The following is a 43,807-nucleotide window of genomic DNA, read 5'->3' on the forward strand; positions in this document are numbered from 1 at the left end:
GCTCTCCCCTATGAGGCCTCATCCAACCCGCCCATGGCGCACCATCTCCCCTACAGCGCGCCCACCCTCGCGCACCGCACGCGCCGCAGCCCGAGCCCTACGAGACGGCGCCTCAGCTCCACGTACCGCCAGACCCCGAGCAGCGATCCACCCCATCGGAGGGCGGCCCCCGAGCGATCCATCGATGACGCTCACGCGCTCCCAGGCCCCCTGAATCAATGCCGTCCGCGCTCTCGCCAATGCAGGATCAACGGCCGAGAATCCTCCCATTCGAGACCTCTCACGGTCGCCACAACGTGTCACCCCGGCGCCGACAGAAGAGCGGCTCACCGGTGGATTCACCGCGCGGACACGACGTACGCCGGAGGCTCCACGCCGCACAACCGGCAACGGATACGAGCCGCACGAGAAGTGTCCGTCCGTCAAGCGGTCGGCGTTCGGCGGAGGGGCCCGGGAGCGAGCCGTGCCCCCTCCGTCCGCAACGACGTGCCGGCCGTCCGCATTCGATGACGCTCGACCTCAATCCGCTCGTCGGTACCGATACGGGCCGGCCGGCAGCACCACGTCCCTCAGGAGCATCGGTCCCAGGCCCCTCGCCGAGCATCGAGCGACAGCAGCGGCCGCGCGGACCCGGAGCAGGCCGCGCCACGTACCTCACCCGAGCCTCGCCCCCTCTCGGGCCCCGGAACCGCACCACCCGACGGGCTCGGTCGAGGCGCCCACGACCAGCGGCTGTCCCCCTCGGACGGTCGCTGGTTCGCGGCCCTGGCGAAGAGCGCATCGCGGTGCCGAGGGGTGCTTCGACATGGCGGCGCGTGTCCGATTCGTACGGGGGAGAGGCACAGGGCCTGATGTGCGCCACCCCGCTCCGGGCGGGGGAGTGGTGGTCCGGTCCGGAGCGGGGACGCTCGACAGTGGTCCACGGTCCGGCCTCGGCAGAGGATCGTCCGAGGCTCCGACAGCCGGTTTTCGCGTCATGGCGCCGTTCGGGAGAACGGCTCTCACAGAAGTTGATCTTGAACTGCGGGGCGGCCGCCTCGACGCGGGTTCGAGCGTTTCACGAGGGACCCTCATGCGAGGGGCCGCATGGTGGAGGATCCGAAGCGATGGAAGGAGTCCCCGTGCTGATGGCGGTGACCGGAACCATCAAGGCCGGAGAGGCCGGACGTGACAACGCTGCGTGACACCCTCGCCCGGCCCGACCCCTCGTTCTCCTTCGAGTTCTTCCCACCGAAGACCGAAGCCGGTATGTACGGCCTGTGGCAGGCGATCCGCCGGATCGAGCGCATCGCACCCGACTTCGTCTCCGTCACCTACGGAGCGGGCGGCTCCTCGCGCGACCGGACCATCGAGGTGACCAAACGGATCGTCGCCGAAACGACGCTGCGCCCGGTCGCCCACCTCACCGCGGTCGGCCACTCCGTGGCCCAGCTGCGCCACATCATCGGCCAGTACGCCGACGCGGGCGTACGCGACGTCCTCGTCCTGCGCGGGGACCCGCCGGGCGATCCGAACGCACCGTGGATCCCGCACCCGGACGGCTTCCGGCACGCCCACGAACTGGTCTCGCTCGTCCGGGAACTGGGCGACTTCAGCATCGGGGTGGCGGCCTTCCCCGAACGGCACCCCCGCTCGCCCGACTGGGAGAGCGACATCAGGCACTTCGTCGCCAAGTGCCGGGCCGGCGCCGACTACGCCCTGACCCAGATGTTCTTCCACGTAGAGGACTATCTGCGACTGCGCGACCGCGTCGCCGCCGCCGGCTGCGACATCCCGATCATCCCCGAGATCATGCCCGCCACCGACGCCCGCCAGATCAGCCGCTTCGCGGAACTGAGCGGCGCGGCCTTCCCCGAGGACCTGGCGCACCGCCTGAACGCCGCCCGTGACAACCCGGCGCACGGATACCGCATCGGCGTCGAGTACGCCACCGCCATGGCCGAGCGGCTGCTCGCCGAAGGCGCACCGGGACTGCACTACATCACGCTCAACCGGTCGACGGCGGCGCCCGAGATCCACCGCGCCGTGACCGGTTCGAGGAGCGGACGGCGCGTGGAGATGCTCCACCGCTGACGCTCCACCGACCTGCTGAGAGCGGAGGACCACGTGCACGACACCAAGGAACAGGACGCTCTGTTCGTCCACGAGGCGGCGCGATTCACCCCCGGGGCCTGTCCTGAGGGTCCTCGCGGCCCCACGAAGACCCTCAGGACAGGCTCCCGCACCGTCCCGCCACTGCTGCTCGCGGGCATCGACGAGGACGACATGGCCGAGCCGCACGTCGTACGCGGCATCGACTGACGCCCCCGGTGCGCCGCGTGCCGATCACGACAGGAACTCGACCGGGTCTCAAGTCGCTTGCCCGATACTCCCGATGACCCCTCGACTACCTCCCGAGGTCAGGCGTACGGGCATCCCGGCTTGACGACGTCCCCTGACACGAGCGAGAGCACCGTTGGATCGGAGTACGCAATGAAGGACGTCGTGAAGGACGTGATCCGTGAGATCAGCGTCCGCGGCGCACTGCAACAGCCCGCATGGACCGATCTGCTCCAGCTGAACCGGGTCAGGGAGACACTCGCGGCGCGCCCCGCCCTCGTACGGCCCGACGACGTGGGCACCTTGCGGACGCTGCTCTCCACCGTGGCCTCGGGCAGGGCCCTGGTGGTGCAGTCCGGCGACTGCGCCGAGGACCCCCAGCAGTGCGGGCCCGAACACGTCGCCCGGAAGGTGGCTGTGCTCGACCTGCTCGCCGGAGTCCTCGGACTGATCGCCGGCAGACCCGTACTGCGCGCGGGCCGCATCGCGGGGCAGTTCGCCAAGCCCCGGTCCCAGCCCACCGAGGTCGTCGGCGGCGTCGAACTCCCCGTGTTCCGCGGCCACATGGTCAACGGACCCGAGGCGGACTCCGAGAGCCGCCGGCTCGACCCGCTGCGCATCCTCACCGGCTACATGGCCGCGGGCGACGCCGTCGAACACCTGGGCTGGCGCGAGCGCGGCGCCGGGCACCACGCCGTGGGCCCCCAGGTGTGGACGAGCCACGAGGCGCTGCTGCTCGACTACGAGATGCCCCTGCTGCGCACCGACGACGAGGGGCGGCTCTTCCTCGGCTCCACGCACTGGCCCTGGATCGGGGAGCGCACCCGCCAGCTCGACGGCGCGCACGTCGCCATGCTGTCCCAGGTCGCCAACCCGGTGGCCTGCAAGGTGGGCCCCACCATGGAACCCGGGGAACTGGTGGCCCTGTGCGAGCGGCTCGACGCCTGGCGCGAACCGGGCCGGCTCACCCTGATCGCCCGGATGGGCGCCGACAAGGTCGCCGGCCGGCTGCCGCGCCTGGTCGAGGCGGTGCGCGAGGCCGGACACCCCGCCATCTGGCTCACCGACCCGGTGCACGGCAATACCGTCACCGCGCCCGGCGGCCACAAGACCCGGATCGTGGAGACCGTCGCGCAGGAGGTCTCGCGCTTCGTGGTGGCCGTACGCGACGCGGGCGGCGTCCCCGGTGGCCTGCACCTGGAGACGACGCCCGACGACGTCACCGAATGCGCCGACACCGAGGCCGATCTGACCTCCGTCGGCGAGCGCTACACCTCGTTCTGCGACCCCCGTCTCACCCCGTCGCAGGCCGTGGCCGTGACCTCGGCGTGGGCCGTCCGGTCATGACCGCACCGGTGCCGGATCCGTGCTTCCCGGTCGTTGCCGCGCCACCGGGTCAGCCGCCGGAACAGTCGCCCGATCAGTCGCCGCGCGGGCGCCTGGGGGAGCGGGACAGAAGCTCGTACAGCTCGTCCAGATCGTATTCGGCGCGCTGCGGGCTGCCGAAGCGGGTGATCTTCCCCCGGCTCACCCACTTGCGGATGGTCGCCGGGCTGACGCCCGCGGCCAGCGCGGCCAGTTCGGTCGGTACGGTGCGCCGGCGCCCTTCGGCCGTCACGCCGCACCGCCCGTCCGGTCGGTGTCCTGCCGGGTCCGGCCGGACAGCAGCAGCCACTCCCTGGGCGGCACCGTGTGCCCGGCGTCGCAGGCGACCTGGGAGTAGACCGAGTCACGGGTACCCGACAGCGTGGCGTGCAGCCGGGCCGTACAGCCGCTGTGGCAGCACAGGCCGAGGGAGACCTCGTAGGACCGGGGGCCGAGCAGTGAGCGTGCCGATTCGAGGAGTGCGGTCAGTTCGGCGTCCAGGTCCTGGGCCGCCGGGTGTTCGGCCAGCCACCGGACATGGCCGGCCAGGAAGCGGAGGAGCGTCGGGACCTCCGTACCGGGCACGGGCGGAAGCCCGCGCTCGGAGACCACGAGCCCGGCCCAGGAGCACAGGAGATCGGTGACCTGCGAACGCAGCGTCAGCATCCGGTCGTCGAGGCGCAGGCCCACCGGCTGGGTGCCGCTGACACGCTCCACCGGCCCTCCGCTCAGGACGGCCAGCTCCTCCTCGCTGTCCCGGTAGACCTCTTTGACGTCCCGCAACTTTGCGCTCAGTCTTTCCGCCGGAGAATCCAGCGACGATTCCGCTTCGGGTGCGTAGTGATGACTCTTGGATCGTTGTGATGCTTCCGAGTAATCCTGCTGATGCTGCACGATTTTGGCCTCGCATCCCCTGTAGACCGAGCGTCCTGTTCTTACGGTCGGCGTCCTCGTGACGGCCGGAACGTGCCCATGCCTTCCGGCTCGTCACCTTGCTGAGATGTCCCCATGTGGGCGTGGGAGTAATCACGCCATAACCAAATCGGGCGAAGAGGGCATTTACTTCGCCGGTACGGTGTCGGCCATATGCCCATCAATTGTCGCGCCCGCCGACTCGGACGTGTCAAGAAGGCCTCGTGTGCGTCGCATCACTTCCCTCGGGACTCACTACAGATCAACCAACTGGCCCACCGGAAAACTGTTGTTGACATCTGTCACGGGCAACTGTCACACTTCTCGCGGGCCACTGGTCTGCGCAAATCCGGATCGGTGTCCGATCCAGGGCAGCCGGCGCAAGGCTCCGCTCCCTTATTGCCACCCGCGCCTTCCGCGCGGTGGCTTCCTTCCCTTCCGGCACACCCATTGCGTGCCCGTCTGCATTCGCTCAAGCGGTATTCATGCCAGACTCCAGCGGTTTTCATGCCGACCACGACACCCAGCCTTGAGGGCTTCATGGATCAGCAGGACAGAAATCACGGATACGCGCGTCATTGCGCTCAGGCAGTGAACGCGCTTCATTCAATTCCCTATTTCACAAGCGATTTGGCCACCGAAGTCGGGCCGTTCGGCATCGATGATCATTCGAGCGTCTACCTTGCCGGCCGCGCGTCCGCACTGGGCATCGTGGACCCCGCTGTGGTGACTGCTGTATTCAACTCCTTCGCCCCCCGTCTCGTCGCCGAAAGAATTCCCGCGCTCTGGGATCTCATATCGCCCGGACAGGCCCTGCGGGCCCGCGAGAACGCCGTCGCCGCCGCCCTCGAACGCCTGCTGGGGACCGAGACCGTGCGCTCCGCGGAGCTGTCGGAGGCGGCGAAGCTCGCGACCGCCGCGGCCGAGGCGGGTGCGCTGCCCGGACGCCCGCTGTACGCGGCGAACTCCGCGCTCGACCTGCCGGAACGCCCCCACACGGCCCTGTGGCACGCGGCGACGATGCTGCGCGAGCACCGGGGCGACGGACACGTCGCCGTCCTCGGCCACTTCGAACTGACCGGCGTCGACTCGCTCGTGATCGACTGCGCCAGCAGCCACGGCATGGCCAAGGAGATCGTCATGCCCATGCGCGGCTGGACGGAGGCCGAGTGGTCGGCCGGACGGGAGCGCCTCGCCGACCGCGGACTGGTCGACGCGGAGGGCAGGATCACCCCGCGCGGCACGGCGCTCAGGGACGAAGTGGAGGCGGAGACGACCCGGCTCGACCGCCGCCCCTACGACGCCCTGGGAGCCGCGGGCGTCGAACGGCTGGCCCGCTACGTGCACCGGCTCGTCGGGACCGCCGCCGACGCCGGGGTCTTCCCGCCCCCGCTGCGCGGCTTCTTCGCGCCCGCGGCCGATGTCTGGAACGCGCTCTGACCCCGCAGCCCGCCCCCGGAGAGGACCAGCCATGACGCTGTCGACGCCGACACCGGCGCAACCACCCGCCGCCCTGTTCTCGCCCGCCTACTACCAGGACCCGCACACCACCCTCGCCTGGCTGCGGGAGAACTCCCCGGTCCACGAGTTCCGCTTCCCGGCCGGCGACGTAAGAACCTGGCTCGTGACCCGCTACGACGACGTCAAGGCCGTACTCGCCGACCAGCGCTACAGCGCGGAGGCCTCCACCTGGGCCAACGACGAGTTCCGCGCCGCCGGCCTGGTCGCCGCCGAGGGCACCATCCTGGGGCGTGGCATCTCCGTGGTCGACCCGCCGCACCACACCAAGCTGCGGCGGCGGGCGATGGGGGCCTTCACCACCCGGCGGGTGGAACAGTGGCGCACGACCGTCCAGGAACAGGTCGACCGGGTCCTCGCCGACTGCGCGCGCCGCGACACCTTCGACGTCATGGACGACTACGCGGGCGAGGTGTCCGCCGGCGTCCTGGGCGAGATCCTCGGCATGCGCATCGAACGCCACCGCGAACTGGTCAGCGCGCTCAACGAGGCGTTCCCGTCCGACCCCGCGCTCATGCACAAGGTGCCCGAGGCGTTCGGCCGGATCTGCGAGTACGCGGCCGAACTGGTCGCCGACAAGCGCAGCAAGCCCGCCGACGACCTGACCTCCGCCCTGATCCGGGGCGTGGACGACGACGAGGAGCTGACCGAGGACGAGCTGATCGGCCTCGTCGCCGCCATCATCATGGGCGGCAGCGACACCGTGCGCGGCTTCATCGGCAACGCCGTCCTCTCGCTGCTCGACCACCCCGGCCAGGCCGAGCTGCTGCGGGCCCGGCCCGAGCTGGCCGAACCGGCCGTCGAGGAACTCCTGCGCTACGACGGGGCGCTGAGCACCGCCCTGTTCCGGGTCACCACACAGGAGGTGGAACTCGCCGGCACCGTCCTGCCCGCAGGTGCCCCGGTGATCGTCGGACTCCTGGCGGCCAACCGCGACCCGCGCCGCTTCGAACGGCCCGAGCTGCTGGACCTCGGGCGCCAGGGCCACCGGCACGTCGGCTTCGGGCACGGGCTGCACAACTGCCTGGGCGCGGCACTGGCCCGTCTGGAGGGCGCCATCGCCATCCCCGCCCTCATCGACCGCTTCCCGGAACTGGTCCTCGACGCGCCCCGGGACTCCGTGCGGTACATCGACAACTGGGCGATCCGCCGCCTGGTCGCGCTGCCCGTCGCCGCGTCGCCGAAGGCCGCCGCGCGGGCATCCCGGGAGGCCTGACGTGCGTGCCCCCAACGGCCCCGGGCGGCCGTCATGAGCGCCTCCGCCCGGATCGACCGCACGCTGTGCCTCGGGACGGGGCTGTGCGAGTCGATGGCACAGGACCTGTTCCTCCTGGACGACGAAGGACTCGCCGTGCCACTGCCCGGCGACGGAGGCGACGAACGGACGGAGCTGCTGCGGTCCATCGCAGACTGCTGCCCGACCGGCGCGATCACCGTCACCGAGAAGGGCCCCGGCGCGGCCGCACGCGAGAACGCACACGAGAGCAAGGGGTGAGACGGCATGCAGGGGCAGTCCGCACAGCGGGACACCGACGTCGTCGTGGCAGGAGCGGGACCCGCGGGGCTCATGCTGGCCGCCGAACTACGGCTGGCCGGTGCCGAGGTCGTGGTCCTGGAACAGGAGAGCGGGCCGACCGCCGAGTCGCGCGGCATGGGATTCACCGCCCGCACCCTGGAGGTGTTCGACCAGCGCGGGCTGCTGCCGAGGTTCGGTGAGCTGAAACGTTCCCCCGGCGGCCACTTCGGCAGCGTCCCGGTCGACTTCGCGACCGGCGACGGACGCCACGCCAGTGTCACCGGCATCTCCCAGGCCCGTACCGTCGCCGCGCTGGGGGAGTGGGCGGCGGAGCTCGGCGCCGACATCCGGCGCGGCCACCGGCTGACCCGCTTCACCGACAACGGCGACCGGGTCGAGGTATGGGCCGACGGCCCCGACGGCGAGGCCGGGCTGACCGCGTCCTACCTCGTCGGGTGCGACGGCGGCCGCAGCACCGTCCGCCGGGCCGGCGGCTTCGACTTCCCCGGCACCGACGCCACCGCCGAACTGCTGCTCGCCGATGTGAAGGACCTCCGGCTCCCGCCGAAATGGTCCGGCGAGCGCCGCCCCGGAGGCATGCTGCTCGCCGCACCCCTGGGCGGCGGAATGGTCCGGATCGTCGTCTCCGAGCACGGCAGGGCGCCGCGGGAACGCACCGGGCCCCCGGCCTTCAGCGAAGTGGCCGACGCCTGGAAACGGGTCAGCGGCGACGACATCACCGGCGCCACACCCGTCTGGGTCAGCTCCTTCGGGGACGCGGCCAGACAGGCGTCCGCGTACCGCAAGGGCCGGGTCCTGCTCGCCGGGGACGCCGCGCACGTCCACCTGCCCGCCAGCGGCCAGGGCATGAACGTCAGCATCCAGGACGCCGTCAACCTCGGCTGGAAACTGGGCGCCGTCGTCACCGGCCGCGTACCCGGAACACTCCTGGACAGCTACCACACGGAACGCCACCCGGTCGGCGCCGAACTGCTGCGCAACACCCGGGCCCAGGCCTCACTGTTCCTCGGCGGACCCGAGATGCAGCCCCTGCGCGACGTCCTCACCCAGGTCTTCGGCGGCGAGGAGGCCGCACTGCTGCTGGCGGGGCTCGTCAGCGGCCTGGAGATCCGCTACGACGTCGGACCCGGCGACCACCCGCTGCTCGGGCGGCGGCTGCCGGACATCCCGCTGGTCCTGGACGACGGGGAGAAGACCCGCAGCACCCGGCTGCTCCACCCCGCCCGCGGCGTCCTGCTGTCCCTGGGCACCGACCCCGCACCCGCGCGCACCGCCGGCCGCTGGGCGCCCCGGGTGGACGTCGTACGCTCCGCCCGCCCCGACGGCACCGGACCGGCCGGCGAGACGGTCGACGCCGACGCCGTACTGGTGCGCCCCGACGGCTACGTGGCCTGGGTGGCCGGATCCGGCGACCTCTCCACCGCCCTGCACCACTGCTTCGGCGAGCCCACCGGCTGAGCCCGGCCACCCCACGAGACAGGAGACGACCATGACCAGGACCCGGACCCAGCAGGCGGCCGCACCCGTCATCGACCGCGGGGACGCGCACGCCGTCTTCATGACCTACTGGCACGTGGCCGGTCAGGAGCAGGGCCGCGCCGTTCTCGACGAGATCGCGGACGCCTGGGAAGAGGCGTCCCGGCCCGCGGACATCCTCTCCTTCTCCTGCTACCTGAGCACCGGCAGCGACGACTTCACCGCGATGACGTACGCCCAGTGCGCGCACCCCGACGGCTACCGCCCCTTCATCCGCGCCCTGCCCACGCCGGCCGCACGGGTCGAGCCGGTCGAGTACCGCCTGCACCGGAGCGTGCCGCTCGCCCCCGGGACCGGGCCGGCCGCCTCGGTGGTCATCGCCAGCTTCGACGTCGACGGCCGCGAACGCCAGGAGCACATCGTCTCCTCCGTCACGGAGAACATCGAGAAGTCACCCCGTACCGACCAGCGCGGACTGATCGCCTCCCACTTCCACCTCAGCGTCGACGGCACCCGCGTCATCAACTTCGCCGAGTGGACGAGCGACGAGGAGCACATCGCGTTCCTGGAGGGCGCCACCCGGCACCGGTCGCTGCGCCTGGCCACCCGGACCCCGGGCGTCCGCCCCATCGGCTTCACCCGCTACCACCTGTATCGCGCCATCGGCTCCTGATGAATGGCTGACAGGGTACAAATCGGATCATTGGACTCCGGCTTTTGCCATCATGGTTGACGGCCCGGCAGTGATGACGGTCCGACAGTGACGGCACGAAGGAGAAGCCCATGGCCGATGCCCCCAGTCCCTTTCCGGACGTCGCCCGCACGGATACCGGAGTCGCGCTCGTGACCCCGCTGTACGTCGGGGGCCCCGGACACCAGCGCGCGGAGGCGGAACGGGTCCTGGCCCCGTACAGAAACGGTTCGCTGCCCGAGGGCTTCCTCTCCGTGAGCGTCTTCACCAGCACCGAGGGCGAGAACGTGCTCACGTACGCCCAGTGGACCTCCGACGACGCCTACCGCGCGTTCGTACGGGACGGCGGCCTAGGCGAACCGGACGAGAACACCACCGAGCCGGTCCGCTACAAGCTCTACCGGGGCCGGGTCCTGGAACCCGGCAGCGTCCCCACCATGCTGGTGCCCCCCGTCTTCGACGTGGACGGCCGGGACCGGCAGCGGCGCTCGATCGACAACCTCATCGACGGGCCGCTCGGCACCCCGTTCCCCGGCCTGGTCGCCTCCCACTTCCACATCAGCCTCGACGGCACCCGCGTCCTCAACTGGGCCGAGTGGGTCGACGAGGACGCCCATGTGGGCTTCATGAAGAGCAGCCGCCCCAAGGAGTGCCTGGAGGCCATCACGATGCCCGGCGTCCGCGGCATAGGCGGCAAGAGGTACGTCCTCGCGGGTGCCGTGACCCGCTGACTTCACGGCTTCCCGGAACGGCCCAGGTCCTCGGACCTGGGCCGTTCGTCTTTTCCGGATCGTCCCGCGCAGGACCGAACAAGGAGGGTGCATGGACACTCAAGTGATCGTCGTCGGAGCCGGACCGGCCGGAATGATGCTCGCCGGTGAACTGCGGCTGGCCGGGGTCGACGTCGTCGTCCTCGAAAAGCTCGCCCGGCGGACCGGGGAATCACGGGGACTGGGCTTCACCGCCCGCACGATGGAGGTCTTCGACCAGCGCGGTCTGCTCTCCCGGTTCGGTGACATCGAGGTCAGCGACCAGGGACACTTCGGCGGCCTGCCGATCGACTTCTCCATCCTGGACGGCGCCCACCAGGCCGCCAAGACCATCCCCCAGTCACACACCGAAACCGTGCTGGAGGAGTGGGTCACCTCCCTAGGCGGCGACATACGGCGCAGCCACGAACTGCTCTCCGTCAAGGACGCCGGAGACCACGTCGAGGCGGAGGTACGCGGCCCCGAAGGCGTCCACCGGCTGACCGCGCCCTACCTCGTGGGATGCGACGGCGGGCGCAGCCTGGTCCGCAAGGAAGCCGGATTCGAATTCCCCGGCACCGCCTCGACGATGGAGATGTTCCTCGCCGACGTGAAGGGGCTCGACCTGTCGCCCCGCATGATCGGCGAGACACTGCCCGGCGGCATGGTCATGGTGGGACCGCTCCCGGGCGGCGTCACCCGGCTGATCGTGTGCGAGCGCGGAACACCGCCCCAGCGGCGCGAGACCCCGCCGTCGTACGACGAGGTGGCCGCCGCCTGGAAGCGGCTGACCGGGGACGACATCTCCCACGGCGAACCGGTCTGGGTCAGCTCCTTCGGGGACGCCACCCGCCAGGCCACCCACTACCGGCAGGGCCGCGTCCTGCTGGCCGGCGACTCCGCGCACATCCACCTGCCGGCCGGCGGCCAGGGCATGAACACCAGCATCCAGGACGCCGTCAACCTCGGCTGGAAGCTCGCGGCCGTCGTCCGGGGCCGGATGGACGACGCGTTCCTGGACACCTACCACGACGAACGCCACCCCGTGGGCAAGCGCCTCCTGATGAACACCCGGGCCCAGGGCCTGCTGTTCCTCAGCGGCGCCGAGGTCCAGCCCCTGCGGGACGTCTTCAAGGAACTCATCGCCTACGAACCGGTCGGCCGCCACCTGGCCGCCATGGTCAGCGGACTGGAGATCCGCTACGGCATCGCCGCCGGCACCCACCCCCTGCTCGGCCGCCGGATGCCGGACCTGCGGCTGACCGGCATCACCAGCCCCGGCAGCAGCACCGAGGCCCTGCACGGCGCCCGCGGCGTCCTCCTCGACCTCACGGACAACACCGAACTGCGCCGCCGCGCGGCCGGCTGGACGGACCGCGTGGACGTGGTGACCGCCGAACCGAAGGCCCTGCCGGACGACGGATCACTGGACGGCACCACCGCCGTTCTCATCCGCCCCGACGGCTACGTGGCCTGGGCCGCACCGGGAAGCCACAGCGACCTCCCGATGGCCCTGGAGCGCTGGTTCGGACCGGCGCGCTGACCCCCGTACACCCCAGAGAAGAGAGAAGAGACCATGCACAGCACCTTGATCGTCGCGCGGATGGACCCGGGTTCCGGACCCGATGTAGCCGGTCTGTTCGAGGCCTTCGACAAGACGGAGATGCCGCACCTCATGGGCACCCGGCGCCGCCAGCTGTTCTCCTACCGCGGCCTGTACTTCCACCTCCAGGAATTCGACGAGGACAACGGCGGCCGGCTGATCGAACAGGCCAAGACCGACCCCCGGTTCATCGCCATCAGCGACGACCTCAAGCCGTTCATCGAGGCCTACGACCCCGCCACCTGGCGCTCGCCCGCCGACGCGATGGCGACCCGCTTCTACCACTGGGATGGTTCCGCGTGACCGGGCGCAGGGTGGTCATCACCGGCATCGGCGTCCTCGCCCCCGGCGGCGTCGGGGTCAAGGACTTCTGGAGCCTGCTCAGCGAGGGCCGCACCGCCACCCGCGGCATCACCTTCTTCGACCCCGCGCCGTTCCGGTCCCGGGTGGCCGCCGAGATCGACTTCGACGCCGAGGCGAGCGGCCTGAGCCCCCAGGAGATCCGGCGCATGGACCGGGCGGCGCAGCTCGCGATCGTCGCCACCCGGGAAGCGGTCGCCGACAGCGGCCTCGACGTGGGCGCCATGGACCCGTACCGGCTCGGCGTCACGATCGGCAGCGCGGTCGGCGCGACCATGGGGCTCGACGAGGAGTACCGCGTCGTCAGCGACGAGGGCCGGCTGGACCTGGTCGACCACGAGTACGCCATCCCCCACCTCTACAACTACTTCGTCCCCAGCTCCTTCGCCGCCGAGGTCGCCTGGGCCGTGGGCGCGCAGGGCCCCAGCACCGTCGTGTCGACCGGCTGCACCTCCGGCCTGGACTCCGTCGGATACGCCGTCGAGCTGCTGCGCGAGGGCTCGGTGGACGTCATGATCGCCGGAGCCTCCGACGCCCCGATCTCCCCGATCACGATGGCGTGCTTCGACGCGATCAAGGCGACCACCCCGCGCGACGACGCCCCCGAGCAGGCCTCCCGGCCCTTCGACGGCACCCGCAACGGATTCGTCCTGGGCGAGGGGTCCGCGGTGTTCGTCCTGGAGGAACTGGAGAGCGCCCGGCGGCGGGGCGCGCACATCTACGCCGAGATCTCCGGCTACGCCTCCCGCTGCAACGCCTTCCACATGACCGGGCTGCGCCCCGACGGCGAGGAGATGGCCGAGGCCATCAGGGTGGCCCTGGACGAGGCCCGGATCGCCGGTGACCGTATCGACTACATCAACGCGCACGGCTCCGGCACCAAGCAGAACGACCGGCACGAGACCGCCGCGTTCAAGAAGAGCCTCGGCGACCACGCCTACCGCACCCCGGTCAGCTCCATCAAGTCGATGGTGGGGCACTCGCTGGGCGCGATCGGATCCATCGAGATCGCCGCCTGCGCCCTGGCCATGGAGAACAACGTCGTTCCCCCCACGGCCAACCTGCACACAGCCGACCCCGAGTGCGACCTCGACTACGTGCCGCTCACCGCGCGGGACCACCGCACGGACACGGTGCTCACCGTGGGCAGCGGATTCGGCGGATTCCAGAGCGCCATGGTGCTGGCGCGGGTCGAAGGGAGCACGCGATGACGACATCGGTCGTGATCACCGGTCTGGGCGTCGCCGCCCCCAACGGCCTGGGCAAGGAGGACTTCTGGGAGGCCACCCGCGAGGGGCGGAGCGGAATCGGACCCCTCACCCGGTTCGACGGCTCGGGCTACCCGGCGAAGCTGGCCGGCGAGGTGCCCGGCTTCGACGCGAAGGAACACCTGCCGAGCCGGCTGCTCCCGCAGACGGACCGGATGACCCGGCTCGCCCTGGTCGCCACCGACTGGGCCCTGGCCGACGCCGGAATCAAGCCCCAGGAGGCCGAGGGCTTCGAGATGGGCGTCGTCACGGCCAGCTCGTCGGGCGGCTTCGAGTTCGGCCAGAACGAGCTGCGGAAGCTGTGGAGCAAGGGCAGCCAGCACGTCAGCGCCTACCAGTCCTTCGCCTGGTTCTACGCCGTCAACAGCGGCCAGATCTCCATCCGCAACGGCATGAAGGGGCCCAGCGGTGTCCTGGTGAGCGACCAGGCGGGCGGCCTCGACGCCGTCGCGCACGCGCGCCGCCAGATCCGCAAGGGCACCGGGATGATCGTCTCCGGCAGCATCGACGCCTCCGTCTGCCCCTGGGGCTGGGTCGCCCAGCTCGCGAGCGGACGCCTGAGCACCGTCGAGGACCCCGCCCGCGCCTACCTGCCGTTCGACCCCCGGGCCGCCGGCCACGTCGCGGGCGAGGGCGGCGCGATGCTCATCCTGGAACAGGCCGACAAGGCGCGCCGCCGCGGCGCCCGGATCTACGGCGAGGTCGCCGGATACGGCGCCACGTTCGACCCGAAGCCCGGCAGCGGCGCCGAACCCGGCCTGCGCAAGGCCATCGAACTGGCCCTGGCCGACGCCGGCACCGCGCCCGGCGACGTCGACGTGGTCTTCGCCGACGCGGCGGCCGTACCGGAACTGGACCGGGCCGAGGCCGACGCGATCAACACGGTCTTCGGGCCGCGCGCGGTCGCCGTCACCGCGCCGAAGACGATGACCGGCCGCCTCTACTCCGGGGCGGCACCGCTCGACCTGGCCACCGCGCTGCTGGCGATGGAATCCGGGCTGATCCCGCCCAGCACCAACACCGAACCCGACCCGGCCCTCGGCCTTGACCTCGTCACCGGCGACGCCCGGCCCGCCCGGGTGAACACCGCGCTGGTGCTGGCCCGCGGCCACGGCGGCTTCAACTCCGCGGTGCTGCTGCGCACCGCCCCCACCGGCTGATCCGGCCGGACACGGCACGACCTCTCTCCCGTACACAACCGGCACGAACCCTCAGAAGGAAGGCAGGACAGACGGTGAGCACTCAGCCGTTCACGATCGAGGACCTCAAGCGAATCCTGCTCGAAGGCTCCGGCGCCGCGGAGGACGTGGACCTCGACACCGACATCCTGGACCAGGAGTTCGAGGACCTCGGCTACGACTCCCTGGCACTGCTGGAGACCAGCAGCCGGATCGAACGCACCTACGGCATCACGATCTCCGACTCCATCCTGGCCGACGCGACGACCCCGCGCGCCCTGGTCGGAGCCGTCAACGAGCACCTGGCCGAGGACGCCGCGGCCTGACCCCCGCCGCACCTCTCGCGTACCGCACGCACCTCATCCACCGTTCACGGGAGCAGCCATGTCACAGGACACTCAGGACACCAGGGTCGCCGTCGTCACCGGCGCCACCAGCGGAATCGGTCTCGCCGTCGCCCGGCTGCTGGCCGGCCAGGGCCACCGGGTCTACATCGGGGCCCGCAACGCCGAGAACGTGGCCTCCACCGTCAAGGAGCTGCGGGAGGAGGGCCTCGACGTCGACGGCGCGACGCTCGACGTCCGGTCCCCGGAGGGCGTCGAGGAGTTCGTGCGCGCCGCCGTGCAGCGCTACGGCACCGTCGACGTCCTGGTGAACAACGCGGGCCGCAGCGGCGGCGGCGTCACCGCCGACATCGACGACGAGCTGTGGGCCGATGTCATCGACACCAACCTCAACAGCGTCTTCCGGATGACCCGCGCCGTGCTGAACGCGGGCGGCATGCGGGACAAGAGCCGGGGCCGCATCATCAACATCGCCTCCACCGCCGGCAAGCAGGGCGTCGTCCTCGGAGCGCCCTACTCGGCCTCCAAACACGGCGTGGTCGGCTTCACCAAGGCGCTCGGCAACGAACTCGCCCCGACCGGTATCACCGTCAACGCCGTCTGCCCCGGCTACGTCGAGACCCCCATGGCCCAGCGGGTGCGCCAGGGCTACGCGGCGGCGTACGACACCGACGAGGCCGCGATCATGAAGCGCTTCTCCGCGAAGATCCCGCTCGGCCGCTACTCGACCCCCGAGGAAGTGGCCGGCCTCGTCGGCTACCTGACCTCGGACACCGCGGCATCGATCACGGCCCAGGCGCTCAACGTCTGCGGCGGACTCGGCAACTTCTGATCCCTCCCGAGCAACCCTCGCTAGGAGACACGTCATGACGACCCAGCACGTCGAGCACGAGATCACCGTGGCCGCGCCCGCGGCCGACGTCTACCGCCTGATCGCGGAGGTGGAGAACTGGCCACGGATATTCCCGCCCACCATCCACGTCGACGTCGCCGAACGGACCGGCACCGACGAGCGCATCCGGATCTGGGCCACCGCCAACGGCACCGCGAAGAACTGGACGTCCCGCCGCACCCTCGACCCCGAGGGGCTGCGCATCGAATTCCGCCAGGAGGTCTCCACCCCGCCCGTCGCGGCCATGGGCGGCACCTGGATCATCGAACCGCTCCCCGGCGGGGACTCCCGCGTCCGGCTCCTGCACGACTACCGGGCCATCGACGACGACCCGGACGGCCTGAAGTGGATCGAGGAGGCCGTCGACCGCAACTCCCGCTCGGAACTGGCCGCGCTCAGGACCAACGTCGAACTCGCGCACGCGTCGAAGGAACTGACCTTCTCCTTCGAGGACAGCGTGCGGATCGACGGACCGGCCAAGGACGCCTTCGACTTCATCAACGAAGCCGGCCTGTGGGCCGAGCGGCTGCCGCACGTGGCCTCCGTCCGCTTCGGCGAGGACGCTCCCGGGCTCCAGACCCTGGAGATGGACACCCGCGCCCGGGACGGCTCCGTGCACACCACCAAGTCCTACCGGGTGGCCTTCCCGCACCAGAAGATCGCGTACAAGCAGATCACGCTGCCCGCGCTCATGACCCTGCACACCGGCTGCTGGACCTTCACCGAGGAGGATGACGGCGGCGTCACCGCCGTCTCCCAGCACACCGTGGTGCTCAACACGGCCAACATCGCCCGTGTCCTGGGCGAGGAGGCGACCGTCGAGGACGCCCGCGCCTATGTGCACGGCGCCCTGAGCACCAACAGCCGCGCCACGCTCGGTTACGCCAAGGAGTACGCCGAGAGCGACAGCCACGCCGAGAGCAAGAGCTGACCGTGGCCGCCCTGGACTGCGATGTCGTCGTCGTCGGAGCGGGACCGGTCGGGCTGCTCCTCGCGGGCGAACTCAGGCTCGGCGGGGCGCAGGTGGTGGTGCTGGAGCGCCGGGCGGAGCCCGGAACGGAGTCGCGGGCGTCCACGCTGCACGCCCGCACGATGGAGATCCTCGACAGCCGCGGCCTTCTGGACCGGCTGGGGCCCCTGCCCAACGACGTCATGGGCCACTTCGGCGGCATCCCGCTCGACCTGACCCTGCCGTCCCCGTATCCGGGGCAGTGGAAGATCCCGCAGACCAGCACCGAGGCCGCCCTGCGCGAGTGGGCGCTGTCCCTGGGCGCCGACCTGCGGCCCGGCCACGAGGTGACCGGGCTGACCGCACACCCGGACCATGTGACGGCCGAGACGGCGGGCCCGCGAGGACCGGTCAGCGCCCGGTACCTCGTCGCGTGCGACGGCGAGGACAGCACCGTCCGCCGGCTGACCGGAGCGGCCTTCCCCGGCGAGCCCGCACGCCGGGAGCTGATCCGCGCCGACGTCGCCGGTATCGACATCCCCGCCCGGCGCTTCCAGCGGCTGCCCCGGGGACTGGCCATCGCGGCCCGCAACCCGCAGGGCGTGACCCGGGTGATGGCGCACGAGTTCGGCACCCCGGCCCGGGAGCGGTCAGGGGCGCCCGGATTCGCCGAGATCCGCGACCTCTGGCAGCGGGTCACCGGGGAGGACATCGGGCACGGCGACGCCCTGTGGGTGAACTCCTTCGCGGACGCCGCCCGGCAGGTGGCCCACTACCGGCAGGGGCGGGTGCTGTTCGCGGGCGACGCCGCCCACCAGCAGATGCCCATCGGCGGCCAGGCCCTCAACCTCGGGCTCCAGGACGCCGCCAACCTCGGCTGGAAACTCGCCCTCCAGGTGACCGGGCGGGCCCCCGAAGGCCTGCTCGACAGCTACCACACGGAGCGGCACGCGGTCGGCTCCCGGGCCCTCGGCAACATCAAGGCCCAGGCCCTGCTGCTCCTGGGCGGCGCCGAGGTGGAGGCGGTACGGGAGGTCGTCGCCGAACTCGTACGGCGGGAACCGGTGCGCGCCCACCTCGCCGCGATGATCTCCGGCCTCGATATCCGGTACGACACCGGCCCCGGTACCCACGAACTCCTGGGCCGCCGCCTGGCCCACGGCCACCAGGGGCACGGCTCCCGGGGCCTGCTGCGGCCGCACACCGACGCGCCGGACCGGGCGGCCGGGCTGCGGCGGGCCCTGGCCCCCTGGAGCGACCGGGTCGACCTCGTCACGGACGGTACGCCGGCGGCCGTCCCCGACCCGGGGGCCACCGTGCTGATCCGGCCGGACGGATACGTCGTGTGGGCCGACGAGGAGCGGCCCCGGGGCGGCAGCGGCGAGGTGGAGCCGGCCGGGCTCGGCGCGGCCCTGCGGCGCTGGTTCGGCGAACCGGCGGCGAGCGGGACCGCGTACGACCTCACCCGCACGCCGCATCGCACCCCCGCCCGCACCCAGTCCCCGCCCCCGGCCGCACCCGGCGGCCCGGCCGTCGGCGCACCCTCACACACCACCTCACATGGGAGAGACGCAGGTATGAACAGGTTCACGGGCAAGACGGCGCTGGTGACCGGTTCCAGCCGGGGCATCGGCCGGGCCATCGCCCTGCGGCTGGCCAGGGAAGGCGCACTCGTCGTCGTACACAGCTCCAGCGGCGGCCGGGCGGCGGACGACGTCGTCGCCACGATCGAGAAGGACGGCGGCAGGGCCTTCGCCGTCCGGGCGGAGCTGGGCGTGCCCGGCGACGTCCACGAACTCTTCCTCGGCCTGGAGCAGGGCCTGAAGGAACGTACCGGCACCGTCGACCTGGACATCCTCGTCAACAACGCCGGGATCATGGGCGGCGGGGTCGCGGCCGACGCCACGACACCCGAGCAGTTCGACCGGCTCTTCGCGGTCAACGCCAAGGCGCCGTTCTTCGCGATCCAGCGGGCCCTGAAGAACCTGACCGACGGCGGCCGGGTCATCAACATCACGTCCGGGCTGACCCACTTCGCCAACCCGGAGGAGATCGCCTACGCGATGACGAAGGGCGCCGTCGAACAGCTGGCGCTGCACTTCGCCAAGTACCTCGCGCCGCGCGGCATCACCATCAACAGCGTCGCGCCCGGCATCACGCGCAACGACAACCCGGTCTTCGACATCCCGGAGGCCGTCGAGCAGATGGGGCAGCTGTCTGCGTTCGGCCGGGTGGGCGAGCCGAGGGACGTCGCCGACGTGGTGGCGTTCCTGGCGAGCGACGACGCCCGCTGGGTCACCGGGGCGTTCCTCGACGCCACCGGAGGCACCCTCCTGGGCTGAGCGGAGGCAGGGACGGAACGGGAGCCGGACGGAGTGAAGGAGCTCGGACGATGCCCATGACACGCACTCAGGATTCCTTCGGCTCCCCGCCCGCCGCAGGGGAGCGGTGGAGCCCCCGGCTGTGGGGGCTGCTGTTCGTCCTGGCCGGGAACATGCTCATCGACGCCCTCGAAGTGTCGGCGATGATCGTGGCCATGCCGGCGGCGGGCAAGGCGCTCGGCCTGTCGCTGACCGGGGCGCAGTGGCTGATCACCGGCTTCGCCGTCGGCTTCGGCGGGCTCATCCTCTTCGGCGGCCGGCTCGTGGAACTCCTCGGCCGGCGCCGCGTCTATCTGTGGGCGCTGCTCGGCTTCGCCGCGGCGTCCCTGGCGGGCGGGCTGACCGACGAACCCGCCGTGCTGGTGGCCACCCGGATACTGAAGGGCTTCTTCGCCGCGCTGACCGCGCCCACCGGCCTCGCGATCATCGCCTCGGAGTTCCCGGCGGGGCGGAGCCGCGAGCGCGCGGTGTCCGTCTACACCCTCTTCGGCGGTTCCGGGTTCGCCGCGGGCCTGGTGCTGTCGGGTCTGCTGACCGCGGTCAGCTGGCGCTGGACCGTCGCCTTCCCGGCCCCCATCGTCCTGGTCCTGTTCGCCTTCGCCGTACGCCTGATCCCGCGCGGCCCCGCGCCCTCCGCCCCGCCCCCGGGCACCCCGCGCCACTTCGACGTGCCCGGTGCGCTCGCCCTGACCGGGGCCCTGGTGTGCCTGGTGCAGGGCATCGTCTCGGTGCCGGCCCACGGCTGGCTCGACGCGCGCGCGGCCGGCCCGCTGACGCTGGCCGTGGTGCTGGGCGCGCTCCTCGTCGCCGCGGAGCGCACCGCGCCCCGGCCGCTGATCCAGGGCCGGCTGCTGCGCAACCGCACGCTGCTCCGCTCGATGGCCGGGGCCGCCGCGCTGAACGGCGTGAACCTGGGGCTGCTGCTGATCCTGACGGCCCGGCTGCAGACCGGCCTCGGCTGGTCCCCGCCGCGCACCGCCCTGGCACTCCTGCCCGCCAGCGTGCCACTGGCCGTCACGGCACTGCTGTCCCGGAAGCTGATCGCCCGTTACGGCACCGCCCGGCTGATCACGCTGGGGGCGCTGGGCCCGGTCCTGGGCGCGGCGCTCTGCCTGCGCCACCCGGTCCCGGAGCGCTACGTCACCGACGTGCTGCCGGCCCTGCTGCTGGTCGGCGCGGGGTTCGTGCTGGCCTTCGCCGCGCTGAACACCCAGGCCACCTCCCGGCTGGCCGCCGTCGACCGGGCGGCCGCCATCGGTCTCTACCAGAGTGCCGTGCAGGTCGCCGCCGTCGTCGTGCCGGCCCTGGCCGCGGCGCTGGCCGTCGGCCGGTCCGACGACCGCGCGGCGTTCCTGCTCGTCACCGCCGTCGCCGTGGCCGGGCTGCTCGCCGGGCTCAGCGGCTTGAGAGACGGTCGGGCCCGGGTCGAGAAACCATCCAGAGGAGAGTGACGCACCGATGTCCGTAACCGACACGACTCCGGCCCGGCGTACCGAATGGACGCTGTACGAGCGCCTGGAGGAACTCCGGCTGATCAAGGACGAGGCCCGGCACGGCCCGGACCCGGCCGCCACCGACCGGCAGCACGCCAAGGGCAAGCTGACGGCGCGTGAGCGCATCGCGCTGCTGCTCGATGAGGGTTCGTTTCATGAGGTGGAGCAGTTGCGCCGGCATCGGGCGACGGGTTTCGGCCTGGAGGCGAAGAAGCCGTACACCGATGGTGTGATCACCGGGTGGGGCACGGTGGATGGCCGGACGGTGTTCGTGTACGCGCATGATTTTCGGATCTTCGGTGGTGCGCTGGGTGAGGCCCACGCGACGAAGATCCACAAGATCATGGACATGGCGATCTCGGCCGGTGCGCCGCTGGTCTCGCTGAACGACGGCGCGGGTGCCCGTATCCAGGAGGGCGTCTCGGCGCTCGCCGGGTACGGGGGGATCTTCCAGCGCAATACCAGGGCGTCGGGTGTCATCCCGCAGATCAGCGTGATGCTCGGTCCGTGTGCGGGCGGCGCGGCCTACAGTCCCGCCCTCACCGACTTCGTGTTCATGGTCCGTGAGACCTCGCAGATGTTCATCACCGGTCCGGACGTCGTCAAGGCGGTCACGGGCGAGGAGATCACGCAGAACGGCCTCGGCGGCGCCGACGTGCACGCGGAGACCTCGGGCGTCGCGCACTTCGCGTACGACGACGAGGAGACCTGCATCGCCGAGGTCCGCTACCTCATCGGACTGCTGCCCTCCAACAACCGTGAACTCGCCCCGACCGTCCTGTCCGACGACCCGCACGACCGGCGGAGCGACGCACTGCTCGACCTGGTCCCCGCCGACCCCGGCCGGGTCTACGACATGCGCGCCGTCATCGAGGAGATCGTCGACAACGGGGACTTCTTCGAGATCCACTCCGGCTGGGCGGGCAACAGCCTCTGCGTCCTGGCCCGCCTCGGCGGCGAGGTCGTCGGCATCGTCGCCAACCAGCCGGCCACCACCGCCGGGGTACTGGACATCCGGGCCAGCGAGAAGGCGGCCCGCTTCGTCCAGTTCTGCGACGCCTTCAACATCCCGCTGGTCACACTCATCGACGTACCCGGCTTCCTGCCCGGCATCGAACAGGAGCACAACGGCATCATCCGGCACGGCGCGAAGCTGCTCTACGCCTACTGCAACGCCACCGTTCCTAGAGTCTCGGTCGTGGTTCGCAAGGCATACGGTGGTGCCTACATCGTGATGGACTCAAGGTCCATCGGAACCGACCTGTCTTTTGCCTGGCCCGGCAACGAGATCGCGGTCATGGGGGCGGAGGGCGCGGCCAACGTCATCTTCCGCCGCGAGATCAACAGCGCCGACGACCCCGAGGCGATGCGGCGGCAGAAGATCGAGGAGTACCGCTCCCAGCTCATGCATCCGTACTACGCGGCCGAACGCGGCCTCGTGGACGACGTCATCGACCCCCGGACGACCCGCGAGACCCTCATCGGATCGCTCGCGATGCTGCGCGACAAGCACGCCGAACTGCCCTCCCGCAAGCACGGCAACCCCCCTCTGTGACGGAGAACCATGTCGGACATCCGGGTAATCCGCGGCTACGCTACTCCCGAGGAACTCGCCGCTCTCGTCGTGGTGTTGATGGCCCGGTCCGCCGCGGCCCAGCCCCAGCCCCTTCGCCCGTCCCGCCGCCGCGCACCCAACTGGCACCGCCTCGAACGCGCGCTGCGCCACAGCGGCGCCCGGGGCTGGGGCCGGGAGCAGGGAACGGGCCGCACGCTCGCAGTGAGCTCCCCGGGCCGGACTTGACTTCAGCCTTGGTTCAACGTTCAGACTCGGGCGGAAAGGCCCCAGGCCGTCTCCGCCCGGCCGGTACTAGAGGAGATATATGTCCGCCGCACCTCTGCGCCTCGCCGTGATCAACAGCAGCGTCCGGGAGGGCCGGTTCGGCCCGACCGTCGCACGATGGTTCCTCACCCAGACCGAGCAGCGCGCGGACGTGGAGGTCGACCTGATCGACCTCGACGAGCACGCGCTGCCGCACCAGATGTCGCACTCGCCCAGTGACGAGGTGGCCGCGGAACTGGCCCGGGTGTCGCCCCGCCTGGCCGCCGCCGAGGCCTTCGTCGTGGTGACGCCGGAGTACAACCACAGCTACCCGGCCTCGCTCAAGAACCTCATCGACTGGCACTCCACCCCGTGGCAGGCCAAGCCGCTCGGCTTCGTCTCGTACGGCGGCCTGGCCGGCGGCCTGCGGTCGGTGGAGCACCTGCGCCCCGTCTTCGCCGAGCTGCACGCGGTCACCGTGCGCGACTGCGTGAGCTTCCACAACGTGTGGGGGCAGTTCGACGAGTCGGGAGCCCTCGTGGAGCCCACCGCGGCGAGCACGGCCGCCAAGGCCCTCCTCGACCAGCTGGTGTGGTGGGGCGTCTCGCTGCGCGAGGCCCGCGAGAAGCGCCCGTACGGGGCCTGAGACCCGGCAGGCCTACCGGGCCGTCCCACCGCGGACGGCCCGTGGGCCCGACACCCGCGAAATCACTGGTCGCCCTGCGCGAGGCGCACCAGCACCTTGTGGAAGTCCTCGCGCTCAGCGGGGGAGAAGGCCGCGAACATGGTCTCGTTGGCCTGTTCGACGGCCCGGTCCATCTCCTCGAACAGCTTCCGGCCCTCCTCGGTACTCCTGACGAGGTTGCGGCGACGGTTGGCGGGGTCCGTTTTACGGGTGACGGCCCCGCGGCCCTCCAGGTCTCCCAGGAGCGCGACCATGTTTCCCGCGTCCAGGCCGAGGGCCCGCCCCAGGTCGGCCTGGGTGCACTCGCCGAGTTCGGCCAGGCCCGCCATCACGCGGTAGTGCTGCATCCGCAGACCGGTGGTGTCGAGGTATTCGCAGAGCAGCCGCTGGGCCCGCAGAGCGGCGCCGGAGAGCAGCCAGACATCCAGTTCGACCAGGCGTCCGTACAGGGTCATGCGGACGAGTCTACGGGACAGTGTTGCACCGACCAACGTTCAGGCCATATCGTTATGCCGTACAACATTGGTCGACACAACAAATGTGTCAGGGCCATCGGCCTGCCGTCACAGAAGTGAGAACTCGTCATGGCTGAAGAGCACATCACCGCGCCCCGTGAGTCCGGCGCCGCCACCCCGGACGCCCGGCGCTGGCAGGCCCTGGTCTACATCGCCCTCGCCCAGCTGATGGTGTCCGTGGACAGCACCATCGTGAACATCGCGCTGCCCTCCGCACAGCGGGCACTCGACATCTCCGACAGCAACCGGCAATGGGTCATCACCGCCTACATGCTCGCCTTCGGCGGATTACTGCTCCTGGGCGGCCGGATCAGCGACACCATCGGCCGCAAGCGCGCCTTCCTCATCGGCGTCATCGGCTTCGGAGTGGCGTCCGCCATCGGCGGCCTGGCGGTCAACTCCGGGATGCTGCTGACCGCGCGGGCCCTGCAAGGCGCGTTCGGCGCCCTGCTGGCACCGGCCGGCCTGTCCCTGCTGGCGGTCACGTTCGCCGAACCCAAGGAGCGGGCCAAGGCCTTCGGGGTGTTCAGCGCGATCGCCGGAAGCGGCTCCGCCGTCGGCCTGATCCTCGGCGGCGTGCTGACCGAGTACCTCAACTGGCGCTGGTCCCTCTTCGTGAACATCGCCTTCGCCGTGGTCGTGGTGGCCGGCGCCGTCTCCGTCGTCCGCGACGAGGGCAGCCGCCCGCCCCGCGAGAAGCTCGACATCGCCGGCACCCTGCTCTCCGTCGCCGGAATCGTCGCCCTCGTCTACGGATTCACGCTCGCCGACAGCGAAGGCTGGACCGCCACCCCCACGCTGGCCCTCTTCGTGGCGTGCGTCGTCCTGCTGACCCTGTTCGTGGTCGTCGAGAAGCGGAGCAGCGCACCGCTCCTGCCGCTGCGGATCGTGACCGAGCGCAACCGGGCCGGTGTCTTCGCCTCCCAGGCACTCGCCGTGATCACCATGTTCGGCCTGCTGCTCTTCCTGACCTACTACTTCCAGGAGATCCGCGGCTACGGCGCCCTCGCCTCGGGTGTGGCGTTCCTGCCCATGGTGGCCGGCATGCTCATCGGGGCGGGCCAGATCGCCAGCCGCATGATGCCGAAGACGGCCCCGCGCTGGATCATGGGCCCCGGCTTCCTCGTCGCCGCACTCGGCATGCTGATCCTGACCCAGCTGGACGTCGACTCCTCCTACCCGCTGCTCGTCCTGCCCGGCCAGCTGCTGTTCGGCATCGGCCTCGGCATGGCCTTCACCCCGGCGATGAGCCTGGCCACCCACGGCGTCGAGGACCACGAGACCGGTGTCGCGTCCGCGATGATCAACGCCTCGCAGCAGCTCGGCGGCTCCATCGGCACCGCCCTGCTCAACACCATCGCGGCCAGCACCGCCGCCGCCTACCTGGCCTCCCACAGCGGCGGCTCCGGCATCGCGAACCAGGCGGCGGTCCACGGCTACGCCGTCGCCGTGTGGTGGACCGTCGGCATCCTGCTGCTGGCCGGCGCGCTGATCATGCTCACCAACAACCTGCCCAAGCCGCGGCAGGACGAGAAGGCGGCCGAGGACATCGCCCCCGTAGCCGTGTAGGCGGCACAGCCGCACCCCATGAACGGCGACCGCCGGCGCCCCTCCCCCGTGGCGTCGGCGGTCGCTGCCGTTCGCGGCCCGCCCGCACGACCGGCCCCCGACGCAGCACAGGAGACCTCGTGGACCACGAGCAAGAGGCGGCGAACTCCTCCGTGCCCGCACCCGCCACCGGCACACCCCCGGTCCGTACGGTCACCCTGCACGGCAACGGCGTCACCCTCTCCGGACTGCTCGCCGAACCCGCCCGCGAACCCCGCGCCCTCCTGGTGGCCCTGCACGGCGGCGGAATGCGGGCCGGATACTTCGACGGCCGCGCCGACCCGGCCACCTCGCTGCTGACCCTCGCCGCGTCCTGCGGATACACGGCACTCGCCGTCGACCGCCCCGGCTACGGCCGGTCCGCCGCGCGACTCCCCGGCGGCGCGGCCCTGTCCGAGCAGGCGGACACCCTCCGCGCCGCCCTGGACGACTACCGGCTCCGCCACCCCGCCGGCGCCGGAGTCCTCCTCGTCGGACACTCCCTGGGCGGTGCCACCGCCCTGCACACGGCCTCACGGTGGACGGACAAAGGACTCCTCGGCGCGGACGTCTCCGGCATCGGCGACCGATGGGCCCCCGCCGCGAAACAACTCGCCGCACGCGGCGGCCGCCTCTCCCACCGCATGCACTGGGGACCCCTCGCCCTCTACCCGCCCGGCACCTTCCGCTCCGCCGACACCCTGATCACGCCCGTCCCCGAGCGGGAGGCCCGCGAAATACTGGACTGGCCCCAGACGTACGCCCGGCTGGCACGGCACGTGCGGGTGCCGGTGCGGTTCACCTTCGCCGAGCACGAACGGTGGTGGCGCAGCGACCCGGAGACCGTACGGGCCATGCTCGGCCGCCTCGGATCCCCGCTGTCCCGGAGCGAACGGCTCCCCGGCGCGGGCCACAACATCAGCCTCGGCCGGACGGCCCGCGCCTATCATCTGCGGGTCCTCGCCTTCCTGGAGGAGTGCCTGACACTCCCGGAAGCCGCGAAGAACCCGCCGGGACCCCGCTGACCGGGCAACTCCCGCCCACCGCACCCGTACCGGAACCCACCCCGCCGAGATCCACTCCACAACCACTGCACAAACCCTTGAGAAACGCACCGAATTCAGTGGGGCAGGACTCGACATACGTTCTCGGATCAGCCATGCGATTCATGCGCACGATACGCTCGCGCCGCTCCAGCGCAATTACTGGAAGCCGACCGCGAACGATGTCCTCCCATGAGTCCCAATGACGGATCACGAGACCGGGGGTCGATTCCTCGTGCGACAGGATCAAGTCGACGTCAAACTTCTGCGCTGGCCTGCGGAATCGGCCAGAAGACGCCAATGCATGGAAGAAGGCCTCCTGCGCCTGCTCATCGTGGAGGGCGGCGGCCCCGCCCCGATCTGCTCCGACACACGCGAGGACTGGGCACGGGCGCCCATCAGCAACGACGACTTACGCGCACGGATGACAGCCCTGCGCGCCAAGTCCTACCCCTTCACCGTACCGACCGTCGACCCGAGCGGTGCGCTGAAGTACCGCGACCGCGTAGTAGCGGTCTCACCTGTGGAAACAGCCTTACTGGACAGCCTGACCGGCTCCTTCCGAGCGCTCGTGGGCCGTGAGGAACTACTGGACCGCCTGGGCGAACGCCAGGCGTGCATCAGCCGCAACGCACTGGACCTGCACATCATGCGCATCCGCCGGCGCATCCAGCCGCTGGGCCTGGCGCTCCAGACCGCCCGGGGCAGGGGCTACATCCTCGCACCGGCCTCCTGACAAAAAGGTACGGCGGAAACATCCCCCGGAAAACAGGATGGAAAGACAGCGGACAGGAACGGCTGACAGGCCCGCCGAGTTCGATGTCCAATGTTTCGGCAGCATGAAGAAACCCGTTGCTCGCGGCATTCTGCCATCCACTCCGATGGGATACTCCATGACCATTCAGCGACCGGCCTCCATCGACCACCGGGAACCCTGGCTCAGGATCGGCACCCGCGAGTTCCGTTCCCGCCTGATCGTCGGAATCGAGCAGTACGATTCCGTCTCCGTGGTGCGGGACGTCCTCACGGTGACCGAAGCCGACATCTTCATCACCACCGTCGACCCGGACAACCGCCGCAGCAGCCTCCTGCTGTCCGACCTGGACGCCGCCCTCGACCTCGACCGGTTCACCTGGATCGGCACCACCTCGTTCGCCCGCTCCAAGGACGGCGCCCTGCGCACGGCCGACGTCCTGCGCGACTCCTGGGGCATCGACATCCTGAAGCTGGACGTACGCGGCGACAACAACATGCCCGACAACCGCCAGACCATCGAAGCCGCCCACGAACTGAGGGCGAAGGGCTGGTCGCTGCTGCCCTTCATCCTGCCCGACCTGAGCACCGCCCTGGCCCTCCAGGACGCGGGCTGTTCGGCGCTGCGCGTCATGGCGGCCCCCGTCGCCTCCGGGCGCGGCATCGTCGACCCCGGCCCCATCCAGGAGATCATCGACGTCCTGAGCATCCCCGTCATCGTCGAAGGCGGCCTCGGCACCGCCCACCACGTCGCCCAGGCCATGGGCATGGGAGCCGCGGCCACCCTCGTCAACACCGCCCTCGTCGAGGCGAAGGACCCGATGAAGATGGCACTGGCCATGCGGCACGCCACCACAGCGGGCCGCTGCGCCTACGAGTCCGGACCGATGGCCGAGACCATCGCGGCCTGAGGAAAGGCCCGCCGGCCCAGCGCCCGACGCCGGCCCGGTGCACACCGCGCAGGAGAGGATGACGTACCCCTGAACCGCCAAGAGGGTTACAGCCCCACCCGGGAACACCCGGGTGGCAGCGCGGCCGGCCCGAACCGGCCACCGCACACGGCCGGGCCGGGCGACCCGTGGCCAGGCGTACCGGCGTTCGTCGCCGGCACCACGGCCGTGGCCGCCATCGGCCTCGCCGCAGGCGGAACAGCCGGCGTCCTGCTCGCCACGGAACTGGCCGGCACGGCCTCGGTGGCCGGACTGCCCGTGGCCCTCCACCTGGGCGGCTCGGCGGCCGGCGCACTCCTGGTGTCCCACCAGGCAGGACGCGGACACCGCGGCCGCGGACTGGCCCTCGGCCTGGTCCTCGGGGCCTTCGGGGCACTGGTCGTCGTCCTCGCCGCCCGGCAGGGCAGCCTCGGCTGGATGCTGGCCGGCAGCGCCCTGCTGGGCATGGCCAACTCCTCCATCTTCCTTCTCCGTTACACCGCGGCCCAGGCCGTGCCGGAAGGCAACCGCGGCAGGGCACTGGGCCTGGTGTTCCTCGCCACCGCCATCGGCGCGGTCATCAGCCCACTGCTGCTCGGCCCCAGCGGCTCCGCCGCACGGGCCGTGGGCCTGCCCACACTGTGCGGCCTGTACCTGGTCGCCTTCGCGGCGTTCGGCTGCTCCGCGCTCCTGCTGGCAGCGGGCTGCTCCCCGCGCACACCCGTACTGGGACGGGCCGCCGGCGTGCTCGCCTCCGGCACGAAACCCGCACGCGGCACCCTCCGGCTGGGCGCCGCACTGCGGGAGCCGGCAGCCGTGGTGGCCATGAGCGCGCTGGCCGGGGCCAACTTCATCATGGTCGGCATCATGACGATCACCCCGGTGCACCTCAGCCAGCACGGCGCGAGCACCGGCGTGGTCGGCTCCTTCGTGGCGCTGCACGTCGTCGGCATGTTCGCCCCCGCCCCCCTCGTCGGACGACTCGCCGACCGCCACGGGCCCGTACCCGTCGTCCTCATCGGCGCCGTGATCTCCCTCGTGGCCTGCGCACTCGGCGGCTTCAGCACAGGCCCCACAACGATGACCACCGCGCACCTCGTCCTGGCGGGCCTCGGCTGGAACTTCGGCGTGGTCGGCGCCAGCACACTGCTGACCGGCGCGGTCCCAGGACAGCTACGCCCCTACGTCGAGGGGATCGGCGAAGCCACGATGGGCGCCGCCGCCATGGTCGTCGCCCCCCTCGTGGCCCTCTTCCCCGGCGCCTGGGGATACCAGCTCCTGGCGCTCTGCGCCCTCGCACTCACAGCCCTCGCCCTCGCCCGCATGCGCGTCCCCGCCTCCGGCCCGCTCGCCTAGACATCAAGGATGCCGACATGAAAATTCTGACCTGCAGCAACAGCTGCCCCCAGTGGACGGACGGACAGCTCAACCCCCGCTCCGCGGGCGGGCTCGTCCCCATGCTGATCGCCCTGCTCGACGAACACGGCGGCGACTGGATCTTCACCTCACCCCCCGGCGACGACCTGCCCGCATCGGTGACCCTGGCCGGCGGCGTCACCCTGCACCCCATGGGCCTGGACGAGGACCTGCGCCGCCACCACTACGACACCATCTCCATCCAGCTGTTGCTGGGACTCCTGCACTACATGCACGACACGTCCGTCGAACCCGTCTTCGACAGCAGGCTCGCCGACGCATGGGCGGGCTACGAGACCGTGAACCGGCTGTACGCGCAGCGGCTCACCACCCTGTCCGCCGACACCGCCGACGAACTGATCCTCATCAACGACCCGCACCTCATGCTCGTCCCGGAGTTCTTCACCGCGGGCAAGACCTCCAGGCAGAGCAAGCTCACCTACTTCCTCGGCACACCCTGGTGCGAGCCCGACTACTTCACCCTCCTGCCGGGACACGTCCGCACCCGGATCCTGGAATCCCTCCTCACCTGCGACACCGTCGGCTTCCACGCCCGCCGCTGGACCGACGCATTCGCCGCCTGCTGCGCCAGGTTCCTGCCCGACGCCGTCATCGAGGGCGACACCGTCGTGCACCGGGGCCACCGCACCCGCCTGGTGTCCTCCCCGTTCCCGCTCGACGTACAGGTGCTGGACACGATGGTGGAGGAACCCGCCACCGCGTCATGGACCCAGCGGCTGACGGAGATGGCGGACGGCCGGCGCGTGATGGTGCGGGCCGACCGGATCGACCTCTGGAAGAACATGCCCCGCGGGTTCGCCGCCTTCGAAGCGGCCCTGGAACGCTCCCCGGAACTCGCCGAAACCACCTGGTTCCTCGCCATCGGCACCTCGCCCAGCCGCGCGTCCGCCCGCCACCTCGCCTACCAGCGGCTCACCGAGGAGGCGATCCAACGGGTCAACGACCGCTTCGGGAAACCCGGCCGGCCGGTGGCCACCCTCCTCCAGCCCGGCAAGGGCCGCGACTCGCGCAACTGCGTCGTCGCCGCCCTGCTCATGAGCACCGCGGCGATCGTCAACTCCACCTACGACGGCCTCAACCTGTTCGCCAAGGAGGCCGCCTACCTGCTGGACGACTCCGCTTCGCTGCTCCTGTCGGTCAACGCGGGCATCCACGAACAGCTCGGCCCGTTCGCCCGCGCCATCGACCCCTTCGACATCGACCAGAGCAGCCGCGTCATCGAGGCCGCGCTGAACACGGCCGCCGACGGCACCGGCCCCGCCGAGAAGCGCCGCGCACTGCTGCGCTCGGAGACCGCCGAGGAGTGGCTCACCTCGGTCTTCCCCAGCTGACCCCGGGCGACCGCGCGTCGTGGTGCCGCGTCCTCCACGCGGCACCACGACGCGTCCGACAGGGTTGAATTCACGGGGTGAAAACAAGGGTTGACGTCTGCTGCTCTCCGCCCTGGAGGTACAGACACATGGCTCCGAGCCGAAGCCGAGGGGCTCAAGGCGGTCCGCTTCCAGGACGGCCCTGCGGTATTACGCCGTAATACCGAGCCGCCGAAGGAGGTTCACCTGCCTGGAGGCGCGCGGCTTCCGCGCCCGCAGACAGGTGGAGGCGGGCGTCACGTGATGTCGGCGGTCGTGGCGGACTTCTCCGCCCGCATCCGCTTCGACTCCTCGATCTTGTAGTCGACCAGCAGCTCTGTCAGCTTGCGCCGGGCCGGTACATCGAGCTGCGCGACGATGAGGGCGGTCAGGGTGTGGGGGTCGGTCGAGGGCAGCGGGGCGGCGGGGCCGGTGGCCGGCGCCTGCTGCTCGGCGGGACGTGACTTCTTCGCCCTGGTGGCCTTCAGCCGCTGGAGGTGGGCCTCCTGCTCCTCGGCCTTCTTCTTGCCGACCAGGCGCAGGGTGGCCGCGGACTCCTCGCCCGACTGGAGCTTTTCCTTGAGCGCGGGCGTCAGGGTCAGCAGCGCGAGGCGCTGGGAGACCCAGCCCTGGGAGCGGTGGAGGCGGGCCGCGAGGGCCTCCTGCGTGCCGTGGATCCGCAGGAGCTGTTCGAGGGCCCTGGCCTCGTCCAGGTGGTTGAGTTCCTGGCGGTGGATGTTGGCGACGAGGGCCGACTCCAGTATCTCGTCGGGGTTGCTGCCGAGTTCGTCGTCGAGCATCACCTTGATCCGGGCGACGCCCGCCTCGCGGGCCGCCGCCAGGCGGGAGTTGCCGTCGATGACGACGTACTTGGTGCCGGGTTCCAGGTCGTCTTCCCGCCCCGGGTTGCCTTCGAGGTAGGCGAACCGGCCCATGATGCTGACGGCGGTCTTCTGGCCGTGGTCGCGCAGGCTGTTGCCGAGGTCGGTGAGGTCACCGAGGTCGGACCTGGGGTTGTCGGGGTTGAGGCTGATGACGTCGACGGGCAGGTCGACCGGGGGAGGGGCCCCCTCGGTCGGTGCGGCTGCCACCTGGTTGATGGCGGCGCGGCGGGCACTGATGGACTGGGTCTGGCCGAAGGAGGCGCCGGCGCCGAGCCGGGATGCCTTGCTCATGAGATCTCCCGTGCGAGTGCGCGCATGCCGACCGCCTGGTCACAGCGGGGTGAGTACGCGAGCAGGGGCTGCTTCACACGTACCGCCTCCTTCTGCTCCTTCAGGTCTCCGATGACTCCGACGACCCGGGGGTCCTTGATGTCCATCCAGGAGCTGAGGGAGGAGGTGGCGATGTAGCCGCGGCGTGCGTCGTAGTGGTTGACGACGATGCCGAGGTAGTCGAGTTCGAGGTGCATGTCGTTGCGGAGGTCCTCGATCTGCGAGGTGAGGAGCCCGTAGGCGTCGGCGGAGCTGTCCTCGGCCTGGACGACGACGAGGACACCGGAGTTGCCCGGGGCCTCGCCCTGCCGGCGGCGCCCGTAGTACGCGGCGGCGTCCATGCTGAGCCCGAGGCTCGGCGGGCAGTCGATGATCACGGCGTCGTAGTCCCCCTCGATCGCCGACAGGGCCCGTTCCAGCGCCGCCTCGCGCGCCCGGACCGCGGAGAGCTTGACGTCGAGGAGGAAGGCGTCGGTGCAGGCGGGCAGCAGATGGAGCCGGTCGCCGAAGCGGGGGTCCTCCACCGGTACGACGAGATCGGCGAGCCGGCCCATCGCCTCACCGGCCATGTGCTTGGTGAGGCTGTCGCCCTCGATGGGCAGCGGCTGGTGGCCGAGCTGCTTGGTGAGGTGGCACTGCGGGTCGAAGTCGACGAGGAGAACACGCAGCCCGAGCCCGGGAAGGTCCTCGTGGTCGAGAGACGAACTCTCCTCGCCCCCGAAGAGCGCCGCCGCGAAGTGCTTGGAGATGCGGACGGGGTGGAGCGCGTCGGCATCCTCGGCAAGCGCTTCGCCGGTACCGGCGGCGATGGCGGTCTTGCCCACGCCGCCCTTCTGGTTGCAGGTGATGATGCGCTTGGGGTGCTCCGGTCGTACGGCGGTGGGCGCGGGGTTCGTCTCCAGCCACATGACGACCGACTGGGCGAGCCCCTGAATGAGCGACACCCCGCGGGAGGCGCAGTCGGTGCGGAACTCCTCCCACTGCCCGTCGGGGAGAAAGGTGGCGAAGGATTTGGCACCGGCCGTGTCGACGGAGGACAGGTTGGAGCCGAGCCGCCGCCAGGCCCTGATGCCGGCTTCGACGGCGTGCTGGATGTCGACGTTGTGCTGGGCGGCCCGGATCTTCAGATCCTGCTGCAACACCGAGGGCAGCTTGGAGACGACCTTCTCGCGGTCGCCGGGGGAGGGCGAAGTCATAGGAGTCACCTTACTAACTTTGGTGATCCTTTCCGACACCAGCACGTTAGTTGTGTCGTTGAGGAGGTCCTCCGCGCTGGGAAAGGCGGGGCTCGCGTTCAGGAGGGCTTCCGGTACCGCGGACTCCTTCACGGAGAGGCCGAGTCGGCGATCCCCGGGGCCGGCGGTCCGGCGTACCGGATCGATTCCGATACCCGCCGTGCGCAGGGTGCGGGGCCGGGCGGCGGGGGTGTCGTTCCGGCGGCTGGTCCGAAAGCACGTGGAGCGGCACCCGGGTGGGCGACTACGCGGGTACCTCCGGCCGCTACACGAACGCGCCGAAGGGCGGCCTCACCCGGACCGGCGACGGCGGGTTCGCCGTGACCGGGACCGGTGGCGTCGCACCGTGGGCCGGCCCGGTCGTGCTCACGGCGTGGACCCGACCGCGCTGCTGACCGGTGACCTGCTGCTGCACAGGCGCGACGCGTAGCCGGCTCGGCTATTACGCCGTAATGGCCGAGCCGCCAGAGCCGCCGCCAGAGCCGCCGCCCGTCCCGTCGGTTCGCCCCGTCAGTTCGCGGCGTCAGCCGTCGCGGTCAGCCCCCGCTGCGAACGCGGCGTCTTGTCGCCGACCCGCTTCGGCTCGATGGTGCTCGGGTCGACCGCTTCGCCGGGCGCGCCCTCGTGGTACGGGCCGTCGGGGTCGGCGTCGCGGTCATGGGGGAGCAGGAAGAAGACCCGGCGCAGATGGAGACCGCTGTCGGGGTCGGCCTCCGTGTGCGACTCCAGCTCCGTGTAGCCGACCATGCGGCCGTCCCGCTCGTAACGGGGCTTCCCCCGGCGACGGGTGGTCTTGTCGAGGGCCTGGCGCACGTAGTCGAGGTTGTCGGGGTTCTCCAGCCAGACCACGGCGTTCTCGTGGTGGAGGTCGCTCTCGTTCAGCAGCGAGCTCATGGCTGCAGCCCCTTTGTGTTTCGGCCGGCCGGGAGAGGGCCGGGATGGGTGTGAGCACGTTCCCTGGTGGGGGCACCGTGTTCATGGTAGGCCGAGGCGGCGGATGTGCGCCGGGCGCGTGGGTCAGGCATGGCCGGTCCGGGAGTCGTCGTCGGTGAGGAGCCCGAGGCCCGGGTAGTACTTCTTGCCGCTGGACTTCATCATGTCGGCGGGCGAGGCGAGGGAGAGTTCCTGGCGGACCCGGGTCGCGAACGCGCGTGCCGTCGCGGGCCGGATGCCCTCACCGGCACTGCACCAGCTGCAGTACGTCGCGTACAACAGCCCCTGCTCCACCCGGAGATCGGTGGTGTGGGTGGTGCAGCACTCGGTGAGGAAGCGGCCGATGTGGTCCTCGGTGGTGGCGTACGCGGCGGTGGCGGTTCGGACGGTGGCGGGCCCGTCGAGCGGGTCACGGGTCGCGAGATAGAGCTTGGCGCCCTCGATGAGCCACTGCAGGATGCCGGGGCCCTCGCTCTGGACCAGTTCCTTGGCGAGGTTGTCGATCTTGCGGGCGGCGGGGACGACGCGCTCGAAGGGGATGAGCCGGATCCGCCGCCAGAACGCGTGACCGCCGGTGCCGACCTCGGGGCGGTGGTTGCCGAGCAGCCAGAGCTTGTGGGTCGGGTTGAAGCTGAAGAAGTCCTGCCGCATACGACGGGCCATGATGCGGTCGCCGCCGGTCAGGAGCTTCACACGGGATTCGTCGAACTTGTCGTTCGGCTTGAGTTCGGAGCAGACGACGATGCGCCGGCCGTGGAGTTCGGTCAGCTCGGTGGAATGCTCGGAGAACTTGCCCTTCTCCATCAGGAACCCCGGCGGGGCGGCCTGCGCGTAGTCGCCGAGGATCTGCGTCATGACGTCGAGGAGGACGGACTTGCCGTTGGCGCCGGTCCCGTAGAGAAAAGGAAGCACCTGGGCCCCGACGTCACCCGTCACGGAGTAGCCGAGGAGCAGATGGAGGAAGTGGATGGTCTCCTCGCCCTTGGCGTCGTCACCGAAGGTGTCGTGGAGGAAACGGTGCCAGCGCGGGGTGGGCGTCGCCTCGGGAGCCACACTCGTGGCACGGGAGTGCATGTCGCCCACGGGGTCGGGCTTGTGGAGGTGCCCGGTGTGGAGGTCGACGACACCGGCAGGGGTGCACAGCGCGTACGGATCGCCGTCCAGGACATCCGGATCCAGGGCGAGCGCGGGGGAGGCCTTGGCCTGGGTGAGCATCGCCTTGATACCGGGGGTCGACATGGAACGCCGCCGGTGGGAGCTGAGTTCCCGGTCGGTGAACTGACCGGAGGGGTCGGTCGCGGGCATCTGCTCGGCCAGATCGCCCGCCGCCCAGACAGCGGCCTTCTCACCCCCGGTGCGCTTCCAGCGGTACTGGTCCCAGTGGTACCAGCCCAGCCCCTCGACGTGGCGGAACTGGTCGCCGAACATGACCGCGAACAGCTTGGCATTGCCCCGGTCGGTCAGGAGCGAGGGCAGCCGCCCCCCGGACGGCGCCGGCTCGGGCACCGCGGAGGCGTTCTGCTGAGCGGGCAGGCCGGGTAGTCCGCCCTCCTCTTCGAGAGCGAGCATCTGCTGCGCTGCGGCAGTGGCGTCGAAGCGCGGGCTGCTGTCGGCGCTGCTCATGGGCGTCCTTCGGGATGGAACGGGCGGGCTGCGCCGGCGGACAGGGCGGAAGCGATGACGGTGAGGCTGTGCCGGCTGCGGTGCGGCCGCGCGCGGTCGGCGGCCGCGGTCAGCAGGTCCTGTGCCTGGCTCTCGGTGAGGTGCCCGCCGGCCACCAGGCCACCGGCGGTGTAGGCGGCCCGGTTCAGCTTCTCGGTGAAGGCCGTCCCCTCGGCCGCCGCCCCGCAGGCCTCGACTTCGGCGAGCAACGGCTCCAGCAGCCGCGTGGCGCGCCGTTCGCCGCGTGCGGCCCGCACGGGCCGTGGCCGGGGCGCGGGGACCTGTACGGGGGCGGGGCGGGGCGTATGGCCGGTACGCCGGAGCTCGGCGGCGAGCCAGTCGGGCAGGGGCGCGGGGAGACGGGCCGCGCCGACCGGGGTGTAGGTGCCGGCGGGGGTGCGGGTGGCCGGGGTCACGATGTAGCCGCCGACGGCACGGACATCGACCTGCCAGGCCAGGGCGACCTTGGGGCTGGACCCGACCGACGACCGGTAGCTCGGCCCGTCGCGATCGGTGCGGTACCAGACGTGGAGGCCTCCGGAGGGCGTACGGACGCGGAGCGTCGACGCGTCGTCCGCCGGACTCGGCCGGCCGCGCAGCGCCGCGAGGAGGGCCAGGGTGTCGAACCCGGAGGCCAGGCCCGCCAGGTTGACGCTCTCGTGGATGGGGATGCCGGGCAGGAGCCGGTCGCGGTGCGGGACTTCGGCACTGTGGGCGTCGACGTCCAGTACGACGAGCCCGGCCGGGCCGCACGAGACCCCGACCCCCAGCGCGGGGTTGACGCCCCACCAGGCCGCCAGCAGCTCCGGGTCCGTGGTCGCCGCGTGAAAGCCGTGACACCACTTGCCCGCCGGAAGACAGGGGCAGTCGGCCGGACGGTGGTGGTCCTTGCGGCAGGCCGGACAGTTGCCCGCGGGAGTCTTGCGGCCGGCGGCCAGCGGATGGACCGGCCAGCCGTGGCCCGCACACCAACGGGCCATGTCGAAGGGACTCGTGGTTCCCGCCGCACGCGGGCCACTGGTCTCGCTTTGACGCGGCACGCTGATTCGTCCTTGCCGAGGGCCAACAGGTTGTTTCAGTCCCTGGAAGAAAGACCAGGTCACAGCGTTTCCGCTGCGAGACAGAGGGACTGAAGGGACTGAGTTTTCCAATCGGGTCAGAGCCTACAACAGCAGCCTCCGCGCACGTGGGACTGTTTCCTTCCGCGAGTCCCTTCAGTCCCTTGACCACCTGCGGGAGTTGCGCCGCACCGCCGCCGGAACCCGACGCGGCGGCCGGCGAGCAGGCCGGGCGTGTCGGCCGTCGCACCCCGGACGCGAAGCGAGGGACCGAAGAGGGACGGAAGAGGGACCGAAGGGACTGGACCCTTTCGGTCCCTCTTCGGTCCCTCCAACAAAACCGCAGGTCACAGCGTTTTACGGGATAAAGCGAGGGACTGAAGGGACTGAGAGTCAGTAGTTATGAACGGCTCAGGAGTACAGGGGGTAAATAAGGGGAGAATAGGGTGGTTTGTCTCGCGTGCGCGCATACACGCGCACGCATAATGACTGGAACAGGGAAGTTGAGTCCCTTCAGTCCCTTCGGACCCTCTCCAGCACCCACTCCAAGCCTCTGACCTGGCCTTTTCTCAGAGGGACCGAAAAGGGACCGAAGCAAGAGGGACCGAAGGCCCACCAACGCCCGACAACAGAACCGCCCGCCGCCCGCCCCGCCGGACCCGGTGGAGAGGGCTAGAAAGCCGCCGTCCTGTCCTCGCTGCGAGGGTCGACCACTTGGTGCTCGGCGTACAGACCCGCCCGCGCCGCCCGCCGCCAGGGGCGCGCGTAGGCAACCGCCTCGACGGCCGCCTCTGAACCGTCGTCAAGGTCCACGACGGCCACCGACGGCGAGCCCCCCGCAGGGCATTGCGCAAGCCAGTCACCGTTGGGGGCGACGATCCCTGACCGCGTGGCGGCACTGTCCTGTACGGGCACAGCCAGACTGACCCAGTAACTGTTGACCGCGGCGTGCCCCTGAGCCTGCGCGGCGGTGTTGCCGAGAGTGCCGCCGGTGGAGAACAGGACGCAGTCGGCATCCAGCCTCTCGTACTCCGCGAACAACTCCGGATAGTGGATCTCCATACCGAGCAGGCACCCGAACCGCACACCATCGACGTCAAAGGTGACAGGCGCCCTGCCCGGCGAGTACATGTACGAGACCTTCGTCTTCGACAACAGGCGCTCGTCGTAACGCGTGACGACCTCGCCCCGATCGGAGACGACGTAGAGGCTGTTGTGCGGGCGGTGCGGACCGGTCAGACGATGCACCGACGAGACCACCGACCACAACCCCAGCTCACGGGCGGTCTCGGCGATCGCGGCCAACTCCGACCGGAGCACGGACCATTGGCACCGCTCCCAGTCCGCCGGACCCACCGCACCGGGGCCGGCGACAGACATGACCCGCTTGTCGGGAAAGCAGATCGCCCCCTCAGGGAAATGCACGACCCGCGCCCCCTGCCCGGCGGCCTCACGCATCAGAGCACGGACCCCACGCCCGCTCTCACGCAGCGCCTCCGCGTCCCCGGGATCATTGCGCACGAGGGACTGCGCCACGGCGAGCCGTACGCTCCCCGGCGCACTCTCCGACGGAGCCGCCCGGAAATGCCGCAGGGCGGACGTATAGGACTCACCGGTCTTCGCGGAGCGGGCCCGCACCTGGTGCTTGAAATTCCTACGCGAGGTCATTCGCTGCCTTCCACGCCCGGAGCGACGGCCCCCCAGCAGCGCCGCCCGAGGCGATCGGGCTGCACGAACGACCTGAGACACTGGTCCCTTTGCCTCCGACAGGAGACCGCGCTGGGGACGGTCACGGGAGGTTCGGCGTAGGCCACGCAGTCCAACATCCTGCCGCCGCCCACAGCCCCCGTCAACCACCAACGGCCCGCGCTCCAGATGATGTGATCGCTGGTCCGGAACCGTGTTCACTCTCGATGAGGTGCGCCGGATCATGGACCGTCAGCGACAGACCGGCGAACCAGAGGGCGACTACTGGTGGTGTTGGGACGGCCTCATCGTGCGCGATGGGTGTGCCATCGATGGTCAAGGTCATCGACGGATTCGTCGCCGCAAATGAGCACGGGACAGTCCTTCGTCACGTGGGGCCCGTCTTCGCGCGGTGCACGGTTCCCTCGGAGTCGGCGAGCAGCTTGATGACGCCGGTGAGGTCGACGGAGACGCACCGAATCGCTCAGACGTGAGCACGCCTGCGCAGCGCACGCGAAGTACACGCTGTCCGCTCGGCGGGCGACCTCGTACGCGCCCTTCATCGCCTCGAAGGCTGCCACCACAGGCAGGGCGGCGTTCTCGTACGCCCTGCCGTCGTGGACGGGCGCCGCCATCCGGCTCGGTTCCGTCAGTTGGAGGATGCGGTGTCCTCGGCTGCCTGGACCTTCGTGACGCAGGAATCTTCGAAGGCGCTCAGACTGAGCGTTCGGCTGAGGGAGGACCCGCGGTAGTCCATGACTACGGTCCAGCCGCGCTTTTTGAACACCGCCCGCACTACGGCGACGGTGTCGTCCGGTGCCTCGTACTCATCGCGTTCCTTGGCCTCTGTCCACCCACCGGTCAACGCGGCCGCCACGGCTCTGGCCCTGTCCACGTTCAGCGTGGAGGCGGCTTTGGCCACCCCCTTGTAGTCGACGAAGCACGCAGCCAGCGGGTTGTCGGACGTCTCCGATCTCGAAGCCACTCCTGGATGGTTCGGCGGCGCCCCGACGTCCTTGGTGATGCCGTCGAGCACCAGGCGCATCTTGGCTCTGGTGATCGGACCGGAGTCTTCCGGCCTCGGTGCAACCGGGGCGGAGGCAGCTGCGGGCGTCCTGTTCCCATTCCTATCGGAACGGTCGCCCCCCGCAGCCGGCCACCCCGATCGTCATTGCAGCCGTACAGACGACAACCCACCCCACCCTGTTCACACGCGTTCCTTCAGCGCACGAGAGCCGAACACCCCATATGAGGAGAGGAGTGTGACACGAGGCGCCGACGCCGTATGGCTGTCCGGGATCGTGCCCCCGTGGTGGACGAGCGGGCAGACCTCCGTGTGCATGGACCTGTCCGGCTGGATGCCCCTGGTGACCAGGGGCAGGTTCCCCTGTGCACAGCCGCGGTGACCACAGCGATCGCCAGCTATTGCGCCCGCCGCGCCGAGCAGCTGCGCGGCTCCTCCGGCCCTTTCGCGGGTTGTATCAAGGGCGGGCACCAAGTCACCCACCGGATACCGGGGCTTGTGCCCCAGTGTGTGGGGGTCCGGGGGTGTCTGAGCTGGATTCGTATGTTTTCGTCGAGCGTTTTGAGGTATGTGGTCCTGGTGGGGGAGGGGGTGGTGAATGGGTGGTGGCTGAGGTCCTTGGTGTCATGAACGAGAACGCCGCCGGCTGCCCGGGCGGCCTCCACGCAGGCGTCCTCGAATTCGGTGCTGTAGCTGCTCTTATGCCAGCAGTTCATGAGTGGGAGCGTCATGATGATCCTCCTGGTCGTAACGAGAGTGCAGAGTCGGATGCCTTGGGGCGTTGATTCTGCGGGGTAGGGGGGAGAGGGACATGTCTGATCGGATGAGGCTGTCGCGTTGGACGTCGGCGGAGGTGGATGTCTTCGAATGGGCGAGGGCGTTATTGAACGTGGTGATTGCCGCCTGCAGCGGCAGGATCGGGGACGCATCGATTCGCGGGGCTGCCCGGGCCTTTCGTGCTGAGCGGGCCCTGCTGCTCGAAGCGCGTGATCGGATGGCCGCCGATGACCAGGACCGCATCGCGGTGATCCTGCGCGAGGTGCCCGACCAGCTGACTGCCGTCCGTGAAGGCGGCAGCGGTGGGTGAAGAGTGAGAGGCGACACGGCTGCTGACGGGCGAAGGGATCACGGAGATCGTCCGAGAGGATGTCCTGCCGCCTCTGGCCCTCATAGTGTCTCAGGACACACCCTGCATGATCGTCTTCGGCGGGCCCCAGGGGTCAAGGAAGACGGCCCCGCGCCCGAGTGTCTCGGGCTGGGCGAGGACATCGTGTTCTACGACGGCGACGACCAACTATTTCCACCCGCACTGCGATCGTCTCGCCTGCGAACAGGGGGCCCCGGAAGCGTCCCGCTCACCGGCCCTGATAGTGGAGGTCGTCCGAGCGGCGGTCATGGATGAGGTGGGGACCAGGTGGCTGAGCATCATGGTCGTCGGCTCCTTCACGAGTCAGGACTCAGCTTGTTCTTTGATTACCGTGGGTAGCTGTTTCGACTAGCTTCACGAGGGGTGCCAGGATTTGTGGCAGTTCGTTCTCGGAGGTGAGCACCGGTTGGTCCTGCCAGGTGTGCTCGGTTCCGGAGTCGATGAAGAGCAGTGAAGTAGTACCCGATTCCCAGAGGAACATGATCCCTGTGCGCTCGTCGGATTCCAGTGTGAGGCTCACTGCTGTGGCCTTCGGCCGTCCTCGGGATGGGGTTCCTGGGACGGGTCGCTTTACCGTAGAGCTGATCCCACGAGAGCGAAGCTCGTGTTCATGTGCGGCATACCAGTCCTTGAGCCACTGAGCGATCTCTGACATTGCGCCCCCATGTGGGCCTCGAACGGCCGTCGGAATTGATCGTAAGCCTGGCAATCATCGGACGCAGGAACGGCCTTCGTCTGATCATGTGCTCCGGCCAAGGGTGCACGTGACCAAGACGAAGGCCGTGAGGGTGAGTCTGCTGCCTGGTGCTGTCCGGAGGGATGCGTTCGCGCAAGCGTCAGCCTTCGAGGTGAGTTCTATGAGTGTCTGACCACACGGCGCGACGAGTTGTTCGAGCTGGTGGACGCGGTGCTGTGTGCGGACGGTGCGGTGAAGTCCCCGGTGGACCTGACGCTGCTGCCCGAACATCGACGTGGGCACGGAGCGATGTACGGCGGCCTGAACCACGGCCTGAACCACGGCCGGATCGACGTCGGTCGGTTGCGGACGGTGCTGGCCGGACTGTCGCTGCCTCGGTTTGCCGGCGGGCGGCTGGTCCTCGCGGTAGATGTGTCGCCGTGGCTTCGCTCGGACGCGCCGTGCTCAGCGGACCGGCTGTTCTGCCACGTCTACGGCCGGTCGAAGACGGCATCGTAGTTCATCCCGGGCTGGCCCTACTCCTTTGTCGCCGTGCTGGAGCCGGGCGCCACCTCCTGGACCACGGTCCTGGACGCGGCCGGCTGGGTATTGTGCCGTGCGTTCATCCGGCACCTCCGGCCTTGTCCTGCTCGTTCGTGCCCTGCGGGCCGACGAGGACGCGTTCGTGCAGCGGCGCCTCCAGGTCCGTCGTGAGCTGTCCGTGCCACAGGGCATGGTAGAGGGCGGGAAGCACCTTGATCGGGTCACCGACAGCTTCGGCTCCTTCCAGCAGCGGCCGCGGCCGCGCGAACGCCTCCAAAACCGTGGGCGTCAGGCCCGGGTGGCTGGCGTTGCGGGGGTGGCGGTAGCCAGCCAGCCACTTCGGATTGGCGGCCGGTACATCGTCGAGCGGTGCAAGGCGCCGGTAGGCCCAGCCGACGTCCGTGCATCTGCGCCATCGCTTCGGCGGCGTTCATTGCGCGTTCGCCGCCGGCGTCGGGGTGGCCGGGGCAGTCGGCGAGCAGCGCGGTGCCGTCGCGGTACTGGGCGAAGAGCTGCGGCACCCAGGACCGCGCCTGCCCGAGCCGGTCGTGCCACAGCAGCTGTACCGGCCGCCCAGCCAGGCCCGTCACGTCGGGGTCGCGGTCCAGCACCATGAGCTGGGTGCGCATCGCGTTCGACCCCGCGGCGACGTGCCGTCCGGTGGTGGCCGACCACCACAGGCCTGGCCCCCAGCGCCTCCAGGACGTGGCGGCGCTCCTTGGTGTGCGGGTACATGCGCGGCAGCACCGTCTCCCGGACGAACATCTTCAGGCGCACCAGGTCCGCCCGCTCACGCTGCCTCACGTCCGCGATATGTGCAGCCAGTTCAGCGGCCCCGGCCGGCCGCCACGCCGTGACCAGTCCCGGTCCGAGATGCCCACCAGGGCCTCGCTCACGGCCATGGCGCCCTCATCCCAGCCATCCTCGAACGCTTCACCCCGAGAGGCCGGCGCCATCCTGTCCAGCTCCACGACCTTGCACTGGCCCCGGCGACCGCCCAGGCCTCCAGCGCCGCCACCAGACCGTCCGCCTCAGCCGCAGGTGCGCCCTGGGCGACCAGGAGCGCGAACAGCTTCAACTGGGCGTTGCTGCCCCCCCCGTCTGGTACTGCTTCACCTTCCGAACGGAAATCGCTGCTCAGCGCTTGAGCCTTTCCGGTAGATTCGCCGTGACTGGTCATCAGCGGTCGTTCCTCTCGAACGTGAGGGAGTTTTCCAGATGGCGGGGTGTCCCATCTTTCCGCCAACAGTACATGTGCATCAAACTGGATGCACCCACTACACCGAAGCCCGAAACGAACGAATGCCCACCACCTCTGCATGGCCAGCCGAGCCCGCGTAGCGGGCTTCAGGCCCTGAAGGCGAAGCCGGAAGGGCCCGGGGTGGGGGAGCGCAGCGGACACACCCTCAGACGAGTGCGAAGCACTCGTCAACTCCCCAATTGCATCTGACATCACGCCAGACCGGGCCCCGCAACG

General features: G+C 70.4%; 39 protein-coding genes and 2 pseudogenes. 29 read left to right on the forward strand and 12 right to left on the reverse strand.

Annotation, left to right across the window (positions count from 1 at the left end):
- The first annotated feature begins 1,167 nt into the window (after positions 1–1,167).
- From metF to P8A18_RS34000, 3 genes are all read left to right on the forward strand, one after another.
- Positions 1,168–2,073, forward strand: a complete 906-nt coding sequence (gene metF, locus P8A18_RS33990) for a methylenetetrahydrofolate reductase [NAD(P)H] (RefSeq protein WP_018554466.1) — start codon at positions 1,168–1,170, stop codon at positions 2,071–2,073.
- 33 nt (positions 2,074–2,106) lie between these two features.
- The gene (locus tag P8A18_RS33995) at positions 2,107–2,301 is read left to right on the forward strand and encodes a hypothetical protein (RefSeq protein WP_306061643.1); all 195 of its coding nucleotides are present in this window, start codon (positions 2,107–2,109) and stop codon (positions 2,299–2,301) included.
- A gap of 171 nt (positions 2,302–2,472) precedes the next feature.
- Complete coding sequence (locus P8A18_RS34000) at positions 2,473–3,666, forward strand: 3-deoxy-7-phosphoheptulonate synthase (protein WP_306061645.1); 1,194 nt, start codon at positions 2,473–2,475, stop codon at positions 3,664–3,666.
- A 73-nt stretch (positions 3,667–3,739) separates the two neighbouring features.
- Here P8A18_RS34000 and P8A18_RS34005 read toward each other — a convergent pair whose 3' ends face one another.
- Positions 3,740–3,937, reverse strand: coding sequence for a MerR family transcriptional regulator (locus P8A18_RS34005; protein ID WP_018554463.1), 198 nt, complete (start codon positions 3,935–3,937; stop codon positions 3,740–3,742).
- Complete coding sequence (locus P8A18_RS34010; RefSeq protein WP_306061647.1) at positions 3,934–4,467, reverse strand: OvmZ protein; 534 nt, start codon at positions 4,465–4,467, stop codon at positions 3,934–3,936. Before P8A18_RS34010 ends, P8A18_RS34005 begins: the two co-directional genes overlap by 4 nt.
- A gap of 669 nt (positions 4,468–5,136) precedes the next feature.
- Here P8A18_RS34010 and P8A18_RS34015 point away from each other — a divergent pair.
- The 18 genes from P8A18_RS34015 to P8A18_RS34100 all read left to right on the forward strand — a co-directional run bounded on the left by P8A18_RS34015 (position 5,137) and on the right by P8A18_RS34100 (position 23,500).
- Positions 5,137–6,036 (forward strand): SCO6745 family protein, encoded by a 900-nt coding sequence (locus tag P8A18_RS34015; protein WP_371933816.1) that lies wholly within the window; start codon positions 5,137–5,139, stop codon positions 6,034–6,036.
- Positions 6,037–6,067: 31 nt separating this feature from the next.
- On the forward strand, positions 6,068–7,330 hold the full coding sequence (locus P8A18_RS34020) for a cytochrome P450 (RefSeq protein ID WP_306061651.1): 1,263 nt from the start codon (positions 6,068–6,070) through the stop codon (positions 7,328–7,330).
- A gap of 33 nt (positions 7,331–7,363) precedes the next feature.
- On the forward strand, positions 7,364–7,609 hold the full coding sequence (locus P8A18_RS34025; RefSeq protein ID WP_306061653.1) for a ferredoxin: 246 nt from the start codon (positions 7,364–7,366) through the stop codon (positions 7,607–7,609).
- Between the two features lie 6 nt (positions 7,610–7,615).
- On the forward strand, positions 7,616–9,109 hold the full coding sequence (locus P8A18_RS34030) for an FAD-dependent monooxygenase (RefSeq protein ID WP_306061655.1): 1,494 nt from the start codon (positions 7,616–7,618) through the stop codon (positions 9,107–9,109).
- Positions 9,110–9,140: 31 nt separating this feature from the next.
- Positions 9,141–9,800, forward strand: coding sequence for an antibiotic biosynthesis monooxygenase (locus P8A18_RS34035; RefSeq protein ID WP_306061657.1), 660 nt, complete (start codon positions 9,141–9,143; stop codon positions 9,798–9,800).
- Positions 9,801–9,910: 110 nt separating this feature from the next.
- Positions 9,911–10,549: an antibiotic biosynthesis monooxygenase family protein gene (locus P8A18_RS34040; RefSeq protein WP_306061659.1), complete on the forward strand. Its 639-nt coding sequence runs from the start codon at positions 9,911–9,913 to the stop codon at positions 10,547–10,549.
- Positions 10,550–10,640: 91 nt separating this feature from the next.
- Positions 10,641–12,110 carry an FAD-dependent monooxygenase gene (locus P8A18_RS34045; protein WP_306061661.1) on the forward strand — a complete coding sequence of 490 codons (1,470 nt, stop codon included), beginning with the start codon at positions 10,641–10,643 and terminating at the stop codon, positions 12,108–12,110.
- 33 nt (positions 12,111–12,143) lie between these two features.
- Positions 12,144–12,473: a TcmI family type II polyketide cyclase gene (locus tag P8A18_RS34050; protein WP_018554454.1), complete on the forward strand. Its 330-nt coding sequence runs from the start codon at positions 12,144–12,146 to the stop codon at positions 12,471–12,473.
- A complete protein-coding gene (locus P8A18_RS34055; protein ID WP_306061663.1) occupies positions 12,470–13,741 on the forward strand; it encodes a beta-ketoacyl-[acyl-carrier-protein] synthase family protein in 1,272 nt (423 codons plus the stop codon). The genes P8A18_RS34050 and P8A18_RS34055 overlap by 4 nt, the downstream gene beginning before the upstream one ends.
- Positions 13,738–14,958 carry a ketosynthase chain-length factor gene (locus tag P8A18_RS34060; protein ID WP_306061665.1) on the forward strand — a complete coding sequence of 407 codons (1,221 nt, stop codon included), beginning with the start codon at positions 13,738–13,740 and terminating at the stop codon, positions 14,956–14,958. The genes P8A18_RS34055 and P8A18_RS34060 overlap by 4 nt, the downstream gene beginning before the upstream one ends.
- A gap of 74 nt (positions 14,959–15,032) precedes the next feature.
- Positions 15,033–15,302, forward strand: coding sequence for an acyl carrier protein (locus tag P8A18_RS34065; RefSeq protein ID WP_306061667.1), 270 nt, complete (start codon positions 15,033–15,035; stop codon positions 15,300–15,302).
- A 58-nt stretch (positions 15,303–15,360) separates the two neighbouring features.
- On the forward strand, positions 15,361–16,152 hold the full coding sequence (gene fabG, locus P8A18_RS34070; RefSeq protein WP_306061669.1) for a 3-oxoacyl-ACP reductase FabG: 792 nt from the start codon (positions 15,361–15,363) through the stop codon (positions 16,150–16,152).
- Between the two features lie 34 nt (positions 16,153–16,186).
- Positions 16,187–17,143 (forward strand): aromatase/cyclase, encoded by a 957-nt coding sequence (locus P8A18_RS34075; protein WP_306061671.1) that lies wholly within the window; start codon positions 16,187–16,189, stop codon positions 17,141–17,143.
- A 2-nt stretch (positions 17,144–17,145) separates the two neighbouring features.
- Entirely contained in the window at positions 17,146–19,503 is a 2,358-nt protein-coding gene (locus P8A18_RS34080; RefSeq protein WP_306061673.1) for an SDR family oxidoreductase, read from the forward strand.
- Between the two features lie 56 nt (positions 19,504–19,559).
- Positions 19,560–20,993, forward strand: a complete 1,434-nt coding sequence (locus P8A18_RS34085) for an MFS transporter (RefSeq protein ID WP_306061675.1) — start codon at positions 19,560–19,562, stop codon at positions 20,991–20,993.
- Positions 20,994–21,000: 7 nt separating this feature from the next.
- The gene (locus tag P8A18_RS34090) at positions 21,001–22,590 is read left to right on the forward strand and encodes an acyl-CoA carboxylase subunit beta (protein ID WP_306061677.1); all 1,590 of its coding nucleotides are present in this window, start codon (positions 21,001–21,003) and stop codon (positions 22,588–22,590) included.
- Positions 22,591–22,599: 9 nt separating this feature from the next.
- Positions 22,600–22,836 carry an acyl-CoA carboxylase subunit epsilon gene (locus P8A18_RS34095; protein WP_306061679.1) on the forward strand — a complete coding sequence of 79 codons (237 nt, stop codon included), beginning with the start codon at positions 22,600–22,602 and terminating at the stop codon, positions 22,834–22,836.
- 79 nt (positions 22,837–22,915) lie between these two features.
- Positions 22,916–23,500, forward strand: coding sequence for an NADPH-dependent FMN reductase (locus P8A18_RS34100; RefSeq protein WP_018554483.1), 585 nt, complete (start codon positions 22,916–22,918; stop codon positions 23,498–23,500).
- Positions 23,501–23,562: 62 nt separating this feature from the next.
- Here P8A18_RS34100 and P8A18_RS34105 read toward each other — a convergent pair whose 3' ends face one another.
- Positions 23,563–23,994, reverse strand: coding sequence for a MarR family winged helix-turn-helix transcriptional regulator (locus tag P8A18_RS34105; RefSeq protein ID WP_018554484.1), 432 nt, complete (start codon positions 23,992–23,994; stop codon positions 23,563–23,565).
- Between the two features lie 129 nt (positions 23,995–24,123).
- Between P8A18_RS34105 and P8A18_RS34110 the strand changes: the two genes are divergently transcribed.
- From P8A18_RS34110 to P8A18_RS34135, 6 genes are all read left to right on the forward strand, one after another.
- Complete coding sequence (locus tag P8A18_RS34110; protein ID WP_306061681.1) at positions 24,124–25,623, forward strand: MFS transporter; 1,500 nt, start codon at positions 24,124–24,126, stop codon at positions 25,621–25,623.
- Positions 25,624–25,742: 119 nt separating this feature from the next.
- Positions 25,743–26,666: an alpha/beta hydrolase gene (locus tag P8A18_RS34115; protein ID WP_306061683.1), complete on the forward strand. Its 924-nt coding sequence runs from the start codon at positions 25,743–25,745 to the stop codon at positions 26,664–26,666.
- A gap of 322 nt (positions 26,667–26,988) precedes the next feature.
- Positions 26,989–27,420, forward strand: a complete 432-nt coding sequence (locus tag P8A18_RS34120; RefSeq protein WP_306061685.1) for a helix-turn-helix domain-containing protein — start codon at positions 26,989–26,991, stop codon at positions 27,418–27,420.
- Positions 27,421–27,577: 157 nt separating this feature from the next.
- Positions 27,578–28,348 (forward strand): beta/alpha barrel domain-containing protein, encoded by a 771-nt coding sequence (locus P8A18_RS34125; RefSeq protein ID WP_306061687.1) that lies wholly within the window; start codon positions 27,578–27,580, stop codon positions 28,346–28,348.
- A gap of 207 nt (positions 28,349–28,555) precedes the next feature.
- Positions 28,556–29,722 carry an MFS transporter gene (locus P8A18_RS34130; protein WP_306061689.1) on the forward strand — a complete coding sequence of 389 codons (1,167 nt, stop codon included), beginning with the start codon at positions 28,556–28,558 and terminating at the stop codon, positions 29,720–29,722.
- A 17-nt stretch (positions 29,723–29,739) separates the two neighbouring features.
- Entirely contained in the window at positions 29,740–31,134 is a 1,395-nt protein-coding gene (locus P8A18_RS34135) for a trehalose-6-phosphate synthase (protein WP_306061691.1), read from the forward strand.
- A gap of 275 nt (positions 31,135–31,409) precedes the next feature.
- Here the strand turns inward: P8A18_RS34135 and P8A18_RS34140 are convergent, their stop codons facing one another.
- From P8A18_RS34140 to P8A18_RS34425, 8 genes are all read right to left on the reverse strand, one after another.
- Positions 31,410–32,327 carry a ParB/RepB/Spo0J family partition protein gene (locus P8A18_RS34140; protein ID WP_306061693.1) on the reverse strand — a complete coding sequence of 306 codons (918 nt, stop codon included), beginning with the start codon at positions 32,325–32,327 and terminating at the stop codon, positions 31,410–31,412.
- Positions 32,324–33,562 carry a ParA family protein gene (locus P8A18_RS34145; RefSeq protein ID WP_306061695.1) on the reverse strand — a complete coding sequence of 413 codons (1,239 nt, stop codon included), beginning with the start codon at positions 33,560–33,562 and terminating at the stop codon, positions 32,324–32,326. The genes P8A18_RS34140 and P8A18_RS34145 overlap by 4 nt, the downstream gene beginning before the upstream one ends.
- Positions 33,563–34,111: 549 nt before the next feature.
- The gene (locus tag P8A18_RS34150; protein WP_306061697.1) at positions 34,112–34,495 is read right to left on the reverse strand and encodes a DUF6009 family protein; all 384 of its coding nucleotides are present in this window, start codon (positions 34,493–34,495) and stop codon (positions 34,112–34,114) included.
- 123 nt (positions 34,496–34,618) lie between these two features.
- Positions 34,619–36,157 carry a DNA primase family protein gene (locus tag P8A18_RS34155; RefSeq protein ID WP_018554493.1) on the reverse strand — a complete coding sequence of 513 codons (1,539 nt, stop codon included), beginning with the start codon at positions 36,155–36,157 and terminating at the stop codon, positions 34,619–34,621.
- Positions 36,154–37,176 (reverse strand): bifunctional DNA primase/polymerase, encoded by a 1,023-nt coding sequence (locus P8A18_RS34160; RefSeq protein ID WP_306061720.1) that lies wholly within the window; start codon positions 37,174–37,176, stop codon positions 36,154–36,156. The genes P8A18_RS34155 and P8A18_RS34160 overlap by 4 nt, the downstream gene beginning before the upstream one ends.
- Before the next feature lie 750 nt (positions 37,177–37,926).
- Complete coding sequence (locus tag P8A18_RS34165; RefSeq protein ID WP_306061700.1) at positions 37,927–38,922, reverse strand: carbon-nitrogen hydrolase family protein; 996 nt, start codon at positions 38,920–38,922, stop codon at positions 37,927–37,929.
- Between the two features lie 667 nt (positions 38,923–39,589).
- Positions 39,590–39,976, reverse strand: a complete 387-nt coding sequence (locus P8A18_RS34170; protein ID WP_306061702.1) for a hypothetical protein — start codon at positions 39,974–39,976, stop codon at positions 39,590–39,592.
- A 386-nt stretch (positions 39,977–40,362) separates the two neighbouring features.
- A complete protein-coding gene (locus P8A18_RS34425) occupies positions 40,363–40,893 on the reverse strand; it encodes a DUF397 domain-containing protein (RefSeq protein WP_371933746.1) in 531 nt (176 codons plus the stop codon).
- Between P8A18_RS34425 and P8A18_RS34180 the strand changes: the two genes are divergently transcribed.
- Both P8A18_RS34180 and P8A18_RS34185 read left to right on the forward strand, forming a co-directional pair.
- Positions 40,776–41,051: a hypothetical protein gene (locus P8A18_RS34180; protein WP_306060597.1), complete on the forward strand. Its 276-nt coding sequence runs from the start codon at positions 40,776–40,778 to the stop codon at positions 41,049–41,051. The genes P8A18_RS34425 and P8A18_RS34180 overlap by 118 nt on opposite strands.
- Before the next feature lie 925 nt (positions 41,052–41,976).
- Positions 41,977–42,384, forward strand: a pseudogene (locus tag P8A18_RS34185) (transposase); the annotation flags it as partial.
- A 25-nt stretch (positions 42,385–42,409) separates the two neighbouring features.
- Here P8A18_RS34185 and P8A18_RS34190 read toward each other — a convergent pair.
- A pseudogene (locus P8A18_RS34190) lies at positions 42,410–43,028 on the reverse strand (TnsA-like heteromeric transposase endonuclease subunit); the annotation flags it as partial.
- Between the last annotated feature and the right edge of the window lie 779 nt (positions 43,029–43,807).

The organism is Streptomyces sp. Mut1 (assembly GCF_030719295.1).
Classification (GTDB): Bacteria; Actinomycetota; Actinomycetes; order Streptomycetales; family Streptomycetaceae; genus Streptomyces; species Streptomyces castrisilvae.

What these genes read in the sequence shown, in the direction of transcription:
- P8A18_RS34000 (WP_306061645.1), top strand. Translation starts at nt 2,473, where the DNA reads ATGAAGGACGTCGTGAAGGACGTGATCCGTGAGATCAGCGTCCGCGGC.
- P8A18_RS34015 (WP_371933816.1), top strand. Translation starts at nt 5,137, where the DNA reads ATGGATCAGCAGGACAGAAATCACGGATACGCGCGTCATTGCGCTCAG.
- P8A18_RS34020 (WP_306061651.1), top strand. Translation starts at nt 6,068, where the DNA reads ATGACGCTGTCGACGCCGACACCGGCGCAACCACCCGCCGCCCTGTTC.
- P8A18_RS34025 (WP_306061653.1), top strand. Translation starts at nt 7,364, where the DNA reads ATGAGCGCCTCCGCCCGGATCGACCGCACGCTGTGCCTCGGGACGGGG.
- P8A18_RS34030 (WP_306061655.1), top strand. Translation starts at nt 7,616, where the DNA reads ATGCAGGGGCAGTCCGCACAGCGGGACACCGACGTCGTCGTGGCAGGA.
- P8A18_RS34035 (WP_306061657.1), top strand. Translation starts at nt 9,141, where the DNA reads ATGACCAGGACCCGGACCCAGCAGGCGGCCGCACCCGTCATCGACCGC.
- P8A18_RS34040 (WP_306061659.1), top strand. Translation starts at nt 9,911, where the DNA reads ATGGCCGATGCCCCCAGTCCCTTTCCGGACGTCGCCCGCACGGATACC.
- P8A18_RS34045 (WP_306061661.1), top strand. Translation starts at nt 10,641, where the DNA reads ATGGACACTCAAGTGATCGTCGTCGGAGCCGGACCGGCCGGAATGATG.
- P8A18_RS34050 (WP_018554454.1), top strand. Translation starts at nt 12,144, where the DNA reads ATGCACAGCACCTTGATCGTCGCGCGGATGGACCCGGGTTCCGGACCC.
- P8A18_RS34060 (WP_306061665.1), top strand. Translation starts at nt 13,738, where the DNA reads ATGACGACATCGGTCGTGATCACCGGTCTGGGCGTCGCCGCCCCCAAC.
- fabG (WP_306061669.1), top strand. Translation starts at nt 15,361, where the DNA reads ATGTCACAGGACACTCAGGACACCAGGGTCGCCGTCGTCACCGGCGCC.
- P8A18_RS34075 (WP_306061671.1), top strand. Translation starts at nt 16,187, where the DNA reads ATGACGACCCAGCACGTCGAGCACGAGATCACCGTGGCCGCGCCCGCG.
- P8A18_RS34085 (WP_306061675.1), top strand. Translation starts at nt 19,560, where the DNA reads ATGACACGCACTCAGGATTCCTTCGGCTCCCCGCCCGCCGCAGGGGAG.
- P8A18_RS34090 (WP_306061677.1), top strand. Translation starts at nt 21,001, where the DNA reads ATGTCCGTAACCGACACGACTCCGGCCCGGCGTACCGAATGGACGCTG.
- P8A18_RS34095 (WP_306061679.1), top strand. Translation starts at nt 22,600, where the DNA reads ATGTCGGACATCCGGGTAATCCGCGGCTACGCTACTCCCGAGGAACTC.
- P8A18_RS34100 (WP_018554483.1), top strand. Translation starts at nt 22,916, where the DNA reads ATGTCCGCCGCACCTCTGCGCCTCGCCGTGATCAACAGCAGCGTCCGG.
- P8A18_RS34105 (WP_018554484.1), bottom strand. Translation starts at nt 23,994, where the DNA reads ATGACCCTGTACGGACGCCTGGTCGAACTGGATGTCTGGCTGCTCTCC.
- P8A18_RS34110 (WP_306061681.1), top strand. Translation starts at nt 24,124, where the DNA reads ATGGCTGAAGAGCACATCACCGCGCCCCGTGAGTCCGGCGCCGCCACC.
- P8A18_RS34120 (WP_306061685.1), top strand. Translation starts at nt 26,989, where the DNA reads ATGGAAGAAGGCCTCCTGCGCCTGCTCATCGTGGAGGGCGGCGGCCCC.
- P8A18_RS34125 (WP_306061687.1), top strand. Translation starts at nt 27,578, where the DNA reads ATGACCATTCAGCGACCGGCCTCCATCGACCACCGGGAACCCTGGCTC.
- P8A18_RS34135 (WP_306061691.1), top strand. Translation starts at nt 29,740, where the DNA reads ATGAAAATTCTGACCTGCAGCAACAGCTGCCCCCAGTGGACGGACGGA.
- P8A18_RS34140 (WP_306061693.1), bottom strand. Translation starts at nt 32,327, where the DNA reads ATGAGCAAGGCATCCCGGCTCGGCGCCGGCGCCTCCTTCGGCCAGACC.
- P8A18_RS34145 (WP_306061695.1), bottom strand. Translation starts at nt 33,562, where the DNA reads ATGACTTCGCCCTCCCCCGGCGACCGCGAGAAGGTCGTCTCCAAGCTG.
- P8A18_RS34150 (WP_306061697.1), bottom strand. Translation starts at nt 34,495, where the DNA reads ATGAGCTCGCTGCTGAACGAGAGCGACCTCCACCACGAGAACGCCGTG.
- P8A18_RS34155 (WP_018554493.1), bottom strand. Translation starts at nt 36,157, where the DNA reads ATGAGCAGCGCCGACAGCAGCCCGCGCTTCGACGCCACTGCCGCAGCG.
- P8A18_RS34160 (WP_306061720.1), bottom strand. Translation starts at nt 37,176, where the DNA reads ATGGCCCGTTGGTGTGCGGGCCACGGCTGGCCGGTCCATCCGCTGGCC.
- P8A18_RS34165 (WP_306061700.1), bottom strand. Translation starts at nt 38,922, where the DNA reads ATGACCTCGCGTAGGAATTTCAAGCACCAGGTGCGGGCCCGCTCCGCG.
- P8A18_RS34180 (WP_306060597.1), top strand. Translation starts at nt 40,776, where the DNA reads ATGTCTGATCGGATGAGGCTGTCGCGTTGGACGTCGGCGGAGGTGGAT.
- P8A18_RS34425 (WP_371933746.1), bottom strand. Translation starts at nt 40,893, where the DNA reads ATGCGTCCCCGATCCTGCCGCTGCAGGCGGCAATCACCACGTTCAATA.